A 57,671-nucleotide genomic window follows, 5' to 3' on the forward strand; every position below is an offset into this window, starting at 1 on the left:
TTAAAACAGTACCGGTTATTTTATTTTTACTATTTTTATTTTTTTACCCGACAGATTTTTCTTGTGCAGCTTCAGCTTCTTTTTCAGGTTGAACAACTTCGTAATTTTGATCCGCGTACAACTTCAAACCTGTTCCTGCTGGGATAGGTTGTCCTACTATCACGTTTTCTTTTAATCCTTTCAACCTATCTACTTTACCTTCTATAGCTGCCTCTGTTAGTATTTGTACAGTTTGCTGGAATGAAGCAGCTGAAAGCCATCCTTCCCTTTCTAAAGAAGCCTTTGTGATTCTTAACAACCTACGTTCATATTTTATCGTATCTTTTGGATTTATAAGATATTTTTTGGATGTGCCTACTAGATGAGTTTTACCCTCTTCAGTTGTAATCTCTTTATATTCTTCATATACTTCAATCTCTTTAATGTTTGTTTCGATAATTTGGTTTAAAATTTCTTCAGTTATCTCTGTTCCTTGTTCAAAGATCTTATCTTCTTCCTCTTCTTCATCCTCGGCAGGAATTATAACCCTCTTTGCCAATTTTTTACCAACTACTAATTCTCTGTTTTCTGTTATATAGGAGTTTTCTTCCAATATTTCCTCGTTGATTTTCTGCACCTTACCATAACTTACTAAATCTCCCGGCATGAAGTCGGTATCTCCACCGTCTATAATTTCCACTTTGTTGATCATCTGTCTAATTATTATTTCAAAGTGTTTATCATGTATGTCAACACCTTGTTCAGCATATATTTTCTTTATTTCACTTAGCAAATAATTTGCCAAAGGTCCTACTCCCAATTCTTTGAGTATATTTCTGGGTTTTATATTCCCGGTTGTTAACCTTTGACCCGCTAGTACTTTATCTCCTTCTTCTACAACTGCTTTCGTCCTATAATCAGCTTCATAACTTTCCAATTCTCCATCTGAATTTTCGATTATTATCTTTAATCTTCTTCCTCTCTTGTTTTCAGTATCTCTTTCAATGGCTCTTACTATGCCTTTTGTCTTCGAAAATTCACCTTCAGGTCCTTTTGTCTTTTTTCTTGCTTCAAACAATTCTTCAGCTCTTGGTAACCCTTGGGTTATATCCGAAGTAGTGGCTATACCACCAGTATGGAATGTTCTCATAGTTAACTGCGTACCTGGTTCACCTATGGATTGTGCAGCAATTATTCCTACAGCTTCTCCTCTATTGACTAATTTGTAATTCGAAAGATCCATTCCATAACACTTTGCACAAAGACCATTTTCAGACTCGCATGTAAGAGGCGATCTTATGAAAATAGATGGCCTAACAGTAACCGTTTTTATGCCATGTTTTTCGAGAACTTTAGAAACCTTTAAGTCTATTCTTTCTTGGTATTTAAGCAAAGTAACTGTTTTTCCATCAATTTCAACTTTAAGATCTTCTCCAGAGTAAACATAGTCTACTGCAGTATATTCTTTAACATCTAATTTTTGTATGCCGTGCAAGAATGCTTCTTCTATGGCTTCTTCTGTGATTTCTTCACCTTTTTTGATTAATACCTTACCTTCTACTTGCACATCTTCTAATGATTCTAAGTAGGAATCTTTTGGCATATCTTCAATTTTTATCGTTTTTTCCTTCGATACAGGAATTTCTTTTACATAATTTGCCAAGAATTGGGCGTCTTTCTCTTTTAAGATTATTCCTCTTTCATATTTTTTATCTGCTTGGGGATTAAAAATTACTTCCTTTGTTTCAGGATCCAAAACATCTTTAGCTAAAACTCTACCAAATAAGAAGTCTGAAAGATTTTCAATTTTTGAATCGTCAGCCCAAAGCTCTCTTGCTTCAATACCTTTATCTGTTCCACAATCTTCTTCTGTGATAGTTATGCTTTGAGCAACATCTACGAGTCTTCTAGTTAAGTAACCCGCTGTCGATGTTCTTAAAGCTGTATCAGCTGATCCCTTTCTTGAACCGTGTGTTGAGGTAAAAAATTCTAATTCTGATAACCCATTTTTAAAGTTTGAAGTGATAGGAACTTCAATTATTTTTCCAGATGGATCAGCCATCAATCCTCTCATACCTGCTAATTGTTTCAATTGATCTATGTTACCCCTTGCACCAGATTCGATCATCATCCAAATTGGATTGAAAGTGTATTTTCTATACGTTTTCGCTGTTTCTTCTGTAACTTTGGCAGTGGCGCTTTCCCAAATCTTAATTATTTCTTTGTATCTTTCATTATCCGTCAAATAACCTTCTTCATAAAGCGATTCGATTCTGAGAACTTCTCCTTTAGATTCTTCTATTAATTCCTCCCTTTTAGGAGAAACTAATACATCACGTATAGATATGGTTAATCCAGATAATGTTGCATAATGGAAACCAAAATCTTTAATACTATCTAAAAGATCCGCGGTTCTATCTATTCCATGTTTTTCAAAAGTGTTAAATATCAGCTCTTTTAGATTCTTTTTATCCATTTTTTGTGTATAGTCTCTTAAATCTTCTGGTACTTCTTCGTTAAAAATTATTTTTCCGATAGTCGTTTTAAGGATACTACCATCTTTATATCTAAACGCAACTGGTTCATGAAGGGGTAAATCGGATTTTTTCCATATCAATTTTCCATCTTGAAGATATATATCTGAATCCACTATTTTTAGGTATTCATAAGCATATGTAGCTTCCAAATCTTCGGAGAATATGTGTTTTACATACCCATTCTTTCCCAATTCAGAAACTTTGGTAGGCACCTTTAGATTTTTGAACTTCTCATCTTCATGCATGGTTAAATAATACGCACCAGCAATTATATCTTTTCCTGGCATCGACAATGGTTTGCCGTTCGCAGGCGAGATAATATTATATCTTGATAACATTAAAAATTTTGACTCTGCTTGGGCTATATTGGAAAGGGGAATATGTATAGCCATCTGATCACCGTCAAAATCAGCATTAAACGGTGGACAAACCAAAGGATGTAACCTTATGGCGTTTCCTTCTATTAGTTTTGGAATAAAAGCTTGAATAGATACCCTATGTAGGGTAGGTGCCCTGTTTAGGAGAACAGGATGCCCTTTTATAACCTCTTCCAAAACTTCCCAAGCCTCAGGCATTTCCTTTTCTATTATAGTTTTTTTGAATTTTCTGGCACTTTTACTTGCCACGTTTGAATCTCTTAACAGCTCTGCAAGAACGAAAGGTTTAAATAGTTCTAAAGCCATCTTTTTTGGTAATCCACATTCATGAATCTTAAGATCAGGTCCAACAGCGATTACAGCTCTACCGGAGTAATCAACCCTTTTACCTAAAAGGTTCCTTCTAAATCTACCTTTTTTACCTTTCAACAAATCTGTGAGTGATCTTAATGGCCTTCTATTTCTGTCAGTCATTGGTTTACCAACACGTCCATTGTAGAAAAGTGAATCCACAGCTTGTTGAAGTATTCTTTTTTCGTTTCTTACGATAATTTCCGGTGCTTCCATTTCTAATAACTTTCTTAAACGGTTGTTTCTATTTATTACTTTTCTATATAAGTCGTTTAAATCAGTAGCAGCAAACCTTCCTCCATCAATTTGTATTAAAGGTCTCAAATCGGGTGGTATAACGGGTATAATATTTGTAATTAGCCATTCAGGTTGATTGCCAGATTTGATAAAATCCTTAACTAGTTTCAGTCTTCTTAATATTTTTACACTCTTCTGACTTTTTCTATCCAATTTTTCTAATTCGGATTCTAATCGAGCTTTTAATACTTCAAGATCGATCTTCGTTAACAATTTTTGAATAGCTTCAGCACCGTAACCATACTCAAATTTTTCATATCTATTTATTTGAAATATCTTTTCAGTTCCATCTTCTTCCTTTGCAACTAAATCTTTTACACCAAATTCTTGAAGTTCATTTAACACTTCTTGAGTGATCTTTGTTCCCTTTTCAAATTTCTTTTCGGGAAATTCGATTTCCGATACTAATTCTTTGTCAATTACGTTTTCTCTTTCTTCCTTAATCTTTGAGTTTAGTACCTTCATTACTTCTTCATAGGCTCTTGCTTCATCTTCTAGTAAAATATCTCCTATTTTTTTATCTATTCTCTTTGCAAATCTCTTATCTATGTCTGTGATAACTACAATCGGTGTATCCCGCTCAATATCTCTTTCAACTTCTATGGAACCTGGATAGTATTCTAAGAATAAGGAGTACTCCTTCTGGGTTAGATAATCTTCTTCAAACAAAAATCTATCTGCTAAAGGTGTTCCTTTTTCAACCTCTTGTCCATTCTCTACCATTATTGATGAACCTTCAAAAACGGGATACTTTCTTTCAACGCCGGTATCATCTCTTATTATTATCCAATTCAATTCTCTTTCCGTATGTGTTAGTTCTGATTTTATTTCTACCTTTCCATCTATATCGGCTACGGGCATACCCTTAACTGAAACTATTTTTACAGCAGGTTCTACCCTTAAATCTAAATATTCATCGTATATTTCATACTCTCTTTGATACAATATTTCTCCAGGTAAATATCCCAAATTTTCATTTTCAGGACCAGGAAGCGTTAAATAAGCTCTTTCAATAACTCTTTTTGAACCGTAGTAAATGATATTTTCTAAATCTTTCACACCAATGTTTAGAATGATGGAAAGAATAGATGGAGAAGACTTTAAATACCAAATATGAGAAATAGGTGTTGCCAATTCTATATGACCTATCTTTCTTCTCCTAGCTTCTTTGGATTCAACCTTTACACCACATCTTTCACATACTGTTCCTTCATACTTTTTCCCTTTATACTTGCCACAAGCACATTCGTAATCTTTTACGGGACCAAATATCTTTTCGCAGAATAAACCATCTTTTTCAGGTTTACCTGTTCTGTGATTTAAAGTTTCTGGTTTTTTAACTTCACCATTTGATGCTTCCAATATACTTTGAGGAGAAGCTATACCTATTTTTATCTTAGCAATCTTTCTTTGAAAGGAAGAAACATTTGCCAATTGAAATCCCTCCTTGAGGGTACATTTTTATTTTACTCTCCGTCAACGTTGAAACTTAGATTCAAGTTATCAATTAGAGTCTGTCAACATCTAGCTCATTCCCATCTTCATCGTAAAGTTTTATATCCAACATTAGTCCTTGTAATTCTTTTGTTAAAACTTTAAAACTTTCAGGAATCCCCGGTTCGGGAAGATTTTCTCCTTTTAATATTGCTTTGTAAACTTCATTCCTACCTTTAATATCATCAGATTTATAAGTTAACATTTCGTTTAGGGTATGAGCAGCTCCATGCGCTTCTAGAGCCCATACCTCCATTTCCCCAAATCTCTGTCCACCAAAATGGGCTTTACCACCTAATGGTTGTTGGTGAATTAAAGAGTACGGACCCGTCGATCTTGCATGAATTTTATCTTTTGCTATATGGGACAATTTCAACATATACATGGATCCTACCGCCACTGGAAAATCGAATGGTTCACCTGTTCGACCATCTCTAAGAACAATTTTACCGTTGGGCTGATCAGGATCATCGCCTAAATATAACTCGTGTTCTTCTCTTACTTTAGATAATTCATCCATGATTTCAGATTCAGTCGCACCATCAAAAATAGGTGTGGCGTAGTAATCGTTAGTTAACATCGATAGCCACCCTAAATGAAGTTCCAAAACTTGTCCTATATTCATCCTTGACGGAACTCCTAGAGGTGAAAGCAACATTTGCAAAGGTGTTCCATCTGGTAGGAATGGCATATCTTCTTTGTTCAAAATGGTTGAAATAACACCTTTGTTTCCATGCCTACCCGCTAATTTATCTCCAACTTGTAGTGTCTTTTTTGTAGCTATGAAAACTTTAACGTATTTATTTACGCCGATTTCTAAAGAAGGAATATCTTTCCTGTCAAAGATCTGAACGTCTATAACCCTTCCCTCAATTCCATGAGGAACCGTTAGAGATGAATCTTTAATGTCTCTACCTTTATCACCAAACACGGATTTAATAAGCTTTTCTTCGGGAGTAGTATCTGATTCTCCTCTTGGGGTAACTTTTCCTACCAGGATATCCCCAGAAGATACGTAAGAACCAATTTTAACTATACCTTCTTCATCTAAATTCCTTAAAAGTTCTTTTTTGACATTTGGAATATCTGCAGTTATTTCTTCGGGACCCAATTGAGTATCCATAGCTTTCGTTTCAAAAACTTCTATGTGTATCGATGTAAAGGCATCGTTTTCTAATAATTCTTGACTAACTACTATTGCGTCTTCAAAGTTGTATCCTTCCCACGGAAGAAAACCAATGAAAATATTTCTCCCAAGAGCTAGCTCTCCCATATCCATGGAAGGGCCATCCGCTATGGCTTGCCCTTTTGTCACTACATCTCCAACGTTAACAATAGGAACTTGGTTTATACACATGTCTTGGTTCGATCTAACATATTTTAATAAAGTGTATTCATCTTTTAAGGGTTCGTCATTGGAATCTTTTAGAATGTTATTCTCTTCGTCCAATCTAGTGATTACAATTTTTCTTCCATCCACATAATCAACAATACCTTTATGTTTTGCCATTATCAAATAGCCTGAGTCTCTCGCTGCTAACCATTCTACTCCTGTACCAACAAAAGGAGCTTGAGGTCTAAGAAGCGGAACGGCCTGCCTTTGCATATTTGACCCCATTAAAGCTCTGTTTGCGTCATCGTGCTCTAAAAATGGAATAAGAGCAGCTGATACAGAGGCAATCTGTTTTGGGGTGACTGATATATATTCAATCTCATCTTTGTGGAATAAACTGACTTTTCCTAAATATCTAGCTTCGATGTACTCTTCTACTAAAGAACCATCTTCCCCAATTTCGGCGGAAGCAGGGGCAATTCTATAAAGTTCTTCCTCGTCAGCACTCAAATATACTATATTGTTTAAATCAACTTTTGCATGCTTTACCCTGTAATAAGGAGTTTTCAAAAATCCATATTCATCGACTTTAGCTAAAATTGCCATAGAAGTGATTAATCCAATATTCGCACCTTCAGGGGTCTCGATAGGACACATCCTTCCATAATGAGAATGGTGGACATCCCTTACTTCAAATTTAGCATGTTCTCTTTTCAAACCTCCAGGACCTATTGCTGATAGCCTTCTCTTATGAGTTAGCTCAGCTAAAGGATTCACCTGATCTAAGAATTGCGATAATTGACTAGATGCAAAGAATTGGTGAAAGGCAGTCATTATTGATCTGGAATTTATAAGGGATTGAGGACTTATTTTATTAATTGATTGAACACCTGCAAGTTTTTCAGGAGCATGCTGAATCATTTTAGAAAAAGCTCGTTCAAATTCGATTTGCATGAGTTCTCCAACCGATCTCACTCTTTTATTACCCAAATGATCTCTTGTGTCAAGTCCTTCAATATTTTCCTTAACATGCAGCAAGTATCTGGCGGACAAGATGATGTCTAACTTGTCAACAGCAAAAGTTTTAATAGGATATTTTATTTTGTCTTCCATATCTTCAGAAATATCCTTTTTTTCAACCTCTCGTAAATAATCAATATAAGCTTTTCTCAATTTTACCTGAATTTTCTGTCTTCCAATCTGCGAAAAATCGAATTTTTCAGGATTGAAGTACATATCTTCTATTTCTTCTTTGGCCTTCTGCGCCCTTGGAATTTCAGTAGGTTTTAATTTCGAAAAAATTTCTTTGTAAGCTTCTAGAGAAGTCAATCTTTCTTCTTTTTCATATCTTTTTTTCATCTTTTCTAACGTTATTTCTGCGACCAGATGAGCTACTGTTACACTCTTAATTTCATATTTTTTCAGCAGTTCCAAGACTTCGTATAATTTCATACCGTAAGTTGATTTTCTTGGGGGATCCATATCATCTAATTCCTGGAACGATAAGTCCGACAACACAGTACAATTGTTATAATTTGACAGTTCGACTTCATCATCTAAATCAATTTCCTTGGGGAATAATCGTAATATATCCAAATCATTCTCGTATCCCAATGCCCTTAAAAAAAGGAAAAAATTGAATTTTCTTTTTCTGTCTATTCTGACCTGAAGAACCTCTTTACCTGGATTAGGGTTGTAAAGTATCTCCAACCAAGCCCCTTTAATGGGTAAAAAGTGAGCTATAAACATTTCTTTAGAAGTATCTGTCTCTTCTTCTTTTATAAAATACACCCCAGGGGATCTGACGAGTTGGTTAACTATTACCCTTTCTGCTCCATTGACAATAAATATACCTCTTTCAGTCATATAAGGGATGTTACACAAGAATATATCGTCTTTTTCTATCATTTCACCTGTTGCTGAATCAGTTATCCTAACTTTTAAATAAGCTTTACCAGCATAAGTTAATCCCTTGTCCCGACATTCATTCTCACTAAAAGACGAGTCTTCAAACTTTACATCCACAAAATCAATCAAAAATTCTTTGTTTTTCTTCCCACTCGCTTTAACGGGTATCTTTATTGGCATATATCTTTTAATGCTTTCCATAATCTTTTTATCTAAAAAATCCCTAAAAGAATCTTTTTGAATTTTCACTAAATCCTCGTATATTTCAGTTTTCTCTGGAACTTTCCCAAAAAACTTTCTTTCTCTCCTACCTACTTCTCTTACGACCGTATTCAAAGGAACCACCTCGGTATTTAGTCAAAATAGAATTGATGAAAAATAAGTGAAAAATCGCATTAGACAAAATGTCCAATGCGAACTAAATTATAACTTTTTTTCATGAAGAAGAGGTTAAAAAAAGACTTCAACTTAATTTCGAATTCGACTTATTTTAATTCTACTTCGGCTCCCGCTTCTTCAAGTTTTTTCTTAATTTCTTCGGCTTCTTCCTTTGGAACACCTTCTTTTATAACTGCGTCTGGGGTTCCAGCTTTTTCAACGAGATCTTTAGCTTCTTTTAAACCTAAATTTGTAATTTCTCTTACAACCTTTATTACACCGATTTTTTTGTCTCCAAAACCTTTCAAAACCACTTTAAAATCTGTTTTTTCTTCTTCTTGTTGTGCCGGAGAAACACCTGCTACACCTGGTACAGCTGCCATTACGGGAGCTGCTGCAGAAACTCCAAATTCATCCTCGAGCGCTTTCACTAGTTCAGCCAATTCTCCTACGGTCATATTTTTAATTTCGTTGATAAGTTCCTCTTTTGTCATTTTCCTACACCTCCAAACTTATTTTTTTTCTTTAATTGCGTTTATTACGTACACCACTTTTCTTAAATTACCTGATAAAGCATTTACCAATCCTGAAATAGGACTATTAAGAGACCTTACAACAGTAGCGTAAAGTTCTTGTTTTGAAGGCAGTTTAGCATACTCTTCTGCTTTGGCTGCATCAAAAATCTTTCCTTCTAAAACCCCACCTTTTATAAAAGGTTTGTTATTATGAGATTCAGAAAATTTTTTTACAGCTTTTAAAACATCAACTGGATCTGACTCCTCAGCATATATAACTCCAGTACTACCTTCAAAAAATTTTTCAAAGTCTTCCAACTCTTTATTAGCTAATTTAACAGCTGTTTTTAACAAAGAAGTACGATAGACAGTGAAAACAACATCCTTTCCAAAATTCTTATATAGTTCTAACCTGAAGTCGTTAGACTCTAATACAGACATTCCAGAAAAATCAACGAACAAAATAACAGGCGAAGACTCCAAAGCATAAATAAAACTGTCTATTAAAGACTTTTTGCGTTCTTTAGTTAACAAAAAATAACACCTCCTTAAATAAAAAAGCCGCAATGGGTAGCGGCTAAAAGAAACAAAAATTATTCCTTTATCCGCGTACCTCGGTAGGCGAGATTTCGCCTCTTTAACCCATTAAAGACCTACTTTCATTGGCACGCAATCTGTTATTACTTTTAAATACTTTCTTTTAAGCAACTGATGATAAAGATAAGGAGCTTAAATCGATATTAATACCGGGTCCCATTGTAGAAGCTATAACAGCTTTTCTAATAAATTTTCCCTTTGAATTTTCTGGCTTCATCTTCGTTAACTGGTCAAAAGCGGAAATTAAGTTTTCTTTTAAATCATCTTTATCGAAAGAAACCTTACCTATAGGAATGTGTATGTTTCCTGTTCTGTCATTTCTAACTTCAACCTTACCGGCTTTAAATTCTTTAACCGCTTGCGCTACGTCGTCGGTTACCGTTCCTGCTTTTGGAGATGGCATAAGACCTCGTGGACCTAGCACTTTTCCAAGTCTTCCTATTTTCCTCATGATATCGGGAGTAGCAATTGCCACATCAAAATCGGTCCAGCCTTCGTTGTTTATTTTTTCAATTAAATCATCGGAGCCAACAAAATCAGCGCCTGCTTGCTTAGCCTGAGCAGCTTTTTCTCCCTCTGCAAAAACTAAAACTCTCACATTTTTACCTGTTCCTTTAGGCAGAGAAACCGTACCTCTAACGTTTTGATCTCCTTTTTTTGGATCTATTCCTAAAAGCACATGGAGTTCCACAGTACCATCAAATTTTGTGTAAGAAGTCTTTTTTACTAAATCTAACGCTTCATCGATATCATAATTTTTTTGTTTATCTACAAGTTTTAAAACTTCTTTATACTTTTTTCCATGTTTTGGCATAATCCTCTCCTCCCTTCTTAGTCTTCAATTTCTATACCCATACTTCTTGCGGTGCCGGCAATAATCTTCATTGCAGCATCCAAATCCTTAGCGTTAAGATCTTGCATCTTCGTTTCAGCAATCTCTCGGAGCTGCTTCCTTTTAATCTTGCCGACAACCTCCTTGCTTGGCTCCTTAGCGCCAGATTTAAGACCAGCGGCTTTTTTTACCAAAAAAGAAGCGGGAGGAGTTTTTACTATAAACGTGAAAGATCGGTCTTCAAAAACAGATATTTCTACTGGTAACAATGTACCTGCTTGATCTGCAGTAGCAGCGTTGAACTTCTTACAAAATTCCATCAAATTTACACCATATTGCCCCAGTGCTGGTCCTACAGGTGGAGCTGGTGTAGCTTTTCCGGCTTCCAATTGCAATTTTACAACCCTCAAAAGCTTTTTTGCCATAAATTCTTAACCTCCTTGTGGTAAAATGGGAAAATCCCTCCCACATTTTGTTTAATCGATGATCTTTTCAATTTCTCCTAAAGATAACGTTACTGTAGTTTCACGTCCAAACATAGTGACTACAACTTGTACTTCTTGTTTCTCCAAATCGAAATCTTTAATTTTACCTGTAAAATATTCAAAAGGACCATTTATAATCTTGACATGTTCTCCCAATTCGAAATCGGTTCTAACTTCTTTGACTTGCCTTTTTTGATAAGCTTCTTCACCCATCACTCTAAGAACAAATCTTACCTCGTTTTTATTCAATTTTACAGGTTTTCCGCCTATATTTAAGATAGTAGATACATAAGGCAAATTGCTAACTAATTCCTCAGTTTCTTTAATGTACATCATTTCGACAAAAACATAACCGGGAAATAAATTTTTCTTTTTTGTTTTTATAATCTTTATCTCTTTGTGAAAAGGGGTCTCTCTGATATCAATGCTTCCTGAAAACTTTGCCTTATACTCTTTAGGCTCACACAATTTATCGCCTATTTGAACCTTACTTCCAATTTTAAATTTCTCATGGATAAAGGTTTCTCTGGGCAATAAGTAGATACTATTTTCTTTCGACTCGTTTTCAACGACTACTCTTTTAACTTTTTCAACGGCTACAATTTCTCCGTCCACATCACTCTTATATTCGAGATTTTTACTGAACGGAGTCTCCGAACGAACTTTTTTCCCAGCTTTTAATCCCGCTAATAAACCTGCACTCTCAGGTATCAGAAAAGTCTTTGAATACTTTTTCCCTTCTGTCTCAACTAAAATCTTACGGAAATTTTTTATGTCTACTATCTTTCCTGAAGTTTTTGCGTATATTTCTGGCTCTCTTGCTAAAATATCTCCTTTTTTTACATCCTTACCCTTTTTAACAAAGATCTGAGCTTCTTTTTCAATGTAGATTTTTTGCACTCTTTTATTACTATAATTCAATTCATCAACTTCGGGTATTATTATTTTTCCAAAATACTTTTCATACCCTAAATTCTTTATTCTCTCTTCGAGAGTTTCTTTAACTTTATTTTCCATTCCTGAATAAACTTGTAGTACATACCATTCTTTTCGCATCTTATATTATTCTCACCACATCTCATTCAACAAATTTATGCGTCTCTAATCAAATGATTATTGAGTAGGTACTCCGCTTCCTCTTAAGAAAACCGGATAAACTAACCATGAAAACAGTTGTAAAAGTCCAAAATCAACAGCAAAAAGATAAACTGCAAAGATTGCTATAACAATCAACACAACCAAAGTAGAATTTAACAACTCTTTTCTGGTGGGCCAATTAATTTTCTTTGCCTCTTGCCAAACGGAAGTTAAAAAAATCCAAAATTTAGACATTTATAAACACTCCCCTATTGTTATGAAAAATACACAACTAAATTTTCGATTCCACATGAAGAGTATGTTTTCTACAATGAGGACAGTACTTTTTTAATTCGATTTTTTCTTTGTAATTTCTATTTTTCTTTTTATAATAGTTTCTATTATTACACTCTGTACATTTCAAAGAAAATTCTATAATTTGGGATTTAGCCGCCACTGTTATCACCTCTTTCTGTGATGAATTAAAATACAAATGGTGGTGAGGGAAGGATTCGAACCTTCGAAGGCAGTCTGCCAGCGGATTTACAGTCCGCCCCCTTTGGCCGCTCGGGCACCTCACCATGAAATTCAAAAAAACGTTGGAGCCGATGAAGGGACTTGAACCCCCAACCTGCTGATTACAAGTCAGCCGCTCTGCCAGTTGAGCTACATCGGCAACCAGTTATTTACCAACTGAAGTTGATTATATCAAACCAAAAAAACGTTGTCAATGGATTTTAAGTTAAAAATATATTAAATTGTACTTTAAGTTGGTTGACATCTGTTATCAAAAAATCCAATAACAAAGAATTTATCTTTACATATTTTGTTTTTAACAATATTCATGGTAAAATAATATTGAAGTGAAAGTATAAAAAATGGCTAATAATAATATTTCTATATAAAGCGACGCGAACTAATCGGTAGTTTCTGTTGCTTAGATGTACGGTAAAGGAGGAGAGTAGACATGTTTGATAATTTTACTGAAAGAGCTGCGAAAGTTTTTATTGAGGCTCAAAATGAAGCAAAACAGATGGGACATCCCTATGTGGGGACAGAACACATTTTATTAGGATTGTTGAAAGTTGGAGGAGGCCATTTAGATACCGTATTTGAAGAATTTAATTTGTACTATAATTCTATAAAGATGGAAATAACAAATGTTGTTGGTACGAATTCAACACAGGGAATAATAGGTTCTCCACAACCAACTCCTAGAGCAAAAAGAATATTAGAGTTGGCATATGATGAATCTGAGCTTATGGGTTTCAATAAGATAGATGCGGAACATCTTCTTTTAGGCATTTGTAGGGAAGCCGAAGGGATAGCCTCTCATATATTGAAACGTTCAGGAATAAATCTAACTTTGATGAGAAAAGAATTAACGGATATGATGATTAAGGGTAGATCAACCGGGAGGATGGAGATTGCTAAAACTGAAGAGTTAGAAGAAAGAAAGCGTCAAAAACAGAATGCGCTAAAACAGCTCGAAGAATACGGAACTGATTTAACTGCTCAAGCTGAGAACCGCAAACTGGATCCTATAATTGGAAGAGAAATAGAAATTAATCGCATAATGGAAATATTGGCGAGACGAAAAAAGAACAATCCTGTTTTGATTGGTGAGGCAGGTGTAGGTAAAAGTGCAGTGGTCGAGGGTCTGGCACAAAGAATTGTTGAAGGCCGAGTACCTGAAATATTAAAAAATAAAACTATTTTTTCCTTAGATATTACCTCAATAGTAGCGGGAACAAAATATCGTGGAGAATTTGAGAAACGAATGAAAAAATTGATGCAGATATTACAAAAGACTGAAGATATTATTCTTTTTATCGACGAATTGCATATGATTGTAGAGGCTGGTGCGGCTGAAGGTTCTTCCATGGACGCAGCCAATGTATTAAAACCGGCTTTAGCAAACGGAGAAATAACCGTAATAGGGTCCACCACAGCAAATGAGTACAGGAAATTCATCGAAAAAGATCCAGCCCTCGAAAGACGTTTCCAAAAGATATATGTAACTGAACCAACTATCGAAGAAACTATAAATATATTATCTGGAATCAAATTCAAATACGAGGAACATCACAAAGTCAAATATAACCATGGTGCAATTCAATCAGCTGTTCAACTCTCGGTAAGGTATATTACAGATAGACACCTACCAGATAAAGCGATAGATGTTATCGATGAAGCCGGAGCTAAAGCCCGTTTAAGTGCTCTAACGCTCCCTGATAAATTAAAAATTCAATATGAAAAGATTGCAGATATCGAAAGTAAAAGAAACGATCCCAATTCTAAAGAAAACGTTGAAGAAAAACTAAAAAAGATGAAAGAAAAGTATGAAGAAGAATATTCAAAATGGAGATCTGAAGCAGAAAATAAAATAATTCAAATAACCGAAGAGGATATAGCTGAAATAATATCTAATTGGACTGGTGTTCCGCTCAGACAGTTGCGTGCAGAAGAGATGGAAAAATTATTGAATTTAGAGGCTGTCTTACACGAACGAGTGGTAGGGCAGGATGAAGCAATAAAATCAGTTGCAAAAGCTATAAGAAGAGCGCGAAGTGGATTAAAAGACCCTAGAAGACCAACAGGTGTATTTATGTTTTTAGGCCCGACCGGTGTTGGGAAAACTGAACTAGCTAAGACTCTAGCAACTTATCTTTTTGGAAACGAAACGCATTTAGTAAGAATAGATATGAGTGAATACATGGAAAAATTCAGTGTCTCCAGACTTGTGGGTGCTCCCCCGGGGTATGTCGGCTACGATGAAGGTGGGCAATTAACAGAAATAGTAAGAAGAAGACCTTATTCCGTAATTTTGCTGGACGAAATAGAAAAAGCTCATACAGACGTATACAATATTTTGTTGCAAATAATGGATGAAGGAAGATTGACTGATTCTCAAGGGAGAACGGTTGACTTTAGAAACACAATAATTATTATGACCTCTAACCTCGGTTCTGAACAGATTAGCAAAACTAAAAGAAGCTTAGGTTTTGTAGAAGAAGGTACAATAGAAAGCGAATACAAAGATATCAAAGAACAGGTGATGTCTGCGGTAAAGGCGGCATTCAAACCTGAATTCATAAACAGATTAGATGATGTCATTGTATTTCACCCGCTCACTAAAAATCAACTTAAAAATATTATATCTATTCAACTTAGCGACCTAAAAAGCCGATTGGAAGAAAGGAATCTTACATTATCCGTGAAAGAAAGTGCCATTGATTTCTTACTGGAAAAGGGTTATGATTCTGTCTTTGGAGCTAGGCCATTGAAAAGAGCTATACAAAGATATATTGAAGATCCTTTGTCCGAAGAATTATTAAAAGGAAAATACGAAGAAGGAGATAAGATATTAGTTACTCACCAAAAATCTAAAGAAAGTCTTTCTTTTAGAAGAGTTCCTAAGGATAAGAAGCAAATGGAAAAGAAAGTGGTCAATAGTTGAGAAAATCTGAGAAACACTATGTCTGCAGTAATTGTGGCTATGAATCCGATAAATGGTTCGCAAAATGTCCTATGTGTAATGAATTAGAATCCGCGGTAGAATATAATACCGCGGATGTTACTATTGATACTGGAAATATTAAAGTTCCAGACATAGTCTTTCTTGATCAAGAACTTCCTCCGGCGAAAAAAATACCTACTAATTTTCAAGAAATTGATAATGTGTTAAACGGTGGGTTAGTGGAGGGTGCGGTCTATTTGTTGAGTGGCGATCCTGGTATTGGAAAAAGCACATTATTGGCTCAAATCGCAAAGTCTATTCAGACAGCTGAAGGATACATATTCTATGTTTCTGGTGAAGAATCTACAGAACAAGTAGTTCAAAGATTCAATCGACTAGAAATAAAAAATAAAAATATAGGATTGATATTTGAAAACAATGTGGATGTTATACTTAATGCTTTAGAAAAGTCTAATATGAAATCTTCTGTTATTTTCATAGATTCTGTTCAAACCTTAAAGATAGACAGTATTGATTCCTCACCTGGTAGTATTCTACAAGTAAGGGAAAGTACTAGAAAGATGGTAGAATACGCTAAAAAAAAGAATATCCCTGTAGTACTGGTAGGTCATGTAAACAAAGAAGGAGCTATTGCCGGTCCAAAAGTGTTGGAACACATGGTAGATTGTGTTCTTCAAATGGAATTGGAAGGTGGATCTGGACTAAGGCTTTTAAAAGTAACCAAAAACCGATACGGTCCTACAGATGAAGTTGTTTTATTTGAAATAACCCAAAAAGGCTTAAAACCAATAGATAATATAAATTCTTTTTTCTTATCTGATTATTCAAATGAATCGGGTAACACTTTAACTATAGTAAAAGTTGGTCAAAAATTGCTTCCAATAGAGATACAAGCTTTAGTCAGTAACCCGGTATACGGGTCCCCTAGAAGGGTTACTTCTGGTATACCGTTAGATAGACTTTTAATGATAATTGCAGTACTTTCCAAGAAGTTGAAGCTCCCATTGGAAAGTAAAGATATATTTGTCAGCAGTGCAGGAGGTCTAAGGATCAATGACAGTTCTATGGATGTTGCTATCGCTTTATCTTTAATCTCCTCTATATTCGATACCCCACTTTCTTCTTCAACGATAGCCTTTGGAGAAATAGGTTTAGATGGGAGAATAAGAGGTATTCCTCTTTTAGAAAAAAGATTGGAGCTTTCACAGAAAATTGGTTTTAATAATATAGTTATTCCAAAAAATCTTTCCCCTAGAAAAAACTCTATTATAGTTGCAGAAAGTGTAAAAGATTTGATAAAATTATTCAAAAAAGGGGGATAAAATTTTGAATGAGAAATTAGAAAGAATTTTTGAATTGTTAGCTCCGGGAAAGCCTATTAGAAAAGGTATAGACAGGATAATGGAAGCAAATTTGGGGGCTTTGTTGTTTTTTTGCTCACAACCTGAAAAGCACCTTAAAGAAGGTCTAATACAGTTAGGCTTTAGAGTTGATTCGGATTTTTTACCTGAAAAAATTTATGAACTTTCAAAAATGGATGGGGCTATTGTTTTAAACAGTGATGGAACTCAAATTCTTGCAGCGAATGCACAACTTAATCCCGATAAGAGCATACCTAGTTCAGAAACCGGCATGAGACACAAAACTGCTGAAAAAGTGTCTATTCAAACGGGAGATTTAACAGTCGCAGTTTCTAAAAGAAGAAATATTGTTTCAGTGTATTATAATAAAATGAAATACGAACTTCTACCTGAAAATGTTTTATTTGCTAGATTAAATCAAGAAATTACCATTGCACAAAGATATAGACAAAGCTTTATGAACCTTTTAGACTATCTGAACATCGAAGAGACAAGGGGAAATGTAAGTCTCTCTGACGTTGTTGAGATACTTTCCAAAGGTTTACTAACGATAAAAATTGTACAAAGAGCTGAAAAATATTTATTAGAATTAGGAGAAATCGCTGGAAGTGCAAAATTAGAATACGAAGAAATCTTAAGGACAGTCCCTAAGTATGTGGGTGCTGTTATAATGGATTACAGCTCAGAAAACTTAAAGTATCAAAGACCCGAAGATGCGACAAGCATATTCAAAGAATTAGACTTTAACGATTTGGTCGATCCCTTCAAAATAGCAAAAACTTTAGGTTATATTGATGTTTCATCTGAAGACGATCTGGAAGAAACAGCTTTAACATCACGAGGCTACAGAATCCTTTATTCTACTAAGTTACCAACTTCTGCGGTAAAAAAAGTTGTGGAAAGTTTTAAAAACCTTCAAGAATTAATGAACGCCACTTTTGAAGAATTAACAGATATAAGCGGAATCGGCAAAAGAAGGGCGGAAATAATCTTGGGAACATTGAATAAAAAGAAAAGAGAAAAAGAGGAAATAGAAGAGGAAACTGCACAAATAATGAGCAAAGAAAAGAAGTAATAACACTATTAATAGTTTTTCAATTTAATATTGTAAAAACATCACAATTTTAGAGGTGAAGAAATATAACAACTTTAGCAAGAAACAAAAAAGCTACTCACGATTATGAAATAATAGAAACCTTTGAAGCAGGGATTTCTTTATTGGGCACAGAAGTAAAATCCAGCAAAGCTGGAAAAATCAATTTCAAGGATAGTTTCTGTAAAATAGAAAAAGGCGAATTGATTTTATACAATGTTCACATCAGCCCTTATTCAGGGGCATCTATATTTAATCACGATCCAGAAAGACCTAGAAAACTTTTACTTCATAAAAAAGAAATAAGGCGTTTGCAATCTAAAGTTCAACAGGAAGGCTTGACGATGATTCCGCTCGAAATCTATACTAACAATAAAGGGCTGATAAAAGTTAAAATCGCTTTGGCTAAAGGATTGAAAAAATACGATAAGCGTGAAAAGATTGCAGAAAAAGAGTATGAAAGGAGAATTAGAAAACAACAAAAATATGAAAATATCTGAAAAAATCTCACCAGCAATATCAATTAAGGGATTAACAAAAAGATTCGGGAAAACGGTTGCGGTTGATAACGTTGATCTAGAAATTAACGAAGGAGAGATTTTTGGACTTATAGGTCCCAATGGTGCAGGCAAATCCACCATTATGAAGACTATTTCCACGCTTTTAAACCCTTCACAAGGAAAAGTGGAAATACTCGGAAAAGATCTTTCGAAAAACAAACCAAGCCTTAGAAAAGTGATCTCTTTAGTCTCTGATTACTCTGTATTGGAAAATGATTTAACCCCCTATGAAAATTTAAAATTGTTTTCTTTAGCCTCAAATATCGAAGATAGTGATAAAAAAATTAACGAATTTTTTCATAGTTTTGGATTGGAAAAATATAAAAACAAATTAACTAAAAACCTTTCTTCTGGCAACAAGCAGAAGCTGAATATAGCTAGGGCATTATTAAAATCTCCAAAAATACTTTTGTTGGATGAACCAACAAATGCCATAGATGTAGAATCCTCAAGATTTATAAGACGTTATATACTGAACGAAAACATCAAAAATGGAACCACAATAGTGATAACATCCCATTATTTATGGGAAGTTGAACAATTAGCTACAAGTGTGGGGATAATCATAGATGGAAAAATTGTTATCAAAGACAATATAGAAAATATTTATAAAAGGTTCGATTCTATAATTAATATTTATGAACTCACTTTTGAAGAAAAAGACCATGAAAAAATATTAAACTATTTAAAAGATCTCTCTGATGTTTTGGCAATAAAACCCGTAACCAAAGAAAAATTAATAATTGATTCAAAAGATAGTACCTTTACAATGAATAATTTCAAAGTGTCGATAAGAAAATTACGTCCAACTTTGGAAGACATATATTCTTATATAATATCCACCCCAAATCAATGATAGAAATAAAATACTTAAGGTGATAAATTTGCTTTTAAGACTTGAAAATGTGTCTCATAATTTTGGTGAATTTTACCTCTTTTACGATGTCGACTTGGTTATAAATCAAAACGATAGGATCGCTTTAATAGGTAAAAATGGTGCAGGAAAAACTACTTTATTGAATATTATTTCAGGAAATATTGAGCCTATCGAAGGACGGGTGCTCAAGAGAAATGATTTAAATATATCTCTTTTAAAGCAATATAGATTAGATTTAAATAAAACAGATCCTACTTTGTATGACTTTATAAAAGAAAGTGTCTCAAAAAATACACCTGAACACATAGTCGATAAGACTGTCAGAAGTTTGCTAGTGGGTCTTGGTTTCGAAGAAAGCCAATGGAACAGAAATGTTTCTGGTTTAAGTGGCGGTGAACTAACTAGATTGTCCCTCGGAAAAACCCTTTCTGAAAAAAGCGATTTATTACTTCTTGATGAACCTACTAATCACTTGGATCTCTTCTCTATCGATTGGTTAATCAACTATCTCAAAAATTACAAAGGTGCGATGGTTATAGTATCCCACGACAGGACATTTTTAAAAGAGTTGTGTAACAAATATTGGGAAATAAACAATTCTAAGATTTGGGAATTCAAAGGGACTTACAAAGAATACATTCAATCACGTGAAATTTATATAAATTCAGTAAATTCAAGAAAACAGAACTTGCAAAAAGAAATCGAAAGACTCGAAAAAATGATAGAGCGTTACCGAAGTTGGGCTACAGAAAAAATGGTTAGACAAGCCGTAATCCGCGAGAGAAAATTGGAAGAGTTGAAAAATGAACTCGAAGAGATTCAAAATATTGAAGAAGAAAAAGGTATAGACGTAAAGATCCCCCAACCCACAAAAACTGGTTACAAGGTAGTAGAGGTTAAAGACCTATCTTTTTCATACAACAAAGAACAAAAATTACTAGAAAACATCTCTTTTGAACTCTACGAAGGAGAGAAATTAGCCATCTTAGGAAAAAATGGGTGCGGAAAGAGCACTTTACTAAAATTATTGATAGGCGAATTAGAAAATCATGAAGGGAGCATTGAGTGGGGATACAATATCAAAATCGGATATTTAGATCAAGTTATATCTAATCTTTCTCAAGAATATGACGTGTTGAATGAAACGTGGGAATTGGTAAAGGATTGGAAAGATTTCGAAGTAAGAAAGTATCTTGGGAGATTTGGATTCTATTCTAGCGAAGTGTTCAAAAAAGTAAGCGAACTCTCTGGTGGAGAACTCACCAGATTGGCATTAGCTAAAATTTTACTTGAGAAACCAAACGTTTTGATATTGGATGAACCCACCAACCATTTGGATATCCTAACGATTGAAAGTTTGGAGCAAGCACTTAAGGAGTACACGGGAGCCATAATCTTTGTCTCACATGACCAATCTTTTATCGAGAATATCTCCAACAAATTCCTTTTGATAGATAACGGTGAATCCAAAATATCTGAAAATATTGAACCTCTTTTAGAAGAAATAAAAAATAACTCTTTTAAAATAAAAAAAGAAAAAAAAGTAAATGAAGAATACGAACAAAATAAAAAAATAAAAAACAGAATAAAAACTTTGAACAAAGAAATTTCAAGAATCAGAGTTGAATCGGAATTGCTATTTGAAAAGTTAGATTCAGTTGAAGCTAAACTTTTTGAGTATGGAGACGATTATAATAAGGTGTTAGAATTAATTGAAGAAAAAAACAAATTAGAAAAGGAACTTACAAAACTACAAAAACTGGAAAGTAAATATGTAGAAGAATTAAATCAACATACTAAAATCTCAAACAATAATTACGGAGGATAATTATGAAAGGCATATATTCTGATCAAACTAGCTGTTATCTTTATCCCGAGGAGCCAAGCATAGATGACAAGGTAACGATTAAACTGAGAATTCCAAAATACTTAGGTAAAAGTATCGGAAGTGTTATTTTTACTCCTCAAAAAAACTTAAAAAATTATCAACATAAACCAATGCAACTCTCAAAAGAAACTACTTATTTTTATTTTTTTGAAAGTACTTTCAAAATGCCAGACAGAATTGTTAGGTACCATTTCGAAATAGATTTAATAGAAAAGGGCAAAAAAATGTTCTATGACGCTATGGGGATTGTAGAAAATCGCACTATTCATGACTTTGTACTCGTTGCAGATTTTAAAACTCCAAAATGGTCCCATGGTTCAATATATTATCAAATATTTGTTGATCGATTTAAAAACGGAGATGAAACAAACGATCCAGTATCTCACGAGTATCAATACGATGGTCAAGAAGTTTTGAAAAAAGATTGGAACTCACTGCCAGATCCTAAAAATGGTCATAGAGAGTTTTATGGCGGAGATTTACAAGGAGTTTTAGAAAAGATTGACTACTTAAAAGATTTAGGAGTGGAAACGATTTACCTAAACCCTATCTTTGTTTCTCCAAGTCCGCACAAATATGATACTCAAGATTACGAACATGTAGACCCTCATTTTGGGGTTATAGAGGAAGATTCTGAAGATCTTAACGAAAAATACAAAGTCAGAACTACCTCTATAAAGAACCTCGAAAAAAGCGATGAAATTCTAAAAAGTCTTATTCAAAAAGCCCATGAAAAAGGTATAAAAGTTATTTTAGATGGCGTTTTCAACCATTGTGGCTCTTTTCATAAGTGGGTAGACGAAATGGATTTGTATGGTGAAGGTAGTCTACATAGGGATGATTCTCCCTACAAAAGTTATTTTTATTGGGACGGTACCCAAAAGAGCTATGAGGGATGGTGGGGTTTTCACACCCTACCAAAATTGAATTATGGAAATATTAGTTTATGGAAATACATAGCTGATATTGGGAAAAAATGGGTAAGTGAACCTTTCAATGCGGATGGATGGAGACTCGATGTTGCGGATGATTTAGGTAAATCTTTTGAAATGAACACAGCTTTTTGGAGATTCTTCTACAAAGTTGTAAAAAAGTCAAATCCAGAATCGATAATATTTGCAGAAATTTATAAATCACCTCTTGCTTGGTTAGAAAGACAATGCTGGGACTCTATAATGAATTATATAACCTGTATGGATCCGGTTAGTTATTTTCTTACAGGCATGGAAAAACACAACGAGCATTATAAACCTGAGCTCTTAAAAAATGCTGAGTATTTCGTTAACTCAGTGAGATGGGCTTTATCTCAATTACCCATGAATAGTAAATTTATTGCTTTAAACCAACTAAGCAACCATGATCATTCTAGATGGATGACAAGAACCACACAAAAAGTTGGGAGATTGGGACCAAAAACTCATGAAGAAGCTTCCCTTGGAAAGGATTTAGATGTTTTCAAAATAGGGTTAGTCACAATGTTTACTCTTCCAGGATCACCCGGATTATTCTACGGTGATGAAATAGGTTTAGAAGGTTGGACAGACCCAGATAATAGAAGACCTTACCCTTGGGGAAAAGAAAGTGAAGAAAATAAAATGTTGTTTAATTTCACAAAAGAATTAATTAAAATGTACAAAGAACATCTTGCATTGAGAAAGGGGTCTTTTGATTTTCTTGATTGGAATGGAGGATACGTATCTTACGCTTCATGGAATGAAAGTGAAAATATAATCACCGTTATAAATAGAGAAGAAAAAGAGATCGATGTTGAACTGCCATTATGGCTACTCGATAAAAAAGAAGGGAAAATAGATCTTTTATTCGCTACAAAAGATTTCAATTTAGAAGATAATTCTTATAACGACGGCAAAAAATCTCTAAAAATCCCAGAGAAAATTGCCCTTGTATTTAAAATTAATTGATTCCCCTTGCTTGGATATATGGCTTTTTTTAATGTTCTGTAATCTCACCCTTTAAAATATTAATTCCGTGTGGGATAAGATCTTTAACAGCTTCAAAACATTCTTTAACCGCTTTAGTGCTACCTGGAAAATTGATAATTAAAGTGAATTTTCTAATTCCACAAACTCCTCTAGAAAGATATGCCATTGGGGTATTCTCCCCCGTGGCATATCTGATTTTTTCTGGAATTCCTGGAACCTCTTTTTCGATAATGTTTTTCGTAGCCTCCGGAGTAACGTCTCTTGGAGCTAAACCCGTTCCCCCTGTTGTGAGTATTAAGTCTGCAATATTATTGTCGGCTACTTCTTTTAATTTTTGTTCTATTTCTTCTTTTTCATCGGGAATTATTAGGTAAAAACTTTTAATCCAACCTTCTTCTTCAATCATCTTAATTAGTAATTCACCACTTTTGTCTTGTCTTAAACCCTTTGATCCTTTATCACTTATTGTTATTATTGCAACTTTAATCATTACTGTACCCCCTACTCTGATACAATCGTTAATTTATCACCTGGAACCACGATACCACCTTCTAAAACTTTGGCGAAAATCCCCTCTGTCAGCATTATATTGTCAGGATTGAATTCTCCAGCTTTTCCTATTTCAGTAATTTCGAGTAATACACTCTCACCTACTCTAAATTTGGTTCCCACAGGATATTTATATAACTCTATCCCTTCTATGGTTATATTCTGTGCGAAGTTGCAATATCCATCTTTTAATTTTAAATTCCTTTCTTTTACTATTTTTTCAAGGCTTTCTATGCCCAACAAACTGACTTGTCTATGACTTTTTCCTGCATGATAGTCACCCTCTACACCAAAGTTAGTTATAATGTTTATCTTATCTTGGATTTTTTTGAGCATTCCTCTTTTTTCACATTTACAAACTTTGACTACTTTACCTTCTCTAATCATCGTTTTCTCTAACATAAGTCCCACTTTTACCTCCCGTCTTTTTCATTAATTTTATATTTTTAATCACCATATCTTTATCTACAGCCTTACACATATCGTATACCGTCAAAGCTGCTATTGAAACACCTGTAAATGCTTCCATTTCAACCCCCGTTTTACCTGTTGTTCTCACCGTTGCGTAGATACCTAAAGTTGTAGCATTTTCAAATTCAAATTTTATATCTATGCCGGTTATCAGCAAAGGGTGACACATTGGGATTAACTCAGATGTTTTCTTAACACCCATAATTCCAGCCACTCTTGCGGTTTCTAAAACAGCTCCTTTTTCTATCTGACCGTTCTTTATCTTTTCAAGGGTTGATTCTTTTAGCTTTATTTGCCCATAGGCTATAGCTTCTCTTTTGGTTTCATCTTTATCTGTAACGTCAACCATCTTTGCTCTACCTTTTTCGTCTATATGAGTAAATTCTTTCATACCTATCCTCCAATTTGAGACATATTTTTCTTCGGGAAAAAATCATTTTTGTAAAAGTTGTGACTAATGGGTTTAAGAAGAAGAGCTTTTTCAAACTTTTCTCTCACACCTTCTGAAGAGATCTTTCCATCTTCATCGCGCATATTTACTTCAACATCGCTGGCAAGACAAGGCCTCAAAAATCCATCAGCAGTTAATCTCATTCGATTACATGTTGAGCAAAAGTTATGACTAATAGCGGTAATAAATCCTACAGTTCCCTTTGCCCCAGGGACTTTGAAATCCTTTGAGGGGCCATTATTTTGTATATTTACAGGGACCATACCCATCTTATCGATAATTATTTCCTTGAATTCGTTTAGAGAAACATAATAATTACCAGAAAGAAGGCTTGTTTCACCCATAGGCATATACTCAATAAATCTCACATGTAGGTCCTTATCTATTGTGAGATTAACGAAATTTTCCAATTCATTATCGTTGATACCCTTCATCACAACGGTATTAATCTTTACTGGATTTAAGCCAACTTCAAGTGCTGCTTTAATCCCTTCAATTGCTTGAGAAAATTCGCCCCTTCGAGTAATCGTTTTATAGGTATCGGGATTTAAAGAATCAAGACTAATGTTAACCCTAGACAAACCTGCCCTTTTTAAAGCAAATGCATATTTTGGTAGAAGAACGCCATTAGTTGTCATAGTAATATCTTCAAGTTCAGGAATTTTCCTCAATTCTTTGATTAAATTTACTACGCCTTGTCGAACAAGAGGTTCACCACCTGTGATACGAACTTTCTTTATACCAAGTTCAGTACCTACTTCAACGATTTTGATTATTTCTTCATATCGTAGAATACTGCTATGGGTCTTGAAAGTCACACCTTGAGATGGCATACAATAAATACAACGTAGATTACATCTATCTGTTATCGATACTCTAAGATAATCGATACTTCTTCCGTATTTATCAATCATTATAATTGAACTCTCCTTTTATGACATTATTTCACCTGTATTATCTGTTCTATAACCCCCCAATGCAATTACTTGGCTCTTAAACTTTTCAGAATTAATAACCTCAAGAATTTTTCCCATCCTGGTATCTTGTAGAAAGTCAGTTGGAATTATAAAATCATATCTTTCTTCTAAAAGAGGTATAAAATCCAAATCCATCGCATCGGCAGCTGCCTTTATCCCTAATCCTACATCTGCAGATTTATTTGCAACGGCTGCTGCAACAGCAGTGTGGGTGAATTCTTCTCTCTCGTATCCCCTAATTGATTTTGAAGGTATCCCCTTTTTGTTCAACCAATAGTCTAGTAATACACGGGTACCTGAACCTTTCTGTCTATTGATAAAGTTAATATCTGGACGGATTAAATCCTCTATCTTTCCTAATCCTAAAGGGTTGTCTTTTGGTACAATTAAACCCTGTTGTCTCCAAATTAAATTAACCATAGTTACTTTTTTATCACCTAAAATCTCTTTAACGTAAGTTTTATTGTACGTTCCACTTTGTGGATCCAAAAGGTGGGCTCCAGCCAAATGACACTCGCCTCTTTTAAGCGACATCAATCCTCCCATACTCCCCACAGATTGAATGTTAAAGTCAAATCCAAGTTTTTGAGATTTTATTTCATTAACCAATATGTCTAATGAATAATCATGACTCCCAATGAATAACACGTTTTTTGAAATGGAGGAGATGGGGTTCAAAATATATATTTTCACCTTTTCGTTGATACCTATTCCTTCGGATTTTTCTGGGACAGGCATAATACCATCTGCATTCACCAGTGACTCCATGGCAGCCGAACCCCTTTTTCTTGGAACCGCTACGTATTCTCCATCAATAAAAGCTAAATTAACCCTTAAAAATTCTTCCAAGCCAACTTGTGAAGGAACTTTTCTACGAACAACCGCATTTATATATGGTGTTTCTGGAACGTCCAAACTTAACATCTGATACACAAGGGTTCGTACAAAAATATAATAATTCAGCAAAGCAGATAGAGGATAACCAGGTATACCAATTACCGGCTTTTCTTTTATAACACCAAGAATGACTGGTTTACCAGGCATTATGTTAATTCCATGTACAACAACTCTTCCTACTTCATTTAAAATTTTCTCGGTATAATCTTCCCTACCGGCAGAAGAACCCGCTATAATGATCAAAATATCGTTTTTTTCGATCTCATCCAGCACTTTTTTCTTGAGATCTTCATATTTGTCGGGAAGGATCTCGGTAATTGAAACTTTTGCTCCCCATTGTTCGCCATAAATTTTCATCATAGTCGAATTGAAATCCACAAGTTGACCTTTTTCTGGATCCTGATCGGGAGGAATAATCTCATCACCCGTTGGAATGATTCCTATCAAAGGCTTTTTTTTAACGTTGATTTCTTTCACACCTGCTTCTAATAAAGATCCTACATCATAAGGCCTTATCATATGATTTACTGGGAACATTAATTGCCCTTTCATTACACTTTCTCCAATAGCTCTAATATTTTGCCATGGTGTAGCACTTTTTTCTATAATGTAAAAATCACCTTCATCATTTATTTCTTCTATCTTTATAACCGCATTAAATCCTTCTGGTATCGGATCTCCAGTATCAACTATAACCGCATCTAAACCTTTTTTCAACATCAATGGATTTGTTTTACTGGCTCCATATGTATTTGAAGCTTTAACCGCTATACCATCCATTGCGGATGCATAATAGTGTGGCCCAAACCTTTTTGCATAGATAGCTTCTGCTGTGACTCTACCGTTAGAATTCTCAACTTTAATATTCTCTGTTTCAACAAAATAATCTTTGAAAATCTTAAAATATTCTTCTTTAGCTTTTTCTAAAGAGACTTTTTCTAAATATATTTTACTCATTTATTCACCTTCTTGAATTCAATTTACCACCTTGAAAAGCTCTTATATAGCGCCCCTTCGCCCCGCTCCCCACCCAAAAGGATAAAGGAATTTTAACCCACTTGACCCGAAGCCCACTCATTTAATACAAGTAGACATCTACAGTTTCCTCTTTATTGAGTCCTTCTTTGTTAGCATCTATTTTTATATAACCGTCGGCATAAACAAATGTAGATATCATTGCTGATTCACCGACTAATGGATCCGCAATGTAATTTTTTTCAGCATTTTCAATCAATCGAACTGGAATGTACTCTTCTCTTCCTTTATCTGAATCCAAATTTCTACTTAACTTTGCTTTAATATTGCATTTTATGTTTTTTTCTTTTATGCCCATTATCTTCTCAACCAACGGTTTAACAATCACTTGGGTAATGATAAAGGATGATGAAGGGTGGCCAGGTAAGCCTAAAATAGGTTTACCTTCAACTACCGCAAAAATCGTAGGTTTACCTGGCTTTATCGTGATTCCTTGAGACAATACCCCAGGTTTCCCCAAAGAATTCAAAACTTCCACCGTCATGTCTTTAACTCCTACAGAACTACCTCCAGAGATCAGGATCAAGTCGCAATCTAAATTGTTTTTTATACTCTCCCTCAGAAAATCAAATTTATCTGGAACTATCCCAACGTATCTAATTTCTGCACCTACTTCTTCTAATGTTGTTCCTATTGTGTAACTATTTATATCCCTGATTTCACCTGCTCCAAGTGCATTTTCAGGGGAGACTAACTCGTCTCCTGTTGCAATTACAGCTACTTTTGGCTTTTTATAAACTTCAACATCAGTTATTCCAAGGCCTGCTAGAGCTCCCACATCCTGTGGCCTGATCTTATGGTATTTATTTAAAATTACCTTCCCTTTAGGAATATCTTCACCCTTATAAATTACGTTTTCACCAACTCCAACAGAACGATTGATTTCAATCATTTTTTCGCCAACGTAATCAACGTATTCTATCATAACGACTGCATTTGATCCTTCTGGCAACATTCCACCCGTCGGAATTTTTACAGCTTCACCAGCTTCTACCATTATCTTTGTTTCTTGCCCCATGAACACTTCACCTTTAACGTTCAAATAGATAGGCATACTTTCCGAGGCACCAAAAGTATCCTCCGCTTTCACAGCGAAACCATCAACAGTTGATCGGCTAAAAGGTGGAAGATCGATGGGAGAAAATAAATCCTGGGCTAAAATTCTCCCATTGGACTCTTTAAAGTTCATCGTTTCTGATGGCAATAAACCAATATTTATATTTTTATCTACAATTTCCCAAAACATTTCTGGGGTATTTAAATCCAAGAATTCAGACATACTTAGCCTCCGTCTTTATTTGAATAAACCAAGCTGGCAGTACCGAACTTTGATGTTTTGATCATCCAACAATTTCCCAAATTTAGGTAATTTGATATTCAATGCCTTACAGATAGCGTGTGCATTAAAACAACTCACTTGTTCAAAATTAATCTTGAATTTCATACTGTTTCCGTCTTTGATTAATTCTTCAAGGTTTTCTTTATCGATTATAATATCGGCTTTACTTTTGGCTTTGGTCGCTGATTCTTTTTCTTGTGTATCATCAGAATCAATGTAAAAAACCAAAGTTGGTCTAATAAAATCTAGGATACTGTTCCCTTCAACGATCAAATATTCAATATCCTCATCTAAGAGTTTGCGTGCCCTTCTATAACCTTCCAACAATCCCTGATAATTTGTTTTTAGTAAGATTACATTTTGGGCTCCATATTCTTTAAAAAGCGCAGTATCTTTACCTTTCTCATTGATAATTGAAGGATCAGCTGTAACTTCTATTTCCTTATTAGTTTTATGGAGAGATGTTTTTATCACCCCAACGTGACAGTTTAAATTCTTTATCATTCGTGAAATTAAAGTAGATTTACCTACATTACTCGTTTTTCCACTAACAACGATTGTAACCAAAAAAGTCCCTCCTATCTTAGTAAACATGCACCGCAGAGGCTTTGAATGTAACAAAAACCTTTTTGTTTTCTACTAAATTCAACTCTTTCAACGATTGCCTTGTTATGTACACCACCAAAGGAATACCGATATCCACGGTAATATGAACTATAGATAATTGTTCATAAATCCGCTTTATCACTCCAGGGAAAACATTCCTAGCGCTTGAATCAAAAGGATTTATAGATAACAATATATCTTCAGGTCTGATAGAGATATTAACATTCCCTTTCTTTTCACTGGCCACACTTATTTTCAATCCATTCACTGAAACATAGGTACCAGAATCATCTTTTACTATTTCTCCTCTAAAAATATTTCTAACCCCAGTGAATTGAGCAACAAAATCAGAATTCGGTTTGTTGAACACCTCGTTTGAATTTCCATCTTGAATGATCTTCCCATCTTTCATTATAGCGATTTTATCCGCTAAAGAAAATGCTTCATTAAAATCATGTGTTACATGAATTGTAGTAGTCTTGAGCTGTTTGTGTAATTTTTTCAAATCTTCTATAAATTTTTCTTTTGTTTGAGGATCTAATGCACTTAAAGGTTCATCTAACAGCAAAATTTGTGGAGAAGTAATTAAAGCTCTAGCGAGAGCTACTCTCTGCTTCTCTCCTCCACTTAGATTCTTCGTTTTCCTTGTGAGTAAATGTTCTATGTGAAAAAGCTCTACTATGTTGTTTAACAGATATCTTACTTCATCTTTCTTAACTCTCTTCGATTTTAATCCAAAAATAATATTCTCTTCTACATTTAAATGTGGAAAAAGCATATAATCCTGATAAACCATCCCAACATTTCTTTCTTCAGGAGGTAAATTTGTGATTCTTTTCTCATTTATAAACACATCCCCAGAGTCGGGTTTTATTAAACCTGCTATAATCTCAAGAATCACTGTTTTACCTACACCTGTTGGCCCCAAAATTACAAAATACTCATTATCTTCAATATTCAAATTGATATCTTCTAAAGAAAACTTTTTAAATCTCTTAGATATATTCACGATTTTAATCAAGCTCGTTTTCCTTCTCTCTACCTTCTATTGAATTCTTTCTGTTTATGAGTGTTAAAAAGATAAACACAATGAGACTTGTTATCACCATAATGGCTGCAACGGGGCTTGAATACTTCAATCCAAAGGAAGTAAACCTCTCGTAGATAAGTACCGACGCCGTCATTGGATGATAAGCTAATATAATAACCGCACCAAATTCAGATAATCCTCTTGCCCACATCATAAGTGAACCAGAGATTAAATGGTTAAAATTCAAAGGTAGCGATACTCTGAAGAAAGTTCTCGCAGGGGATGAGCCCAAACTTCTAGCAACCTTTTCAAGTTTAACATCAATAGATCTGAACCCTTCTTTAACTTCATTCACCAAAAAAGGCATACTGACAAACATCATTGCAACAACTATTCCTGCAAATTCGCCAACGAACTCTATTCCAAATATCGAGAAGAATCTTCCCAGAAAAAATCTATGGCCAAAAACTGTCAAAAGCGCTATTCCAGCCGCTGTATGTGGTATTATAACAGGGATATCTATCAAACTTTCAACAAAAGACTTACCAAAAAAATCTTTACGAGCAAGCAAGTAAGCCAAAGGCACCCCTAACAATATGGAAATTAAAGTTGCAACTAACGATGCACTGAAAGTAAGCAATATGGAACTGTATACTTCTTCTTCCTTTACAGTGTCGATAAGAACTTTCGGCTCAACTCCAAAAATAAGCTTAGCCACAGGGGCCGCTATGAAAAACAACAATAGTATCCCCAAAAAACTAAGTATTAATTCGAACCATGCTTTTTTAATCATTCGCTCCACCTTTTAAGAAATCTTGAAGCTCCTGGGGAGCTTTTTCTATGTTTACACCTTCTGGGGGATTAATTGACGGTTGCCCGTTTTCTTCCATGATGGCTCGTCCTTCTGGACCAATGACGAATTTGATGAAGGCAATTGCTCCCTGTAGATTTGGAGCGTTATTGGGAATGGTTAGAGCATATACCATAGGTTGCCCTATTTGGGTTATCATTTCACCAGGCTCTTTGCCCGTTACATCAAAAGAAGCAGTTGCATAAAAATCGGCATACTTCGTACTTTTCAAATTAATTTGTTCTGGTAATTCCACGTAGGGCATTCGATGTTGCAACGCCACAGATTTGTAGATGAAAATATAATCCAGTTCTCCTGCCTCTAATAGTGCGATTAAATCTGTTTCTTTTGGTCTAACGTTTTTTGGTGGACAGTTATCAGCGAGTTTTTTATATAGATTATCCACTTTATAATATTTTTCTGCCAATTTCCAAACAATCTGGCTTCTGTATCCACAAGGATCGGCATTTGGATCCGAATGACCGTACTCAACATCTGGGCGCAAAAGAATCTCATACCAATTGTCAGAATTAATCTCATCTTTGTAGCGAGAATCTTCTGTGTACATTATCACCATCTCGTTGTTGGCAAAATTTATGTACCATTCTGTGTACTCTGGGATCATCAGATTTTCGATGACCGTATAATCCGCAGAACCTATAACGTCCGCTTCTCTTCCAAGATCGGTAACCTTTCTAACAGCTTCTCTACTTCCCGCTGCTTCCCTAATAACATCTGTTCCAGGATACTGACTTTCAAAGGCTTTTTCAATTTGTGCAAATGGAACGCTTAAAGATCCCGCATGGAAAACTACAATCTCTCCAGTTATATCTTCAGCCATCATCAACGTCCCAAATAAAAAAACAAATAACATAAATGTGTACTTATAAATGCTCTTCATTATTTCCTCTCCCCTTATCTAAATTTTTTTATCTAAGTTTATAAACTCTAAAACTTACTTTAGCAACCCTTTACTGTTACATCAACCTAGAAGATTGAGGAAAGGAGAGCAGCTTAAAAAAATTAATGACATTACAAAATAAAAAAACCGGCGTGTGAAGACACCGGTTCATAATGTGTCTCCTTTCCTAATGCGGGAGGCATAGAAGTTTCCTTCTATACCCTATCGTCTAAGTCACCATAGAATGAATTCCGTAGGTAACCTAGATCGAAGACATTATAAAATGTATATGAAAAAAATTGTTTTCAAAAGAACTTAAATTTTAAAGTTATATATTCACAACTTCTCTCGTAGGAGCCTTAAACATCGAATAACTTAACGCACCTTTTATTGCTTCATTCAATAGATGGCTTATATCCCATTGATTTTTCATCGCTGCCAAATAAACTCCAGGATTTAGGACTCCTCCAACAAAGATAAAACCAACAAGTTTGCCATCTCTTACCAGAATTTTGTGGTAACTTCTACCTTCTTTTTCCTTATAAACATCGTAAGCATCTTCTTTACTAATACCTCCGGTGAAAACAACTTCTCCAAATAAATTTACTATGTTTCTAGATACTTCTTTGGGATATTTCCAAGAATACCCCGCCATATTGGTGGCAGCTATCCTTGCTTGTTCCATCGCAACAGGCCACAAGGCATGCATTTCATACTCATCTGAAATTAAGTCTATGGATTCAGTCACATCCCCTGCTGCATAAACATCCTTAACAGATGTTTCCATATATTCGTTTACCAAGATGCCAGTGTGACATTTGATAGGTGTTTTTTCGAGAAAATCTATACTTGGTCTGACTCCTTTTCCCACAACAACACAACTGCCTTGAATTACTTTGCCTGATGCAAGAAAGATGTTTGCGTGATCTCCTTCTTCTTGAACCTTAGTTATACTTTCACCCGTGATTAACTCCATTCCGCTTTCTATAGCTCTTTCAGCAATAATATCCGAACCTTCTTCATCAACGATCTGAGATAACATTCTACGCGATCTTATAACAAAAGTAGCAGGTATATTTAGTTCCGCTAGGGCATCAGCAATCTCAGAATTAACTAATCCTGCACCAGAAAGTATTACTCTTTTAACGTCACTTTTTTTCAACTTATCTTTCAATTTATCCATATCTGAAAGGTTTCGCACTGTTAGAACTAGCGGGGATCCTTCTAATTCCATATCTGGAACATACGGTTCTGCTCCAGTTGCTATCAACAATTTATCGAAGGAAAATGTTTGGTTTTGTACAGTTTCTACCTTTTTTCTTTCAACATCAATGTTGACAACCCTTTGCCCTAGTAGAAGTTTAGCCTTAGATGGATGGGGAAGAAACAGATAATCTCTTTTCTTTAATTTATTCGATAATAAATAAGGTAAAGACATTTTACTGTAGGGGAATACTTCTTCAGCGGATAATATAGTAATTTCCCCTCGAGGATCCAGAGATTCTAATGTTCGAGCAGCATTTAAGCCAGCTGCACTAGCTCCAACAATAACGTATCTCATTTTGAAATCTGGACCTCCAATTCTTTAAGTTTTTCTTCTGTGGGAACACTGTCTTTATCCCATCCTCTTAACTGATAGTATTCATCCAACATCTTTCCAAGATCCTCTACATGGCCTTTTGAAGGACCCGTTTTGATTGGTTCATTTAATATTCTTGGAGGTAAGGTATCATCCTGTCTTGTAAAACCAGCTTTAAGATTGAAAAGCTTTTCAATATTCCAAATTCTTTCTCCAATTTTCATGAACTCTTGGGCATCTATTGAAAAACCTGTTGCAGTTGACACCATCTCGGCTAACTCATTAGCACTGAGACCAAAAGTCGTGAATAAACATATTCCAGAAGAATCAAGTGCACCGGTTAAATCTTGTAAGGTTTTAATTATAGCCGCTTTGCCTTCATAAGCGTACTGATCAGCATCTCCCAATACCTCTACGGCTGTTCCATATCCTCTGACGTGGCAAGCACCACGATTGCTAGTTGCATATTCTAAACCCATACCTTTGATAGCCCTTGGATCGTAAGCTGGGAACTCCTGTTTCTTTGCCGACATGGAAAGTTCCGGATGACCATAATGCTCTGCTAAGCGATAGGAACCTTGAGCTAATAATTTCCCAAAATTTCCTTCTTGCTTGCATGCCAATTCCACGGCTTTTAACATAGCTTCTGCTGAACCAAATCTAAGTTCAAAAGGGGCATCTTTCTTGGGCATATATCCTTTTTCGTACAATTCCATGGCACAGGCGACAGTTGAACCCATAGCGATAGTATCGATTCCATATTTATCACAAAGATGATTTGCACTTATCACTGCATCAAGGTCTGAAACACCACACATTGCACCAAACGACCAAACTGATTCGTATTCTGGACCTCCTCCAATAGTTCCTTTATACGGTCCACTTTTTACTACCGTTACCCTACCACAAGCTATTGGACACTCGGCACATCCTTCATTTCTAATTAAATTTTTCTCCCTTAGAGTTTCTCCACTAATTTTATTTGCCTCTGGGAAATAAGCATCTTGGGCATTACGAGTGGGGAACCCACCAACACCATTGATAACATTCACCAACATTGCGGTACCTAACATAGCAGCCCCTTGACCTGCAAAGGCATCTTTGCTTAAAATATCTCTAGCCTTATAAACTGCTTTCATAAAAGCTTCAGGATCAGCCACTGGAGTATCTTCATTCCCTCTAACGGCTATACCTTTTAGATTCTTACTTCCAACTGCGGCGCCAACACCGGTTCTTCCAGAAGCCCTATGACCATTGAACATTACGCTAGAGATAGGAGATAATTTCTCACCAGCCGGTCCAATCGTCATGGTTTCAGCCAAGGGATGTGTTTGCTCTCTTATCAATTCGTCACTTTCGTCAGCCAATTTCCCCCATATTTCCTTTGCGGATCTGAATTCTACTTTACCTTTGTTAATCCATATATATACAGGTTCGGCTGATTTTCCTTCAACAACGATCATATCGTATCCTGTGTGTTTCAAAGCGGGGCCAAAATGTCCACCTGCATTAGAGCACGCAATAGCTCCATTCAAAGGGCCTTTTGTGATTACCATAGTTCTTCCAGAAGAAGGAGCTAATGTTCCATCTAAAGGACCAGTGGCAAAAATGACCTTGTTTTCTTCAGAGAGAGGATCTACTTTCGGATCGATTTCTTCCAACAACAAACGAGTCCCATACCCTCTGCCCCCTAAATATTTCTGAGCCCACTCTTCATTCAATGGTTCACTTTTTACTTCTTTGGTTGTTAAGTTAACTCTCAATAATTTACCTTTGAATCCACCTTTTATCATTTTAAGCTCCCCCCTTTACTAAATCTTTTGCGATTTCTTTAAGGCGGGTGGCAGTTTCCCTTACTTTCACATTTGTGATATCTTCTACTTCTTCGTAAGACAAAGCTCCTGGATAGCACACTTTAATACACGCTGGATCCCCACCACAGTTATCACATTTTATTACCTCTTTCCCTGTGTGATCCAATTTTATGGAACCCCACGGGCATGCTACGATGCACTGTTTACATCCGATACATTTTTCCTTGTTAAGTTCTACCACCCCTGTTTCAGGGTTCTTAGTCAGAGCGGAAGTAGGGCATACTTCTTCACAATATGCTCTCTCACACTGCAGACAAACACTTGGGACGAAGGTTAAATCTTCCCAAAACTCGTTCACTTTGATTCGAGAGTCAAGGGGGTTAAACTTTCCCGTATGCTCAAAAGAACAAGCATACTCACATGCCCTACATCCCGTGCATTTTGCCTGATCCAACATCAATACTTTCATGCACACTCCTCCTTTCAATATTTTAAAATGTTAACTGAACTACAGTTAACTAAAAAAAAAGAAAACTTTGTTACATTCAAACTCCTATTTTTGAAAAATTTATATTGTTGTTATTTTAACTCTTATGTAAAAAAAAGTCAATTTGATTTATTGGCAATTAGAAGCGTTTAGGGACGATTATTTTCAATTAGAAGGCAAATTCTTGCAAATAAGCGCTTTTCTTAATCTTATCTTGAAAAACAAGGATTAATAGAGGAATGAAAGTTCTTATTTTTCATTGAAGGTTAATTATTTCAAGGGAATAATCTTTTAAATCTATGAGTAGTAACTTGTTGTCGAGGGTATCTTTTCTTCCAATTATTACTTTAATTGTTTCTATTACTTGAAGGGATGCCATAATCGATACTACAGGTGAGATAACAGAGACCTTTTCTTGTGTTGTATCAATTTCTCCGAATATATCTTTTAAAGACGAAGTTTTACCTGGGATTATGGTTGTCAATTGACCATACCATTGATTAACGCCTGCATGAATATAAGGTACGTTGGATTCCCAAGCAAGTTGTTCAAGAATATATCTCGTTTCGAAATTATCAAGAGCGTCTAATATGACGTTCACATCTTTGGGTATTTTACTCTCTTTTGAAATTTTTTCTACCTTTGTTTCTATTTTCGTAGGCAAGTTAAAAGATTCAAGAATTTTTTTAGCTTGATCAACTTTGTATTCACCAATGCTATCCACGCCATATAAAACTTGACGGTTTAGGTTAGAAGGTTCAACCTTATCATAATCCACCAAATATATTTTTTTTACACCAACCCTTTGTAACTCCAAAGCCTGATGAGTTCCAAGACCTCCAGCACCACCAATATAAACAACAGCTTGTTTTAACTTTAAAGACTCCTCTTTTGAGAACAACCCTTTTTGTCTTTCCAAGTAATCCATATCATCCTCCTCCAGAAGGGGGAAAAATTGTTATTTCATCTTTATTTTCTACCAACGTATCCAATCCTTGTAAATGGCGAATATTTCTTCCATTTAATAATACTATTGTACCGCTTTTAAGTTCCCCGTTTTCTAGTAGTTTTCTACTAAAGTAATTATCAAACTCTTGATCCAATAATTTTATTATTTCTTTAACAGATTTCGATCCTGATAATTGGTAATCGACTTCATCCTTTTTCAAGTCAAGCTTTATTAGGGAAAAGAATTTTATTTTCAAATCTTTTCACTCCTTTCCAGATTCATTTCCAATTTTTCAATATCTTCCTTATAATTTATATTGAAAAACAGTTTTTCGGGTTCTCCAATTTCTCTTATAATGGTTTCTTTTATTATTCTAACCTTTACTTTGGGGAAAAAACTCTTCAACTTTAATTGATCATTTTTTAGTGAAGCATTGATAAAAGGCAAACATTTTTTGCTATAAACAGCGGCAAGTGGCTCAAGGTAAGAGTTGTACTCGGGCACAAGAACGTCATAATCTTTCTTCTGTAAGTTTACAAATTCAAAAAATTCACTTGTCAAAAAAGGCATATCACAGGCTGTCAAAAAGTTGTAGTCGCTATCAGAACAGGTTAAACCCGTAAGCAACCCGCCTAATGGGCCTTTATTTGGTATTATATCCTCACAAAAAAATACATCTTGCAAAAAAACATACTCTTTTACGTTGCCTATTATGTATACTTTTTCAAATGCATTTTTTAGACCTTCAACAATCTGTTCTATCAAAGGTCTTCCGTTGATTGTTTCCATTGCTTTATTAGTCCCAAATCTGCTACTCTTGCCTCCTGATAGAAGTAAAGCGTTCATCAATTAAAACCTCTCTTCTTGAAACTCTTTTTTCAACTTTTTCTAACTTAACTGGGGTTATTTTTAATTCGGGTATCTTTGCTTTTAAATCATAAACACGATTGGTAAGTTTATTGGCTGGACTTTCCGCATAGTGAAAAGGCATGAAAAGTTGGCCAGGTTGAACTCTTTGTCCAACCTTTGCATAGGTTTCAACCGTTCCTTGAGGCGAAGTTATCCTAACTCTATCTTTATCTTTGATCCCCAATTTTTTTGCATCTTCTATGTTTATTTCGACATAAGAGTCTGGTTCATGCTTGTCAATAGGATAGGATCGCCTGGTCATAGTACCTGTATGGAAATGGTATAACATCCTTCCTGTCATTAAGGTAAAATTGTACTTTTCATCGGCTTCTTTTTCTGGAGGAGCAAACTCAACTGGAAAAAACTTGCCTTTCCCACGAGAAAAACCATCCTTATGCAAATATTTTGTACCTGGATGATTAACATCAGGGCAAGGCCATTGCAAACCACCTTTTTCCAATCTTTCATAACTTATTCCGCCGTATAATTTTGATACTTGTGCGATCTCATCCATAATTTCAGAAGGAGAATTATATTTCATTTCATAACCCATTTTATTAGCCAATTTAGTTAATATCTCCCAATCTGCTTTAGCCCTTCCAGGAGAGTTGACCGCTTTTCTCACCCTTTGTATGCGTCGTTCGGTATTTGTAAACGTACCCTCTTTTTCAGCAAACGACGCCGCTGGCAAAACTACATCTGCAAATTGTGCAGTTTCAGTCAAGAATATATCCTGCACTATTAAAAAATCCAAACTTTCTAGAGCTTTTTTAACATGGTCTTGATCTGGATCAGACAAAAAAGGATTCTCACCCATTATGTAGAGAGCCTTTATCTTTTTACCAGCTTCTTCAAACATTTCTGTTAAAGTCAATCCTTCTCTATCAGTTAATTTTACACCCCAATAATTCTCAAACTTTTCTTTAATTTTGGGATCACTGACTTTTTGATAACCAGGATAAACATCAGGTAAAGCCCCTACATCACAAGCACCTTGCACGTTGTTTTGTCCCCTTAATGGATTGACTCCTGTGCTTTCAAAACCAACGTTCCCAGTTAAGAGTGCAAGATTCGTAAGAGAAAGTACGTTGTTAGTTCCGTATTTATGTTGAGTTATTCCCATTGCAAAATATATTGCTGCTTTTTCGGCTAAACCAAACATTTTTGCAGCTTCGATTATCTTATCTGCTGGCACACCTGTAATCTGGGATACTTTAGATGGTGTATAACCTTCTATTACTTTTATATAACTTTCAAATCCTTCCGTTCTTTCTTCAATGAATTTTTTATCAAGTAACCCTTCCTGGACGATAACATTCATCATTCCATTTATTAAAGCCACATCTGTTCCAGGCTTGTGATGTAATGAAATGTCAGCAATTTCAGAAAGTTCTATCTTCCGAGGATCTGCTACTATTAAATGGGTCCCGTTTTTCTTCGCCTTTTTTATCTTGCTTCCAATTACCGGATGATTCTCCATTGGATTTGAACCTATAACAAATATTACATCACTTCCCTCTATTTCTGATATAGAGTTGGTCATGGCTCCCGAACCAAATGCCATCCCTAATCCAACAACAGTGGAGGCATGACAAAGTCTGGCACAGTGATCTACAGAATTTGTACCAATTACTGCCCTCATAAATTTCTGCATAATATAGTTTTCTTCATTTGTACATTTTGCTGAGCTCAACCCACCTATTGAATCACTTCCATACTTTCCTCTTATATTCAATAGTTTTTCTGCAACATAATCCAATGCTTCTTCCCAACCAACTTTTTCGAAATGTCCATTTCTCTTTATCAAAGGGTCAGTCAATCTATCCGGGTGATTGACAAAATCATAACCAAAACGACCTTTCACACAGCTTTCTCCATGGGGGTTAGGAGAGTTTTCGTTGTAAACGGAACCAACTTGAATTATCTTATTATCCTTAGTTCTCAATTCCAATTGACAACCAACCCCGCAGTAAGGACAGGTCGTTATAGTTTTATTAAATTCGTAATAACGTCCTTTTCCTTTGGAAGGAATATAAGTAAGGGCCCCTGTTGGGCACATTTCAACACATTGTCCACAAAAGACGCATGGAGAATCTTTCCCCCCCAGATCTTCATCAAATGGAGGGCTAACTTTAGTTTCAAAACCTCTATTGACAAAATCCAATGCGTTACACATTTGAATCTCTTTACATGTTCGTACACATTTACCACAAAGTATGCATTTGTCTAGATCAAGCTGTATAAATTCATTCTGAGCTTTTATCTCAAAACGTGGGACTTTCTTTGTTCCGAAGGTAGATTCTTTAATTCCATATTCGTAAGCGAGATCTTGAAGAACACAGTTCCCATTAGCTTCACATGTCATACAATCCAATGGATGATCAGAAACTAGTAGATCTACAACGGTCTTTCTAGCTTCGATAACCCTTTTGCTATCCGTTAAAATCTTCATCCCATCAGTTACTGGAGTCACACAAGAAGCAACTAATTTATGATTGTTTTCCATTTCTACCAAACACATTCTACAAGAACCTGCATCGGATAAATGTGGACTATGACATATGGTGGGGATATAGATACCGTTTTGTTTTGCCACCTGGAGTATAGTTTGACCGGGCTCGGCTTCGTATTCATTATGATTTATAGTAACTATCAAAACATAAGACCCCTTTCATTATTAAATTTACGAAAAATTCAATATCAAAAAACAATATTCTTAGCGGTGAAAATATTTACAATAACTTCTTCATCAACTAGTTGAAGTTTATCTGTAATACTATATCTCGTAATTCCTTTTGAAGAATAAGAAATGTAAAGGTATCCGTCTTTACAATCCATACTTAAAATTGGGAGATCTAAATTTATGATTCGAATTGAATCGAAATTTGACAGATCAACGATGGTTAATTGTGAGCCTATAGAATAAAATATATATTTATCATTCAAAGTAATAATATCAGGCGAATAATCAAAACTGAAATAATCGATAATGTTAAAATTTACGTCTGTCCTAAATACCCCTTTTTCTGTTAAAAGGATAAATCCATCAGAAATTGAATGAATTTGTTCAATATGATCTTTGGAATAAAATTTAAAACTACTCTTTCCCGTTAAAAAGTTAAACTCTGTTATCTTATCTTCCTCAGCTATATACGCAAAGTTATCAATAATTTCTATATCTTGAGCCATTCCTACAAACACCTTTGTTCCATAAAAGAAAGAATATATATTCTCTTGGGCAATAACGAATACATCTTCTTGGGTTTCTTTTATACCTACAATGTTTTCAGGAAAACTTTTGGTAATTGTATTCGTAGCATCATAGAAATTAACTACATTTTCATTGAGTTCGTAAAACCCCTTCTCGCCTTTTATCAAATCCCCAATATATCTTTTCTCCCATAACTTTTCTTTTTGTTTATCTATATAAACTATCTTTCCACCCTCATCAATTAACACCCCTGATTCCAACGCAACGAAATCATCAATTGAGTCAACTGTATTAATATACTTAAGTAATTCTTTAGTATCTAATTCATAAATATACAGCCCATCTTCGTTATTCGTTAAGTATATATACCCGTCATTTATCAAAATATTTGGTCTAGAAAATTGTCCAGTAATAATTTCTTGAGTTTCTAATGATTCCAAACTTCTTTTATATACACCGTTATTCGTAGAAAAATAAAGCAAATCATCTACTAAATGTATAGAAAAAGCATCTTCATCCCATATATACAATGGTTTCACATCATGTTTTTTTGTCGTGGTCAAATCTTTTGTTTCAAATATTTGTATACCCAATAAATCGTCGTTCACCACAAAAAAATCCTTACTCAAACTAATCATTCTAGGTGAAACCAACTGATCATAATAATTAATTTCTTCAACGGTTCGATCTTCTTTGACTTCATAAATCTTCATCCCTAAACCTGGACCAATCACAAATAAATACTTTTCAAACATTTCAACTTGAGTTACCATGCCCCGTAAACGAATATGTTCTTTCAATCTTATATACACCTTATCTTTCAAATCGAAGCTTATCAAGCCATTTTCACCATCCGCAACAAATAATAATTCTCCATTCGTTGCAACGGATAAAGAATCACCAAATGTGGAGTAAGAGTTTAATAAAGTTACTTTTTGGGGATCTGAAAAATCATAAATTTTCAATCCCTCTCTGTCAACAAGATAAAGATAATCTTCATAAATTTGAGCATCGTTAACATAACTACCGGTTGTTACTGAAGCAATTATTTCTTTCTTTTCAACATCGAAAACATAAAATCCTTCGTAACCTCCTATTATTACTCCGTATTTGGCATTTACTGTTGAGATAGGAATTTTTTCTTGAACAATCGGATTAGTAACCTCTTCTACTTGAGTACTACTCACCTGAACAGACCTTTCTTTTGCAATTTGGATGTAAAATATTACAACCGAAGTCATTATCAAAATTAAAACAATTAAAAAGCCTAAAATAGTATAATTCTTAATAATTTTGCGCACGGGTTACACCCCAATATGTTATAATTTTAATATAATTATAACATAATTTTTTTCGTATATTCTTTAGCCCAGAGACAACTTTTTTTCTAAATACTTTTATGATATAATTTTTTAGAAATTTATTGAATTATAATTAGCCATTTTAGAAACAAAATTTTGATTTTAAAAAGGGGGAGTAAAAATGCCATCCGAGTTGAAAATAGTCACATTCAACATTGGTAAAGAAAAGTTTGGCCTCGATATTATGAATGTGGATGCCGTAATTGAGTATGAAGAGACCACTAAATTACCAAATGCTTCTGACTATTTCGAAGGTGTAATAAATTATCGCAATGAAGAAGTTTTACCTATCATCAACCTGAGAAGAAAATTTAAAATGTCCGACTTTGAAGACAGATCTCACGCCAAAGTAATAGTTTTAAAAATCGATCAAAGACGTGTGGGAATAATGGTTGACGATGTAAAAAACGTAAGAAGTATCGACCCTAATTTAATAAACGAAAAACCTAATATAGGTGGAATGCGCGGAGCTGATTTTATAAGTGGCATAGCACGTTTAGAAGATGGTATGTTAGTAATATTAGATATAGATAAACTGTTGACTGAGGAAGAAAAGATAGCTATAGACGAAGTTATTAATAATTAACCTGCTTTCAAAAAGCATAAAAAGTGGCGATATATTTATTACGCCACTTTTTTATGAAAAATTCATTCTTCATCTGCAGATGTTGGAATAACACAAATAAATTCTAAATCTTCATCTCCTGCGTTCTTCAATTGGTGCTCTATGCCTCCAGGGACGTAAACAAAACTTCCAGCTTCAACTGTATTGTATTTTTCTCCATCATAAACTTCTGCCTTACCTTTAACTATAAATATTTCATGTTCCCATCTATGAGAGTGTTTAGGAGAATATCCATCTGGTTTAACAGTGAATAGCCTCATAACAAAATTAGGCGCTCCATAATTACTCTTCCCTATTAATATTCTTTTTTCAACATCTTTAGTCATTTCATTATTTATTATTAAAGGTTTAACTTCCTTTGCTTTACCTATTATTGCTTTTTCCTGCGACATATTCGATTTTTTCCTCCCTTGTATCTAAGTATTTTGTTTTTTATCTTTTTTTACTAGTTTTGGGATACTGGTCTTTATTTTTCCCAATCCGTTAACATCGCTCTCCAATGAGGCTTTATTTTGCTTTACGATTTCTTCATACACTTCTTCACGATAAATTTTTATATCTTTAGGTGCCTCAAAACCGATTTTTATACTTCCATTATCTTGTTCAACCATAATGAGTTTTATTTTTCTATTTCCTACTTGTATTACGATGGATTCTCCTATTTTTCTAGATAATATCAACAAATCTATTCACCATCTTTTTGAACAGACAGTATAGCATTACTTCTTTCCAATTCTTCTTTCAAAAGATGTCTAATTTTGTATTCTTCATTTTCAATTAAATATTGTACACCTTTATGATTTTTTTGGGAAATAATAATTGGAGCAGCTAAATTTATAGTTATTTCATCTTCTTTTTCTGGTATAGTCAATATACTTAATATTATAGCATCTTCTGGTTTCTCTAATTCCAAGTATTCTGTTAAATCTTGAGGAAGAGCAAACTGATAATCGTTTCTTATAAGTTGAGGAAAAGTAACAGGGAAAGCTACTTTCTTATCTTCTAACGAAGCTAACCACATGATAGGATATGTATCTTCAGGTTCCAGCAAAACAAATTGTTTAAGATCTTCGAAACCAGGAATACCATACTCAAAAATTATGGTTTTTTCAGTTTCTATCTTCACACTTCCCAACTTCGTTTCATATTCTTTTATCATAATTTTGGAAAACCTCCTTATAGAAAATCTGCCAAGGTTGGGGGAATAATATTACCAGCAGCTTTTAAAGCGGCTTGTAAAACATTTTGCTGCATTGCCAATTCCATGACAACTTGAGCGATATCCGCATCAGCTTCGTTGGATAAAAATTCAGTCGAAAAAGTATTGAAGTCCTCCATTCTATTTGAAGTCATTTCTAAAACTCTTTGAGTGGCACCAACTTCGGCTAAATTCTTTAACGTTTTACCTTGTATTTCTTCAATATTTCCTAACTCATTTTGGATTGAAGTATTATCTCCCGATTCTATAGCTTGGGATAGTCTTTTGACTATACCAAAAATAGACGCACCACTATCGGTTACAAAAACATCATAAACTGTTTTACCGTATTCTATACCTTGCCCGCCAACGGAAATCTTCTGCCTGATATTCGCTTGTGATGGTACTGTTATTTTAAAATCCCCACTACTATCTGTTTCTACGACTTTTTGATTGTTTTTAGCTCCCCCAAACACATAGTTTCCAGAAATTTCTGTATTTGCTATAGAAACTAGTTGCGTATTTATCTTGTTAAGTTCTTCTGATATAGCTACCTTATCCTCTTTAGTTAATGTATCATTTGCTCCTCTAACTGCAAGCTCTTTAACTCTAAGATATATCGAGCTCACTTCCTGTAATGCTGTATCATACATATTCACATAATTTTGGGCTGTTTCCACATTAGTTTTATAACGTTCAATTTCCCTCAATCGGCTATCTAAATCGGAAATCCTTGTCGCAACAGCTGCATTATCTGATGGGTATCGAACTTTCTTTCCTGAAGTTAATTGAGAATTTAAATCACTGTATTTCCTTAAAACATCTTGAATATCGTTAAGTGTTCTACTACTTAAAAGATTTTCAGTGATTCTCATGTTTTTACCTCCTCACCAACCAAACAAGTACTATTCACTCTATTATACAACACCCAAGTTGTTAATAACCGTCTCCATCATTTGATTGACCGCTGTGATAACCCTGGCAGAAGCATTAAAAGCCTGCTGATATTTCACAAGATTAGTCATCTCCTCGTCGATAGAAACACCCATCACCCTTTCTTTTTCAAGGCTGATTTCACTATTCAACATTTCACTGTTTAGCCTCATTTTATCTGCTGTTTCTCCCTTAACTCCTATATCTGTAACAATATTTCCTAAAAAGTTCGAAAAACCAACCCTCCCATTATCTAATACGGAATTATCATACATCTTGGATATTTCATCCCATACACTAACGTTTCCTGCACCAGTGGGAGAATAATTAATATCATAATAACCCAAGTCGGTTGCAAGTAAAGATGGATTCTCTTTTAAGTTAGACGATACAGAAATTTGATTGACTATTCCTAACTCGTTATCTATTTTCAAAAGATCAGCTTCAGAAAACTTTTCATCTATTTGTTCAGGGCTTATATCTGGAGAAATCAGTGTAACGATATTGTTAGAATCTTCTTCGATAAATCCTAAAGCATTGAATAATTTTTCAGGACCCTTTATAGTAACGTTCTTTAAGTCAAAATCTATTAGATTTCCAGCTCTCAACACAAATGAGCCATGTGGAGTTACAGAAGCGGTAACCCCTGTGTTTGTGGCATTGATTTTATCAACCAAGTCATAAGCAGTGTCTTTAAGAGGGTTGATCTCGATTCTTATTCCATTTATACTCATTTCTATTTTTTCATTTGAACCTAATAAATTATTCAAAGTAGGTTTTGAGGTATCTAAGGCGTCTAATGTAACTTTTTGTGCTTCCATTTGTGAAAGAGAACCGTCTACATCGTTTAAAACGATGGTATCCAAGTCTGCATCTGGAATTTTAGTCGTGGGGAGGATGTATATAAATCCATCAATTTCTTCTGCTTTCAAGTAATCTTTAGAATCACTGTTTATATTTGATACTAATTCACCAGCATCAGAAAAACTTATATTACAATCCTCACCGAAAATTTCAAACTCAAGGTTGCCAGGTTGTACATTATCAGGATCTATTTTGTATGCCTTAATTTCTTTAGTAGGAAAACCGTATTCCCTGAGAAAATCTCCTTCTATATCAACTAGTAATTTGTCTTGAAAACCAGAAGTATCATCAAAATAAATGGCATTATTTGTTGAATCATGTATTATTGAATTATTATTGTTATAATGAGAAGGCGAAGCTGCAGAATCTACGGTGTAAAGATCGAAATTATTTAAATCAATTGAAGGATCACTATAAAAACTGCTTAAACTCGTGACGTACTGAATTGTGTCTGGATGAAATACGTCCGAATTTCCTGCTATCCTGAAAAATCTTGAATTTTCAAAACCTCTTTTGGTACTTATATCAGCAAAAAAGTTGGCCCCTGTTATAGTTCCTGTTGAATCCCACCCTTCTTTATAAATAAGATTAGTTGTATCTACTAAATACAAACCAAACTCATCGAGTTGTTGTTGATAAGAAGGGATGATTTCATCTCTCAATTCAAAAAGGGCTGCCATTTTCCCATCGTCAAAAGTCAATGGATTGTTGCCCACATAGGCGTAATATTCATCGTTTGTTTCGGCAATGGTTAAGGATCTTATCTCTTGATAACTACTTCCATTTAAAACTACTTTATCCCCCATACTCAAAGAAATTTGACCATTTGAATGACTTGTTATTCTTATATTGGAAAGTTCTGAAAGCTTATCCAACAATCTGTCCCTTTCATCAAGCAAATCGTTAGGAGAGCCACTTATTGAGCTCGATGTTAATATCTTTTGATTTAAATCGGCAATCCTTTTCAAATAACCGTTTATTTCGTCTATTCTGATTTTTATTTCATTGTTTATATCATTTTTTAATTGTTCTAATCTATAGTTAAGATCTTTCATGGTGTTAACTAATTCTTCCGCTCGAGATACAACCTGAGTTTTAGCGGCTTCATTTGATGGATCAGTTTTCAACTCCTCGATTGATGCCCAGTAAGAATCATACATATTTCTCAAACCCGTTTCTCCAGGTTCACCAAACAATTGTTCAATATAATGCACATTAGAATATATATTTTCCCAATAATTCAAACGAGAAGAAGTTTCTCGAAATTGCAAATCTAAAAATTCGTCTCTCACTCGTTGAATATCGCTTACCGTAGAACCAGTTCCAAAAGATAAAGCTGCTCCCCCACTCCCTATCGTTGTTAAATTAATAGGGTTGGTAGTCACAATAACAGGACTTTGCCTAGAAAAGCCCTGGGTATTAGAATTAGAAATATTATGGGCGACAACGCTCATAGCGATTTTATTGGTATAAACTCCTAGCAAACCAGTGTTCAATAGGCCGTTCAAAGTCATTGCACACACGCTAACCCCTCCAACTTCTTGAAGTTAAATCTTTGTTCAATCTACTACCCTTTTGAGAGTAAGTTTTGCTGTTCGTAATCGATTCAGGATTCAAAATTTGATATATAAAATTGTTCAAGTTAGATTGAAATGAAATGATGTTACTTAAAAGATCGATTTCACTCACTAACTCCTTTAAATTTTTAACTAGTTCTGAAAAGAGAAGTGCAATTTCATAATCATTCTTTGAAAAATAATCAATAATCGATTCTAATTTGTTCTGTATTCTTTCTTCCAAACATATTTTCGATATTAACTGTGCTCTTAAACCTTCTATTTTTTTAAAGTTACTTGCTAATTTTTCAATCGTCAAAAGGGTTGAATTAATCTCTTCGATAGATGCTTTTTTTACTAAGCTTTCCCTAAGGTTATAAAAAGATTTTTTTAACTCTATTAAACTAATGTTCTCTTCCTTTAATACTTTTTTTATCACTTCTAAATTATTATTATTATTAATGCTGGTCACCCACTTTATTCAAACATTTTATTTACAATTTGATCTACATTGATATTATAAGAACCATTTTCAATAGATTCCTTCAATTTCGATACCAGTTCTTGTCGAATTTCTGGTATCTTACTTGATAGTTCTATATACTTCTTTGATTCTCCTGTAATCCTATTTGCACTTTCTAGGTTTTCAGATTTTACCTGCCTCTTAATAAAATCCTTATCAAGCCTTTTTCGATTTATTTTATCTAAATTATTACCATCAGCAGGATTGATATTGTTGATATCCATAATTTAGTCCCTCCTTTCAACAATTTGAATTTCATATGTATTATCGTCCACAATTATTATAACATTAGAAGTTTGTAGCAAAATTATTTTTTTCCAAAGACTTTTATACCTTTGTAGCAATAATAAAGAAATATAAATTTAAAAATTTTATTTATTTTTTTACTTGACTTTTCTATTTTTTAGGTATATAATTTTTTTAGACAGACCTAAAAAATAGATATTTCATAAATAAAAAATCATCAAATAGGAGGTAGGTAAATATGGAAGGAAGGATTCCTTTAATTGGAGAAAAGTTTCCTGAAATGAAAGTATTAACAACGGACGGTGCAAAAGAACTACCAAAAGACTACAAAGGAAAATGGTTGGTGCTCTTCAGCCATCCAGGAGATTTTACACCTGTTTGTACAACAGAATTTGTTGAATTTGCAAAAAAGCATGAAGATTTCAAAAAGATCAACACGGAACTTTTAGGACTTTCTGTTGATGCCGTTCATTCACATATCAAATGGATGGAATGGATCAAAGATAACCTTGGAGTAGAAATTACTTTCCCTATAATAGCTGATACAATGGGAAGAGTAGCCTCAAGATTGGGAATGGTAGACCCCGAAAAAGGTTCGGCAACTGTTAGAGCAGTTTTCATCTTAGATCCTGAAGGAACCATTAGATTGATCATGTACTATCCTTCTGAGGTTGGAAGATACATCGAGGAAATATACCGAGCTGTAAGAGCTTTACAATTGGCAGACAAAAACAAGGTAGTAACCCCAGCCAATTGGCCCGAAAACTCGATATTTGGAAGTAAAGTAATAATTCCACCAGCATCAACTTATGCTGAAGCAATGAAGAGAAAAACGTCAGCCGAAGAAGGATACGATTGGTGGCTAAAGGTTAAAGAAGTTAAAGAATAATACTAAACCCCAGCTAGTAGGAAGTAGATAAGATATTATCTACTTCCTACTTTTTTATGATATAATTGTAATATAAATTGGATGAAATTAGACACTATTCATGGGAGGCGCATTGAACATTGCGTAAAGATAGGATAGAAAAACTTCTCAATAAAATGGCAAAAAATAATATTTATCAAGCAATAATATCCTCACCAGCTTCTCTTTACTATTTTTTGAATGAGTGGTTTGAACCTGGAGAAAGGTTGTTGGTATTATTCGTAAATACTTCTGGCGAAGTTAAATTGCTAGTTAACGAATTGTTCCCGGTAAATACCGTTGAAGAAGAAAATTTGATCAAATATTCTGATTCTGAAGATCCCATTAAGATGTTATCTTCTATTATTGAAAAAGATAAATCCCTTGGCATAGATGGAAGTTGGGAAGCAGGTTTTCTTTTAGGTTTAATGGAAATTACTAAAGATTTATCTTTAAAACCGCTCTCTCCAATAATTAGTGAATTAAGGATGGTAAAGGATGTTGATGAAATAGTGTTAATGAAGTCCTCTTCCTTATTAAATGACACAGCTATGGAAAAGGTTATAGACCTAGTATCGGAGATGCTTCCAGAAAAATACTTAGCCAAAGCCATCAAAAATATCTTCGAAAAAGAAGGAGCCGATGGTGTTTCGTTTGAACCTATAGTAGGATACGGTCAGAATACTTCTAACCCTCATCATATACCCACCAATGCAAAGTTAAAAGATGGGGATGTTGTCTTGATAGACATGGGTTGCATAAAAAATTATTATTGTTCAGATATGACAAGAACAGTCTTCTTTGGCAAACCTATAGAAACCATGAAAAACATTTATCAAATCGTATTAGAAGCTAATTTAGAAGCTATTGAAAAAGTTAAGCCTGGTCTTAAAGCTTGTGAAATTGATGGTACCGCACGTAATTATATAGAAAGCAAAGGCTATGGAAAGTACTTCACTCATCGAACAGGGCATGGTGTAGGGATAGATATTCATGAAAAACCTTACATATCTTCAAATAGCGAAGAAATTCTAACACCTGGCATGATCTTTTCAATAGAGCCGGGAATTTATTTACCTGGTGTCGGCGGGGTAAGAATAGAAGACCTGGTTTTGGTGACTGATAATGGTTGTGAAGTATTAAACAAGTATCCAAAAGACTTTTTGGTAATTTAATTACTTCTTATGCTTTGGATCAACTCTCCACCACTTACAGAGTGTAGTTTACTTACACTAATTTAGTTAGAACGTTCCCCTTCACTGAACTGATTTTGATTTTCTTTCATATTTATTAACCTTAAAAGTATGGTATAATAAAAGTACAGATACTTCACTTATTTCCAGAGAGGAGGTGGATGAATGTATAAAAATATGAGTTTCGCGGAAATTTTAAATGAAATTTCATCCACAGATCCAGCTCCCGCTGGGGGAACCGTCACTGCTTTAGTAGGAGCTTTAGCGTCTGCACTAGGTTATATGGTGGCAAATTATACGATCTCTAAAGGGGACAATGGGGATTATGAAAATACGCTAGAAGTAGCCTTAGAAAATCTTATAGATATCAAAGAAAAATTAATGGAATACGCTGAAGAATCTTCTAAATATGCAGAAAGAATCGAGAATGTCAAAGAAGGAGAAGATAAGGACAAATCTTTAACAGCTGCCGCTATATTTTCGTTCAACATAGCCAAAACATGTTATAATATCCTAAAAAATTGTTTTACCATATACAAATATGGCAACCCCGTATTAAAACCCGAAGCAAAAATTACTTGTTATTTAGCGTGGGCCGCATTGAATTCGGCTATTATTTCTGTTGAAGCTAATTTAGAAAAAATAAACAACGCAGAAGAAAAAGAAAACCTTTTAAATGATACAATAGAATTCAAAAATGAAGCAGATTCCTTGTTAAAAGAGTTAAAGGAGGAAATAAAAAATTAATGGATGATTCGCCTATAAAATTTGAATTAATTCATATTGATAGATACACTGGGGCTAGGCGAGGACAGATTATCACAAAACACGGCACCATTGAAACACCAGTTTTTATGCCTGTGGGTACGAATGCAACCGTAAAAACTCTTACTAACTCGTTATTAAATGATATCAATACTGAGATAATATTAGCTAATGCTTTTCATCTTTATTTAAGACCGGGATTAGAGGTTCTTGATCATTTCCAAGGGCTTCATAACTTCATGAACTGGAAGAAGCCGATTTTGACGGATAGCGGAGGGTTTCAGGTATTTTCCTTACCTAACACTAGATTAACTGATGAAAAAGTAATTTTCAAATCTCCACTGGATGGTTCTCAAATAGAGTTAACACCAGAAAAATCCTTGGATATACAAAAAGTAATTGGCTCAGATATTGCAATGGTTTTAGATGTATGTATAAATTCCTTGTCTGGTTATGATGCTGTAAAAGATAGTGTGCAAAAAACTTTTAATTGGGCTTTAAGATCAAAACGATATCATAATAACAACGGACAGGCATTATTCGGTATAGTTCAAGGAGGGCTCTTTGAAGATTTGAGAAAACTCAGTTTATCCCAGTTAACCTCTTTAGATTTCGATGGTTATGCGTTGGGTGGATTAGCCGTGGGAGAAAAATACCAAGATTCCGAAAAGATTTTAAAAGCTTTTGGCAATAAATTGCCCGAAAACAAACCGAGATACATAATGGGAATAGGTTCTCCCACAATGATGTTTCTATCTGTTGAAAACGGTATGGATATGTTCGATTGCGTCTTACCAACAAGAATGGGAAGGCACGGAACAGCACTAACGTGGAAAGGAAAACTAAACTTAAAATCCTCACAGGTTAAATTTGATCAAAAACCTATTGATGAAGAATGCGATTGTTACACATGTAAAAATCATTCACGTGGTTACATACACCATCTTTTTAAAAAAGATGAGGTACTTGGGAAAATCCTTTTAAGCATTCACAATTTACGATTCAACATATCTCTGGTAGCTAAAATGAGAGAAGCTATAGAAAATGACGATTTTAAATTTCTTAAAGAGGAATTTTTTAAAAGTTCTACATATTCTTTAACCAATTAAAACACTAAAAAGGAGGGATCCCCCGTGAAATCATTTATAAAGTACTATAATGAAATTAAACCATTATATCAAAACAAGTTAGACCTTACTAAAAAATTTCAAGAGATCCCCGATCTCTTTTCAAGAAGTGTAAGTAAGTTACTAGAAAATATCTACGGAGAAGATAAAGTGGATAGAAAACTTATAGAAAGTTATGTAGAATTCAATCCGGATAAAGAGCCTTATTTTAAATTAAAAAAAGAACTGATAAATTTTTTAGATGAAGATTGGACTGATAGTGATCTTCCAAGTATTTTAGAAAAAATGGCTAAAGCTGCTTATGACAGATATAAACATATAATTGAAGATCATGATAGAACTGAAACATTTAGAATGGAATGAAAAATAGAGTTAACCAAAACTTGTCAAACCTGGGGCAGCCTCCCCAGGTTTATATGTTATAAATAAAAAGAGAAAGGTAATCAAATGGCTGATAAAAAATATAAATATAAAGATATAAAAAAAATAAAAAATATGTTTTGGAAAGTTTTGTTCTTTTTATATATAGTTTTTATTATATATCTATCGGTTTCCAAACCTATAATTAATTATAGTAGTTTCAAAGGAGAAGACAAAATAGTTCATTTTGTTTCATACTTTTTAGGTGCCGACTTTTTCTTTATGGCATTCTTCAAAAAAAGTAAAAGATCTTATTTTATACTTTTTTTGATTTTTTTTCTTTTAGTTCCCTTATTAACAGAATATTTTCAAAAATTCAGTATTTATCATACATATAGCCATTTAGACATGGTTGCAAGTTATTTAGGAGCAGCAAGTGGTTCTCTTTTTTTTACTTTCAAATATAAGGCTTTCAATTAGTGATAAAGAAGTATAAAGAGGTGCATTTCTTTTGAAAGAAGTAAAATATGCTATAGTTTACCTGAATATTGATCCCAATTATGCAAAGTTGAATAATCTTCCTGTAAAATTACCTATTTTAGCGGAAGATTTTCAAAAAGCAAGAAAAACCAATAAAATACCTTTGGACGTAATTATTAGAGGTTTAGAAGCTCAAATTGATATAGATAAAAACAACCGATATTACTTATCTTACTTGATTTATTATTATTATGAAGCTTTTAAAAAATCCCTCAACGATACAGATTTTGAAAAGGCGAAGGAATTTTTAGATAAGGCAGGTAAAATTTATCCTGATTATAGATTGCATTTTTATACTGGATTATACTACAAAAAATTAGGAAATCTTGAACTGGCAGAGTTACATTTAAAACAATCAATAAAAGAAAAGCCAAATTTTGCATATGGTTACTATGAACTCGGTAATCTTATGTATGAAAGAAATGTATACGACGAAGCAATAGAATATTATTCTAAATCCGTCGAACTTGAAAAGGACTTTACGTTAGGGTTTCTGAAAATGGCAGATGTATACATGGAAAATGGCAGATTCGAAGAAGCTATACCACTTCTACAAAAATGCATAGAAATCGATAAAAAATTTGTTCCTGCCTATGAAAGATTGGGTGTTGCTCTGAATATGCTTCAACACTATAAAGATGCACACAAAGTCCACCAAAAAGCTTTAGAAATAGATAGCAATAGATATGAAATTTATTATAACGATGCTCATTCATTGGCTAGATTAGGAAACCACAATGAGGCAATAAAAGCCTTAGAAAAAGCCGCCTCCTTGAATGAAACAGATTATATACTTCACGAATTAGCTTTGGAATATAAAAACATGGGAAGATACTTACAAGCAATTGAAACAGAGGAAAAAGCTTTAAAATCAGCTTCAGAAGAAAATAAAGACCTTATTGTTTTAACTTTATTAAAACTCTATGTAATAATAGAAGATGAAGAACAAGTGGAAAAATATTTTGAAATTTTAAATTTGAATTCTGACTTTCACGAAACCGCTGTTAATTTCAAAGTATTGTTCGAATTATCTCAAGGTAGAGTTGAAAGAGTGAAAGAAATATTGTTAAAAGAACCCATATCAAATTTTTCTCTACTACTAGATAAATTAGACAGGTTAGATCTTTACGTTTCCAAACTGGAAGAATTTGCAGACAAAAATATTTCCGATTCAATATTTGAAAGTATAGACGAATTGGGAAATATCGACCCTTTTTCTTTGTCGGAACGTCTAGCAACCAAAGGAATAAAGCGCCCTTTCGTTAGCTGGTTGAAAGAGAACTCGATGGAACCAAAGTTATATCCAGATGGTGTTGAATTACTCACGAACAGTCTACTTCTTTCTGGCTTTAATTACGGCCTATTGGAAAGAGTAGCAACAGCTATATCACAGTTTCTTTGGAAAGATGGAGATGGGTTAGCTTTCGGTAGATTACTTTTAAGATTCTACCAAGATAGAATCTTAGGAGAATCCTTATCTTTAGAACCTTTTATTCAAGAAAATGTAGAAGAAATCAAAGACATGTCTTTTACTTTTGCTCAAATATTTGCTAATTTCGAAGAACATTTGATGGATTTTGACTCGATAGTAGAGTTTAAAATAAATAATTTTAAAGATGCTTTAAAAGTTTTTTTGTCCATGTTTAGAATACAAAGTACGGCTGAAGAAATAACTTCAGTCAACTTCAAAGATCATAACACAAAAATTTTATCTTTATTCATAAATAATATTAACTCGATTTCTAACTCTTTTTTGCAGTAAATTTCCTACCAAAAATAACTTTTTAGAGGTGCTGCCATGAAAAATTATTCGTTAATATTTGTTGTAATTTTATTTTCCGCTATTTCTTTTGCTTTGAATATAAATATTCTCTCCCCACAAGAGGATGCCCAAAACGTGGACATAAGAACTTCTTTTAGATGGCAATCCATAGATGCGGAAGAAAAAGAGCTCAGATATAGAATATACATATCTGAAGATCCGGATATAGATGAAAAAGATTTGAAATTGGAAAATATTTTTTCAAACTTTTATACGGGAGACGTCTTAAAGCCTGAAACAACTTATTACTGGAAAGTTGAAGGAGTTGATCAGGATGGAAACGTGTACTCCAGCAAAACGGCTAAATTTACCACAAGAAGTTTACGTCCTGGAGATGCATATATTATCATATTTGAAGAATTTGATAAAATTCTTCCTTTAGATGATAACTTTCTTGGCATATCTAAAAACAAGGTTGAATTATTGAATGCCAATAAAGTCGTAGTTAAAACAGTTGATTTTGGACAAAATATTGAAGATGGATTTTTGACAAGTAAAGCTGCCTTTCTTGTTACGCAAAGTGAAACTTATATCTTCGATTATTCTTTAGAAAAAAGGGCACAATTAAACGTTAAGATTAAAGGTTTAGCAGGAGAAAATATCTTTTACAGTGACGATGAAATCTTTTCGATAACCGACGATTTCCAAATACAAAAACAAATCGATTTCAACAACATTCAAAAAGCCTTAGTAAAAGACGGATATATCTATCTTTTAACCGAGGATAAATTCGTTAAATTGAATAGTAATTTTGAAACTGTTGAAAGTTACAATTTTAACGCCAAAACTTTTGATTTCGACTATCTTGAAAGTCAAAATATTACTTTATTCCCCATATTGACTAATAATAATATTACACTCTTAGATACCAATCTGCAAAAGATATCACAACTTGACTTTCAAATAGAAACCCAAAGATATCAAAGAAAGATATACACATATTACGACAAAATAGTTCTATTGTCAGGTTCAAAAAATCTCAACTTTTATGATTCTGAATTAAATTTGATCAGAACTTTTACATATGAAGAAAATTTCAATTATTTTGTTCCTGTTAACAAAGATCGATTCATATTGGTAGGAGAAAGTATTAAATCCCTCGATTTGGAAGGAAATTTAGTTTGGAATTATTCCACAATAAATAAATTCCAAATAATCGGCAACCCTTTAGTATACGACAAAGGTTTATTGGTAGGGGTAAAAGACTTTCTAACTCGATTTTTAATATTTTATGATAATTTCGATTCTCAATATTATTTCACCCGATCCATTAAGGAAAAAATGCCTTTATCTCAAACGATGGAAGAAATAGTGACACCTCCATCAACAGTAACCGCCCAAGCCACACCTATTACGCCCCAGGCAACGGAGATAACATCTGAACCTACTCAAATCACAATACCAGAACCTACAGAAGAACCTATTACGGCCCCTTCTACTCCTGTAACTATAACCGTTGAACCCACTCCATCAACGCCCCAGGCAACGGAGATAACACCTGAACCTACTCAAACCATAATACCAGAGCCAATAGAAGAAGCTATTACAGAACCTTCTACTCCTGTATCTATCACCGTTGAACCTACTCCACTAACATCACAGACAACGGAGATAACTCCAGAACCTACTCAAACCATAATACCAGAGCCAATAGAAGAAGCTATTACAGAACCTTCCACTCCTGTGGATATAACTATTGAACCTACACTACCAACACCTGAAGCCACAGAACTAACCAAAATATTCTTTAAAGATTTCGATGAATACATCTATGGAAGTTTGTACGATGGAGAAAACTTTTATCTTTATGGCTATGAAGGCAAAGCAGAAAATTGGGATGCAAAGACATGGAAAATAGATCCTTATGGAAATATTTTAAACGAAAAGTCATTATATGCAAAAAATACAGATTTTTTTAGAGATGCCATACTCACTGAAAGCTCCACCGATAACTCTAAAGATATAATCTACATCGGCGACACACTCTCTTACGGCTTAAACGGTAATGTTTACATTGTTTCTATAAGTGAAGACGGTAGCGTTAATTATCAGATAGATTATGGAGATATTGGTAGAGATAGCGGTATAAGTATTACAAACATAGACGAAGATAGTTACGCAGTAACGGGAAATTTGTTCATTAACAAAAAATTATCAGATATTTTCGTTTCAAAGTATTTAAACGACGGAACGAGAATCTGGACTAATAACTTCGGTGGCAACGACGTAGAAA

At 34.3% G+C, this 57,671-nt stretch carries 49 protein-coding genes, 2 tRNA genes, 2 pseudogenes, 1 riboswitch and 1 other annotated feature (1 of these 55 running past the window's edge); of the genes and pseudogenes, 16 read left to right on the forward strand and 37 right to left on the reverse strand.

Annotation, left to right across the window (positions count from 1 at the left end; all coding sequences use genetic code 11):
* Positions 1 to 43: 43 nt before the first annotated feature.
* The 12 genes and pseudogenes from X925_RS09845 to X925_RS09895 all read right to left on the reverse strand — a co-directional run.
* Positions 44 to 4,243 (reverse strand): annotated as a pseudogene (locus X925_RS09845) (DNA-directed RNA polymerase subunit beta'); the annotation flags it as partial.
* Between the two features lie 318 nt (positions 4,244 to 4,561).
* A pseudogene (locus X925_RS10655) lies at positions 4,562 to 4,975 on the reverse strand (hypothetical protein); the annotation flags it as partial.
* A 73-nt stretch (positions 4,976 to 5,048) separates the two neighbouring features.
* On the reverse strand, positions 5,049 to 8,612 hold the full coding sequence (locus tag X925_RS09850) for a DNA-directed RNA polymerase subunit beta (protein ID WP_121959851.1): 3,564 nt from the start codon (positions 8,610 to 8,612) through the stop codon (positions 5,049 to 5,051).
* A 149-nt stretch (positions 8,613 to 8,761) separates the two neighbouring features.
* Positions 8,762 to 9,148, reverse strand: a complete 387-nt coding sequence (rplL, locus tag X925_RS09855; RefSeq protein ID WP_012208205.1) for a 50S ribosomal protein L7/L12 — start codon at positions 9,146 to 9,148, stop codon at positions 8,762 to 8,764.
* An 18-nt stretch (positions 9,149 to 9,166) separates the two neighbouring features.
* Complete coding sequence (gene rplJ / locus X925_RS09860) at positions 9,167 to 9,703, reverse strand: 50S ribosomal protein L10 (protein ID WP_012208206.1); 537 nt, start codon at positions 9,701 to 9,703, stop codon at positions 9,167 to 9,169.
* Between the two features lie 11 nt (positions 9,704 to 9,714).
* Positions 9,715 to 9,853: a sequence feature (ribosomal protein L10 leader region), on the reverse strand.
* Between the two features lie 16 nt (positions 9,854 to 9,869).
* Positions 9,870 to 10,580: a 50S ribosomal protein L1 gene (rplA, locus tag X925_RS09865; RefSeq protein WP_012208207.1), complete on the reverse strand. Its 711-nt coding sequence runs from the start codon at positions 10,578 to 10,580 to the stop codon at positions 9,870 to 9,872.
* Positions 10,581 to 10,597: 17 nt separating this feature from the next.
* A complete protein-coding gene (gene rplK / locus X925_RS09870) occupies positions 10,598 to 11,023 on the reverse strand; it encodes a 50S ribosomal protein L11 (protein WP_012208208.1) in 426 nt (141 codons plus the stop codon).
* A 51-nt stretch (positions 11,024 to 11,074) separates the two neighbouring features.
* Positions 11,075 to 12,139 (reverse strand): transcription termination/antitermination NusG family protein, encoded by a 1,065-nt coding sequence (locus X925_RS09875; RefSeq protein WP_012208209.1) that lies wholly within the window; start codon positions 12,137 to 12,139, stop codon positions 11,075 to 11,077.
* Positions 12,140 to 12,196: 57 nt separating this feature from the next.
* A complete protein-coding gene (secE, locus tag X925_RS09880) occupies positions 12,197 to 12,415 on the reverse strand; it encodes a preprotein translocase subunit SecE (RefSeq protein WP_012208210.1) in 219 nt (72 codons plus the stop codon).
* A 37-nt stretch (positions 12,416 to 12,452) separates the two neighbouring features.
* Positions 12,453 to 12,626, reverse strand: a complete 174-nt coding sequence (gene rpmG / locus X925_RS10660; RefSeq protein ID WP_369973690.1) for a 50S ribosomal protein L33 — start codon at positions 12,624 to 12,626, stop codon at positions 12,453 to 12,455.
* A gap of 28 nt (positions 12,627 to 12,654) precedes the next feature.
* Positions 12,655 to 12,741 (reverse strand) — tRNA-Tyr (locus X925_RS09890).
* 19 nt (positions 12,742 to 12,760) lie between these two features.
* Positions 12,761 to 12,836: transfer RNA gene (locus tag X925_RS09895), tRNA-Thr, on the reverse strand.
* 291 nt (positions 12,837 to 13,127) lie between these two features.
* Between X925_RS09895 and X925_RS09900 the strand changes: the two genes are divergently transcribed.
* The 7 genes from X925_RS09900 to X925_RS09930 all read left to right on the forward strand — a co-directional run bounded on the left by X925_RS09900 (position 13,128) and on the right by X925_RS09930 (position 23,342).
* A complete protein-coding gene (locus tag X925_RS09900) occupies positions 13,128 to 15,620 on the forward strand; it encodes an ATP-dependent Clp protease ATP-binding subunit (RefSeq protein WP_012208212.1) in 2,493 nt (830 codons plus the stop codon).
* Positions 15,617 to 16,963, forward strand: coding sequence for a DNA repair protein RadA (gene radA, locus X925_RS09905; RefSeq protein WP_041534014.1), 1,347 nt, complete (start codon positions 15,617 to 15,619; stop codon positions 16,961 to 16,963). Before X925_RS09900 ends, radA begins: the two co-directional genes overlap by 4 nt.
* A gap of 4 nt (positions 16,964 to 16,967) precedes the next feature.
* Entirely contained in the window at positions 16,968 to 18,077 is a 1,110-nt protein-coding gene (disA, locus tag X925_RS09910; protein WP_121959852.1) for a DNA integrity scanning diadenylate cyclase DisA, read from the forward strand.
* A 65-nt stretch (positions 18,078 to 18,142) separates the two neighbouring features.
* A complete protein-coding gene (gene smpB / locus X925_RS09915) occupies positions 18,143 to 18,595 on the forward strand; it encodes an SsrA-binding protein SmpB (protein WP_012208215.1) in 453 nt (150 codons plus the stop codon).
* On the forward strand, positions 18,552 to 19,511 hold the full coding sequence (locus X925_RS09920) for an ABC transporter ATP-binding protein (protein WP_233187779.1): 960 nt from the start codon (positions 18,552 to 18,554) through the stop codon (positions 19,509 to 19,511). Before smpB ends, X925_RS09920 begins: the two co-directional genes overlap by 44 nt.
* Before the next feature lie 19 nt (positions 19,512 to 19,530).
* On the forward strand, positions 19,531 to 21,360 hold the full coding sequence (gene abc-f, locus X925_RS10550; RefSeq protein WP_369974007.1) for a ribosomal protection-like ABC-F family protein: 1,830 nt from the start codon (positions 19,531 to 19,533) through the stop codon (positions 21,358 to 21,360).
* Between the two features lie 2 nt (positions 21,361 to 21,362).
* Positions 21,363 to 23,342: a glycoside hydrolase family 13 protein gene (locus X925_RS09930; protein ID WP_012208218.1), complete on the forward strand. Its 1,980-nt coding sequence runs from the start codon at positions 21,363 to 21,365 to the stop codon at positions 23,340 to 23,342.
* 28 nt (positions 23,343 to 23,370) lie between these two features.
* On the opposite strand, the gene X925_RS09935 is transcribed toward X925_RS09930, so the two are convergent.
* The 18 genes from X925_RS09935 to X925_RS10020 all read right to left on the reverse strand — a co-directional run bounded on the left by X925_RS09935 (position 23,371) and on the right by X925_RS10020 (position 42,719).
* On the reverse strand, positions 23,371 to 23,853 hold the full coding sequence (locus X925_RS09935; protein ID WP_012208219.1) for a molybdenum cofactor biosynthesis protein B: 483 nt from the start codon (positions 23,851 to 23,853) through the stop codon (positions 23,371 to 23,373).
* Positions 23,854 to 23,864: 11 nt separating this feature from the next.
* Positions 23,865 to 24,314, reverse strand: coding sequence for an MOSC domain-containing protein (locus tag X925_RS09940; protein ID WP_196793038.1), 450 nt, complete (start codon positions 24,312 to 24,314; stop codon positions 23,865 to 23,867).
* A complete protein-coding gene (moaC, locus tag X925_RS09945) occupies positions 24,292 to 24,774 on the reverse strand; it encodes a cyclic pyranopterin monophosphate synthase MoaC (RefSeq protein WP_012208221.1) in 483 nt (160 codons plus the stop codon). The genes X925_RS09940 and moaC overlap by 23 nt, the downstream gene beginning before the upstream one ends.
* Positions 24,775 to 24,776: 2 nt before the next feature.
* Positions 24,777 to 25,748 (reverse strand): GTP 3',8-cyclase MoaA, encoded by a 972-nt coding sequence (gene moaA / locus X925_RS09950; RefSeq protein WP_103065782.1) that lies wholly within the window; start codon positions 25,746 to 25,748, stop codon positions 24,777 to 24,779.
* 18 nt (positions 25,749 to 25,766) lie between these two features.
* Positions 25,767 to 27,665, reverse strand: a complete 1,899-nt coding sequence (locus X925_RS09955; protein WP_121514538.1) for a molybdopterin biosynthesis protein — start codon at positions 27,663 to 27,665, stop codon at positions 25,767 to 25,769.
* Positions 27,666 to 27,786: 121 nt separating this feature from the next.
* The gene (gene glp / locus X925_RS09960; protein WP_121959853.1) at positions 27,787 to 29,022 is read right to left on the reverse strand and encodes a gephyrin-like molybdotransferase Glp; all 1,236 of its coding nucleotides are present in this window, start codon (positions 29,020 to 29,022) and stop codon (positions 27,787 to 27,789) included.
* Positions 29,023 to 29,037: 15 nt separating this feature from the next.
* Positions 29,038 to 29,649 carry a hypothetical protein gene (locus X925_RS09965; RefSeq protein WP_121959854.1) on the reverse strand — a complete coding sequence of 204 codons (612 nt, stop codon included), beginning with the start codon at positions 29,647 to 29,649 and terminating at the stop codon, positions 29,038 to 29,040.
* A gap of 16 nt (positions 29,650 to 29,665) precedes the next feature.
* Positions 29,666 to 30,709, reverse strand: a complete 1,044-nt coding sequence (gene wtpC / locus X925_RS09970; RefSeq protein ID WP_121959855.1) for a tungstate ABC transporter ATP-binding protein WtpC — start codon at positions 30,707 to 30,709, stop codon at positions 29,666 to 29,668.
* Positions 30,702 to 31,511: an ABC transporter permease gene (locus tag X925_RS09975; RefSeq protein ID WP_121959856.1), complete on the reverse strand. Its 810-nt coding sequence runs from the start codon at positions 31,509 to 31,511 to the stop codon at positions 30,702 to 30,704. Before X925_RS09975 ends, wtpC begins: the two co-directional genes overlap by 8 nt.
* Positions 31,504 to 32,469, reverse strand: coding sequence for a tungstate ABC transporter substrate-binding protein WtpA (gene wtpA / locus X925_RS09980; RefSeq protein WP_121514543.1), 966 nt, complete (start codon positions 32,467 to 32,469; stop codon positions 31,504 to 31,506). Before wtpA ends, X925_RS09975 begins: the two co-directional genes overlap by 8 nt.
* 163 nt (positions 32,470 to 32,632) lie before the next feature.
* Positions 32,633 to 32,754, reverse strand: a riboswitch (molybdenum cofactor riboswitch).
* Positions 32,755 to 32,797: 43 nt separating this feature from the next.
* Entirely contained in the window at positions 32,798 to 34,030 is a 1,233-nt protein-coding gene (locus X925_RS09985) for an NAD(P)/FAD-dependent oxidoreductase (protein WP_121959857.1), read from the reverse strand.
* Positions 34,027 to 35,841, reverse strand: coding sequence for an aldehyde ferredoxin oxidoreductase family protein (locus X925_RS09990; protein WP_121959858.1), 1,815 nt, complete (start codon positions 35,839 to 35,841; stop codon positions 34,027 to 34,029). The genes X925_RS09985 and X925_RS09990 overlap by 4 nt, the downstream gene beginning before the upstream one ends.
* Position 35,842: 1 nt before the next feature.
* Positions 35,843 to 36,331 (reverse strand): 4Fe-4S dicluster domain-containing protein, encoded by a 489-nt coding sequence (locus X925_RS09995; protein WP_012208231.1) that lies wholly within the window; start codon positions 36,329 to 36,331, stop codon positions 35,843 to 35,845.
* 274 nt (positions 36,332 to 36,605) lie between these two features.
* The gene (locus tag X925_RS10000; RefSeq protein WP_012208232.1) at positions 36,606 to 37,277 is read right to left on the reverse strand and encodes a HesA/MoeB/ThiF family protein; all 672 of its coding nucleotides are present in this window, start codon (positions 37,275 to 37,277) and stop codon (positions 36,606 to 36,608) included.
* A gap of 1 nt (position 37,278) precedes the next feature.
* A complete protein-coding gene (locus tag X925_RS10005; RefSeq protein WP_012208233.1) occupies positions 37,279 to 37,554 on the reverse strand; it encodes a MoaD family protein in 276 nt (91 codons plus the stop codon).
* Positions 37,551 to 38,144, reverse strand: coding sequence for a molybdenum cofactor guanylyltransferase (locus X925_RS10010; RefSeq protein ID WP_103064555.1), 594 nt, complete (start codon positions 38,142 to 38,144; stop codon positions 37,551 to 37,553). The genes X925_RS10005 and X925_RS10010 overlap by 4 nt, the downstream gene beginning before the upstream one ends.
* On the reverse strand, positions 38,110 to 40,863 hold the full coding sequence (fdhF, locus tag X925_RS10015; RefSeq protein ID WP_121959859.1) for a formate dehydrogenase subunit alpha: 2,754 nt from the start codon (positions 40,861 to 40,863) through the stop codon (positions 38,110 to 38,112). The genes X925_RS10010 and fdhF overlap by 35 nt, the downstream gene beginning before the upstream one ends.
* Positions 40,864 to 40,907: 44 nt before the next feature.
* Positions 40,908 to 42,719: an LVIVD repeat-containing protein gene (locus tag X925_RS10020; protein ID WP_121959860.1), complete on the reverse strand. Its 1,812-nt coding sequence runs from the start codon at positions 42,717 to 42,719 to the stop codon at positions 40,908 to 40,910.
* Positions 42,720 to 42,900: 181 nt separating this feature from the next.
* On the opposite strand from X925_RS10020, the gene X925_RS10025 reads away from it, so the two are divergent.
* Positions 42,901 to 43,365 carry a chemotaxis protein CheW gene (locus X925_RS10025; protein WP_121959861.1) on the forward strand — a complete coding sequence of 155 codons (465 nt, stop codon included), beginning with the start codon at positions 42,901 to 42,903 and terminating at the stop codon, positions 43,363 to 43,365.
* A 62-nt stretch (positions 43,366 to 43,427) separates the two neighbouring features.
* Here X925_RS10025 and X925_RS10030 read toward each other — a convergent pair whose 3' ends face one another.
* Genes X925_RS10030 through X925_RS10060 form a run of 7 tightly spaced genes read right to left on the reverse strand, consistent with a single transcriptional unit; the run spans position 43,428 to position 48,702 of the window.
* Positions 43,428 to 43,796, reverse strand: a complete 369-nt coding sequence (locus X925_RS10030; RefSeq protein ID WP_121959862.1) for a cupin domain-containing protein — start codon at positions 43,794 to 43,796, stop codon at positions 43,428 to 43,430.
* A 24-nt stretch (positions 43,797 to 43,820) separates the two neighbouring features.
* On the reverse strand, positions 43,821 to 44,087 hold the full coding sequence (locus X925_RS10035; RefSeq protein WP_121959863.1) for a carbon storage regulator: 267 nt from the start codon (positions 44,085 to 44,087) through the stop codon (positions 43,821 to 43,823).
* A 2-nt stretch (positions 44,088 to 44,089) separates the two neighbouring features.
* Positions 44,090 to 44,563: a flagellar assembly protein FliW gene (fliW, locus tag X925_RS10040; RefSeq protein ID WP_012208240.1), complete on the reverse strand. Its 474-nt coding sequence runs from the start codon at positions 44,561 to 44,563 to the stop codon at positions 44,090 to 44,092.
* 17 nt (positions 44,564 to 44,580) lie between these two features.
* Positions 44,581 to 45,477, reverse strand: a complete 897-nt coding sequence (flgL, locus tag X925_RS10045) for a flagellar hook-associated protein FlgL (protein WP_121959864.1) — start codon at positions 45,475 to 45,477, stop codon at positions 44,581 to 44,583.
* Positions 45,478 to 45,519: 42 nt separating this feature from the next.
* A complete protein-coding gene (flgK, locus tag X925_RS10050; protein WP_233187781.1) occupies positions 45,520 to 47,913 on the reverse strand; it encodes a flagellar hook-associated protein FlgK in 2,394 nt (797 codons plus the stop codon).
* A 10-nt stretch (positions 47,914 to 47,923) separates the two neighbouring features.
* The gene (locus tag X925_RS10055) at positions 47,924 to 48,427 is read right to left on the reverse strand and encodes a hypothetical protein (RefSeq protein WP_146026703.1); all 504 of its coding nucleotides are present in this window, start codon (positions 48,425 to 48,427) and stop codon (positions 47,924 to 47,926) included.
* Between the two features lie 5 nt (positions 48,428 to 48,432).
* Positions 48,433 to 48,702 carry a flagellar biosynthesis anti-sigma factor FlgM gene (locus X925_RS10060; protein ID WP_012208244.1) on the reverse strand — a complete coding sequence of 90 codons (270 nt, stop codon included), beginning with the start codon at positions 48,700 to 48,702 and terminating at the stop codon, positions 48,433 to 48,435.
* Between the two features lie 260 nt (positions 48,703 to 48,962).
* On the opposite strand from X925_RS10060, the gene X925_RS10065 reads away from it, so the two are divergent.
* The 8 genes from X925_RS10065 to X925_RS10100 all read left to right on the forward strand — a co-directional run.
* Complete coding sequence (locus X925_RS10065) at positions 48,963 to 49,613, forward strand: peroxiredoxin (RefSeq protein WP_012208245.1); 651 nt, start codon at positions 48,963 to 48,965, stop codon at positions 49,611 to 49,613.
* A 119-nt stretch (positions 49,614 to 49,732) separates the two neighbouring features.
* Positions 49,733 to 50,806, forward strand: a complete 1,074-nt coding sequence (locus X925_RS10070; protein WP_121959867.1) for a Xaa-Pro peptidase family protein — start codon at positions 49,733 to 49,735, stop codon at positions 50,804 to 50,806.
* A 183-nt stretch (positions 50,807 to 50,989) separates the two neighbouring features.
* On the forward strand, positions 50,990 to 51,571 hold the full coding sequence (locus tag X925_RS10075; RefSeq protein ID WP_121959868.1) for a cyclodeaminase/cyclohydrolase family protein: 582 nt from the start codon (positions 50,990 to 50,992) through the stop codon (positions 51,569 to 51,571).
* Positions 51,571 to 52,698, forward strand: coding sequence for a tRNA guanosine(34) transglycosylase Tgt (gene tgt, locus X925_RS10080; protein ID WP_121959869.1), 1,128 nt, complete (start codon positions 51,571 to 51,573; stop codon positions 52,696 to 52,698). Before X925_RS10075 ends, tgt begins: the two co-directional genes overlap by 1 nt.
* A 24-nt stretch (positions 52,699 to 52,722) precedes the next feature.
* A complete protein-coding gene (locus X925_RS10085) occupies positions 52,723 to 53,079 on the forward strand; it encodes a hypothetical protein (RefSeq protein WP_103076321.1) in 357 nt (118 codons plus the stop codon).
* A gap of 84 nt (positions 53,080 to 53,163) precedes the next feature.
* Entirely contained in the window at positions 53,164 to 53,556 is a 393-nt protein-coding gene (locus X925_RS10090) for a hypothetical protein (RefSeq protein ID WP_121959870.1), read from the forward strand.
* A 31-nt stretch (positions 53,557 to 53,587) separates the two neighbouring features.
* Positions 53,588 to 55,378 (forward strand): tetratricopeptide repeat protein, encoded by a 1,791-nt coding sequence (locus X925_RS10095; protein WP_121959871.1) that lies wholly within the window; start codon positions 53,588 to 53,590, stop codon positions 55,376 to 55,378.
* Positions 55,379 to 55,414: 36 nt separating this feature from the next.
* Positions 55,415 to 57,671 carry the 5' portion of a hypothetical protein gene (locus X925_RS10100; RefSeq protein ID WP_121959872.1) on the forward strand. 557 nt of this gene lie beyond the right edge of the window, so the window shows 2,257 of its 2,814 coding nt (coding positions 1-2,257); the start codon lies at positions 55,415 to 55,417; its stop codon lies beyond the right edge, outside the window.

Source organism: Petrotoga sp. 9T1HF07.CasAA.8.2, from assembly GCF_002895585.1.
GTDB classification, from domain to species: domain Bacteria; phylum Thermotogota; class Thermotogae; order Petrotogales; family Petrotogaceae; genus Petrotoga; species Petrotoga mobilis.

Excerpts from the sequence above, each read along its gene's own strand:
- rplL (WP_012208205.1), bottom strand. The coding sequence starts at position 9,148 with ATGACAAAAGAGGAACTTATCAACGAAATTAAAAATATGACCGTAGGA.
- rplA (WP_012208207.1), bottom strand. The coding sequence starts at position 10,580 with ATGCCAAAACATGGAAAAAAGTATAAAGAAGTTTTAAAACTTGTAGAT.
- rplK (WP_012208208.1), bottom strand. The coding sequence starts at position 11,023 with ATGGCAAAAAAGCTTTTGAGGGTTGTAAAATTGCAATTGGAAGCCGGA.
- X925_RS09875 (WP_012208209.1), bottom strand. The coding sequence starts at position 12,139 with ATGCGAAAAGAATGGTATGTACTACAAGTTTATTCAGGAATGGAAAAT.
- secE (WP_012208210.1), bottom strand. The coding sequence starts at position 12,415 with ATGTCTAAATTTTGGATTTTTTTAACTTCCGTTTGGCAAGAGGCAAAG.
- X925_RS09900 (WP_012208212.1), top strand. The coding sequence starts at position 13,128 with ATGTTTGATAATTTTACTGAAAGAGCTGCGAAAGTTTTTATTGAGGCT.
- X925_RS09920 (WP_233187779.1), top strand. The coding sequence starts at position 18,552 with ATGAAAGGAGAATTAGAAAACAACAAAAATATGAAAATATCTGAAAAA.
- X925_RS09930 (WP_012208218.1), top strand. The coding sequence starts at position 21,363 with ATGAAAGGCATATATTCTGATCAAACTAGCTGTTATCTTTATCCCGAG.
- X925_RS09935 (WP_012208219.1), bottom strand. The coding sequence starts at position 23,853 with ATGATTAAAGTTGCAATAATAACAATAAGTGATAAAGGATCAAAGGGT.
- X925_RS09940 (WP_196793038.1), bottom strand. The coding sequence starts at position 24,314 with ATGTTAGAGAAAACGATGATTAGAGAAGGTAAAGTAGTCAAAGTTTGT.
- moaC (WP_012208221.1), bottom strand. The coding sequence starts at position 24,774 with ATGAAAGAATTTACTCATATAGACGAAAAAGGTAGAGCAAAGATGGTT.
- moaA (WP_103065782.1), bottom strand. The coding sequence starts at position 25,748 with ATGATTGATAAATACGGAAGAAGTATCGATTATCTTAGAGTATCGATA.
- X925_RS09955 (WP_121514538.1), bottom strand. The coding sequence starts at position 27,665 with ATGAGTAAAATATATTTAGAAAAAGTCTCTTTAGAAAAAGCTAAAGAA.
- glp (WP_121959853.1), bottom strand. The coding sequence starts at position 29,022 with ATGTCTGAATTCTTGGATTTAAATACCCCAGAAATGTTTTGGGAAATT.
- X925_RS09975 (WP_121959856.1), bottom strand. The coding sequence starts at position 31,511 with ATGATTAAAAAAGCATGGTTCGAATTAATACTTAGTTTTTTGGGGATA.
- wtpA (WP_121514543.1), bottom strand. The coding sequence starts at position 32,469 with ATGAAGAGCATTTATAAGTACACATTTATGTTATTTGTTTTTTTATTT.
- X925_RS09985 (WP_121959857.1), bottom strand. The coding sequence starts at position 34,030 with ATGAGATACGTTATTGTTGGAGCTAGTGCAGCTGGCTTAAATGCTGCT.
- X925_RS09990 (WP_121959858.1), bottom strand. The coding sequence starts at position 35,841 with ATGATAAAAGGTGGATTCAAAGGTAAATTATTGAGAGTTAACTTAACA.
- X925_RS09995 (WP_012208231.1), bottom strand. The coding sequence starts at position 36,331 with ATGAAAGTATTGATGTTGGATCAGGCAAAATGCACGGGATGTAGGGCA.
- X925_RS10000 (WP_012208232.1), bottom strand. The coding sequence starts at position 37,277 with ATGGATTACTTGGAAAGACAAAAAGGGTTGTTCTCAAAAGAGGAGTCT.
- X925_RS10010 (WP_103064555.1), bottom strand. The coding sequence starts at position 38,144 with ATGAACGCTTTACTTCTATCAGGAGGCAAGAGTAGCAGATTTGGGACT.
- X925_RS10025 (WP_121959861.1), top strand. The coding sequence starts at position 42,901 with ATGCCATCCGAGTTGAAAATAGTCACATTCAACATTGGTAAAGAAAAG.
- X925_RS10030 (WP_121959862.1), bottom strand. The coding sequence starts at position 43,796 with ATGTCGCAGGAAAAAGCAATAATAGGTAAAGCAAAGGAAGTTAAACCT.
- fliW (WP_012208240.1), bottom strand. The coding sequence starts at position 44,563 with ATGATAAAAGAATATGAAACGAAGTTGGGAAGTGTGAAGATAGAAACT.
- flgL (WP_121959864.1), bottom strand. The coding sequence starts at position 45,477 with ATGAGAATCACTGAAAATCTTTTAAGTAGTAGAACACTTAACGATATT.
- flgK (WP_233187781.1), bottom strand. The coding sequence starts at position 47,913 with ATGACTTTGAACGGCCTATTGAACACTGGTTTGCTAGGAGTTTATACC.
- X925_RS10060 (WP_012208244.1), bottom strand. The coding sequence starts at position 48,702 with ATGGATATCAACAATATCAATCCTGCTGATGGTAATAATTTAGATAAA.
- X925_RS10065 (WP_012208245.1), top strand. The coding sequence starts at position 48,963 with ATGGAAGGAAGGATTCCTTTAATTGGAGAAAAGTTTCCTGAAATGAAA.
- X925_RS10075 (WP_121959868.1), top strand. The coding sequence starts at position 50,990 with ATGTATAAAAATATGAGTTTCGCGGAAATTTTAAATGAAATTTCATCC.
- tgt (WP_121959869.1), top strand. The coding sequence starts at position 51,571 with ATGGATGATTCGCCTATAAAATTTGAATTAATTCATATTGATAGATAC.
- X925_RS10090 (WP_121959870.1), top strand. The coding sequence starts at position 53,164 with ATGGCTGATAAAAAATATAAATATAAAGATATAAAAAAAATAAAAAAT.